A 54,396-nucleotide genomic window follows, 5' to 3' on the forward strand; every position below is an offset into this window, starting at 1 on the left:
AAGATTGGGCGCCCTCAGCGGCCGGCGCGCCGAAGGCGACAAGCATCAAGATGGCAGTAGCGCGGCCCAAAGCTTCATGTTTCGTCACGTGGATTCCCAAATCTCTGCAAATGAGAGGGGAACATAGTCATCAGGGAACCACCTAGAAAGTGTATTTCGAGACGCTTACGCCTTTTCCTTCAGCGTCTCCTTCTGGGTGATCAGCCGGGCGCTGTGCTGGCCGCTCAAGTAGGTCCAGAACCAGCTCCAGGCGACGGCGAAGCGGCTGCGGGTGCCGATCAGGAAGTAGATGTGGGCGATGCCCCAGATCCACCAGGCAAGCGCGCCCTTCAGCTTGAACCGGCCGAAATCGATGATCGCGGCACGCCGGCCAATGGTGGCGAGACTGCCCTGGTGACGATAGCGGAAGTCTGCGGGCGGCCGGTTGCCGGCAAGCCGCGCGCGGATGACATCGGCCACATAGGCGCCCTGCTGCTTGGCCGCGGGCGCAATGCCCGGCACCGGCTTGCCGCCGTCATAGGTAACCGCTGCCGTGTCGCCGATGACGAATACATCGGGATGATCGGGTGCCGTCAGATCGGCGCCGACGATCGCCCGGCCGGCGCGGTCAGCAGTGATATCCAGCCAGCGGGCGGCGGGTGATGCCTGCACGCCCGCAGCCCAGACGAGCGTACGGCTGCCGACGAACTCGTCGCCGATCATCACACCCTCTTCGGTGCAGGCTGTCACCGGCGTGCCGGTGCGGACCTCGACGCCGAGGCGCTGCAACTCCTTGACCGCATAGGCCGACAGATCCTCGCTGAAGGCAGCCAGAATGCGCGGGCCGGCCTCGACCAGGATCACGCGCGCCTGCCGCGTATCGATGCGGCGGAATTCGTCGGGAAGCGTGCGATGCGCCATTTCGGCGATGATGCCGGCAAGTTCGACGCCCGTCGGGCCGGCACCGATGACGGTGAAGGTCAGGAGCGCTGCGCGGACGTCCGGATCCTCTTCCAGCTCTGCGCGTTCGAAGGCGATGAGCACGCGGCGGCGGATCGTGGTGGCATCCTCCAGCGTCTTCAGCCCGGGGGCGAAGGGCTCCCATTCGTCATGGCCGAAATAGGCATGCGTCGCCCCCGTCGCCAGCACCAGCGTATCGTAGCCAATGCGCTTTCCGTCCTTGAGAACGACCGCCTTTTCGGCCGCATCCACATCCGTCACCTCACCGAGAAGCGTCGTCACCTCCGGCCGGTCACGCCACAGGCTGCGGATCGGCCAGGCGATTTCCGAGGTGGCGATCAGCGTCGTTGCGACCTGGTAGAGCAAGGGCTGGAAGAGATGATGGTTGCGCCGGTCGATAAGAGTGATGCGAACCGGCGCCCCGGCAAGCCCCTTGATCAGCTGCAATCCGCCGAACCCGCCGCCAACGACGACCACGTGATGCCTGTCCTGCATGTTTGCTTCCAGCTGGCGCCCAGCCGGCCTTCTATTGGACATGCCACAACATTGGGGTTGCGATGGGCAAGGACAAGCGCGGACGCCTCATGTCTCCCTTGCAAAAAACCAAGAGCGGCCACCCATGGTGGCAATGCACGTCCCCTTGAGCGCCACTCAGCCGTCAGCGTTCGCTGGGCTGAAGATGCCGGATCCGCGCCACGTGAACGCGGATTTCTTCCGCGCTGAAGCGCGTGTGGCGGCGCACGTCGCTTGGCCGGTCGAAGCCTAGACCCAACCGCTTTTCCGGCCGCCACGACTTCACCGGGCGGATCGGGCGCGGTGCAAAACCGCCACCGCAGGTCGGGCAGACATTGTGAAGCACCGTTTCCACGCAGTTTGCGCAATAGGTGCACTCGTAGCTGCAGATGCGTGCGTCGGCGGAATCGGGCGGCAGGTCGCAATCGCAAAGTTCGCAGTTCGGTCTGAGTTCAAGCATGGCCGGCTCCTGTTCGTAGTGGAAAGATCCCGCCCTTGCTCCCACGAAAGGCGGCTGGCATAAATGACAACATGCCCTCGTTTTACGCCAAAACGGATGAGAGAATACGAACCGTTGCGATCGTCCTTTTCGACCGCACCAAACTGATCGACGTGACCGGCCCCTTACAGGTCTTCAACGACGCCCGCGCGCCATCCGGGTCACCCGCCTACTCGATCTCGCTCCTTTCCGAGACCGGCGGCCCCGTTGTCACCGACACCGGCGTCGCGCTTGAAACACTGCCCTTTTCGCACGCTGCATCGAGCCCACCAGACACCCTGCTCGTCTCCGGCGGGCAAAGTGCATTGCAGGCGGCGACATCCGAAGCGCTGCTCGGCTTTCTCGCAGACATGGCGGGGCGTTGCCGCCGGCTCGGCTCGATCTGCCTCGGCGCCTTCATCCTGGCACGCGGCGGACACCTCGACGGCCGGCGCGCCACCACGCACTGGGAGGACTGCGCGCAGTTTCGCGAAGCGTTCCCGGCCATCGACGTGCGCGAGGATTCGATTTTCGAGGAGGACGGCGGCATCTGGACGTCGGCAGGTGTCACCGCCGGCATCGACATGGCGCTTGCCATGGTCGAACGGGATCTCGGCCGCAGCGAAGCCCTGAGGCTCGCCCGCTCGCTGGTGCTTTATGTCAAGCGAACCGGCGGCCAGCGCCAGTTCAGCGCCGCCCTTGACCAGCAGATGAGAAGCAGCACCAGCCGGTTCGACATCCTGCTGACGGCAATCCGGGCCGATCTTGCAGCGGACCTGTCGGTGCCCCGCCTTGCGCAGTTGGCCCATATGAGCGAGCGAAATTTCTCACGCCTCTTCACCGAGACGATGGGCGCGAGCCCGGCGCAGTTCATCGAGGAACTGCGCGTCGATGCGGCCTGTGATGCCCTTCAGCGTGGCGACGTGTCGGTCGCCAGCGCCCCGTTCCTCTTCGGTTTCGGCAACCCCGAACGCATGCGCCGCGCCTTCCAGCGAAGAAGGGGCGTTTCGCCCTCCGACTACGAGGCCCGTTTCGGGCCGCGCCTGTCGAAGGCGCCGTGAGGCGCCAATCGCCCCGGGCCAACCTGCCCGCACCAGGTGGCGCGCGGCGTGGCGGCTCTCACCGCGACGACGGCCCGGTGGCAAAGCCGATCTCCTCCACCCCGTCCCTGAGCACGATCTCATCGCCAAGTGACCATTCGGCCGCACGCGCCGCCAGACGCGCCGGCACCATCGGCGAACGACCGGGACCGGGCGGCACGTCATAGGTGGCGTGGGCGTCGTTGGCGAGGATCACGGTGAAGCCCTTGGCCATCGCTGTGCGGGCCGTCGCCGCTAGGCACATCTCCGAGAGCATGCCGCAAATCGCGATCGTCTCGATCTCCCGTTCCCGCAGCAGATCCTCGAGGTTCGTACCATCGAAGCCGTCGTCCTTCAGCTTGCGCACCACCGTCTCTCTCTCCTCCGCGGGGAAGAAGAGCTGCCAGCCGTCTGTCTCCGGCTCGTCAGAGGCGCCCTCGGGTCCATCGTTCTGCAGGAAGATCACCGGAACGCCTGCCGCACGAGCCCTTTTTAGCAGAAGACCGACAGCGCGCTGAAGGTCGACATGGCCCGGCACCGCCTCCGGTCCGCAGATGAAGGCGCGCTGGACATCGACGACCACAAGCGCATCGGCCACGTCGCCCTCAATCGCCGGGCTCGCCTCGCTAGCCACACCCGTCATCCGCTTCACTCCGCATAATCGACCGGCACCGCCGTACCGCTCTTGAGGATTTCCATCGAGATCGAGGCTGAGACGTCGAAGAGCTCCACCTTGCGCACGATCTGCTTGTAGACCACGTCATAATGCTCGACGCGCGGCAGCACGACCTTGACGATATAGTCATGGTTCCCCGTCAGCCGATGGGCCTCGACGATTTCAGGGATATCGCTGATCGCACGGCGGAATGTCTCGATCCACTCGTCCGAATGGTGCGCCGTCTTGATCAGCGCAAAGACGGTCGTCGGCACGCCCATGCGCTCGCGATCGAGCACGACGATGCGCCGGGCGATGTAACCCGCCTCCTCCAGCCGCTGGATACGCCGCGAACAGGCGGAGAGCGAAAGGTTGACCCGCTCCGCCAGTTCGCCGACCGCGACACTCGCATCCTGCTGCAGCAGCGCCAGCAGCTTCCTGTCTCTTTCGTCAAGCACGCCGATCCCTCCACCCATTGCTATTCGTTGCCGACTATATTTGCACCAATACTCCACATCGCGCAAATTATTCGCGCCAAATGGTGTTCGTCGCGCCAACAAAGCGAACCATTCCGGCGGCTTCGACGGCATAGTTCCGGCCATCGAACAACGGCGTGCCCGGCGCGCCATCAAGGCAAAGAGGAATGGCGATGCGCAAGATTGGTCTGATCGGCGGCATGAGCTTCGAAAGCTCGGCAGTCTACTACCGGATGGTCAACGAAGCCGTTCGCGAGCGCCTGGGCGCGCTGCATTCGGCCGAGGTGCTGCTGCATTCCGTCGACTTCCAGTCGATCGTCGATCTGCAGAAGGCCGGCCGCTGGGATGATGCCGCCAAGCGTCTTGCCGGTGTCGCCCGCGGCCTGGAAGCGGCCGGCGCCGATTGCGTGCTGATCTGCACCAACACCATGCACCTGATCGCCGATGCCGTTCAGGCGGCCGTCGACATTCCGCTGATCAACATCATCGACGAGACAGCGCTGCGGCTGAAGGCCGCCGGCAGCCGCAAGCCGCTGCTGCTTGCCACCCGCTACACCATGGAGCACGGCTTCTATGCCGAGCGCATGCGCAGCCACGGCATCGACATCATGGTGCCGGACGCAGACGGCCGCACGCTCGTCCACAATGTGATCTTCGACGAGCTCTGCGCCGGCCAGGTACTGCGCTCCTCCCGTCGGGCTTTGATCGACCTGATCGACAAGGCCGAGGCGAAAGGCGCGGACGCCGTCATCCTCGGCTGCACCGAGATCTGCCTGACCCTTGACCCCAGAGCCCTGCCGCTGCCGGGCTTCGATTCCACTGCGATCCACGCAGAGGCGGCGGTCGAGTTTGCGCTGGAAGGGTGCAGCCTGGCACGGGCGGCTTAGGCCCCCGTCCGTTACCCGAACTGCGCAAGCCGCTGACATTGGGGGTGTTTCACGCGCAATGGACTGTCCTGACACAGGCGCTATAGTTTTGCGATCACAGCGCATCACTGAGCCGGTCGGGGGGTGTCAGCGAACACATGCCATCAAACTTCGTCGCCAAGGGTGCGCAGGCTTATGAGGCCAGCATGGGGCGCTGGAGCCAAAGGCTGGCCGCGCCATTCCTCAGCTTTTCGGGCGTGCCACCCCGCGGTCGGGTGCTGGACGCAGGATGCGGAACCGGCAGCCTGACGCTGGCGCTGGCCGCCCACCCGCAGCTCGAAGCGATCGAGGCGCTGGACTTCGAGCAATCCTTCGTGGAGGCCCTGCGCTCCCGCACCACCGATGCGAGGATCAGGGTTCGGCAGGGCGATGTCTGTGCCTTGCCCTATGAGGACCGGATGTTCGACGGCGCCTATTCACTCCTCGTCCTGCATTTTGTGTCCGATGCAGATCGGGCTGTGCGGGAAATGCGACGCGTTCTGCGGCCGGGGGCGATCGGCGCGGCGGCGGTTTGGTCCCACGACGGCATGCCGAGCTGGCGGCTGTTCTGGAAAACGGTCCTCGCGCTTGAGCCGGAAGCGGCCGGCAATGGTGTGCCATCTGGCAGGCGGCCACTGACAGCGGCCGGCGAGTTGCGTGAGGTTTTCGAGCGTGTCGGCTTCACGGGCGTGACCGAAACGATGCTGACGATCACCATGGATTACGCCAATTTCGACGACTTCTGGCGTCCGAAGGTCTATGGGCAAGGAACCTTCGCAGCCTTCTTTGACGCCTTGCCCCAAGCGAGGCGCGATCGCCTTTGCGGCGGTTTGCGCGCGGCCTATCTATCCGGCAGCCAGGACGACGGTCCGCGTGGCTTTGCGAGCCTTGCCTGGGCGGTTCGCGGCACCAATGACGCTTGATGGGTTGCCTGCCTTGCCGACGGTGCGAACGACAGATGAACGCAATCGACAAGTCATTCCGTTCGCGAAAGCGGCCGCAGAAAGATCCGCTCATAGCTGATGAATGGAGGATTGGCGGCGTAGCGCGCGTTCGCCGCTACGCCATCCGGATCCACGGCCGCTTCACGGCGATAGCGCAGGTACGCCGCCTCGTCCGGAAAGGTGAAGAGCGCGATGGCGATCTCGCCGTCACCCTCCTCGCCGACACCGGGAAAGCTCGTGCCGATACCCTCGGGTTTTTCGCGCGGGATGAAGTAGCCGTGGTGCGTGCCGCCATGACGCTCGATGAGCGTCATCCAGGTTTGGGCGTAGGCATCGAATTCCGCCATCCGGCCTTGCACCAGCCGGTAGCGGATTTCACAGGTGACGGGACCATCCGGCATCAGACTTCCTCTCCCTTGCATCCGGGCCTCGGACCGCGAAGGCCGATGCAATTGCCCCAGGGATCGCGCACCTGGCACATCCAGAGCCCCTCCTGTATCGCCATCGGTCCACGATAGAGAAGCGCGCCGAGCGCTTCGAAATGGGTAAGCGCCCGGTCGAAATCCTCGACCGCCCAGTAGACGACCGAGCCTGCAGCACCGTTCGCCACCTTGTCATCCGCCTGCACGATTTCGAGATCCACCGCACCGACCTTGAGATAGGCGAAATCGAACGCCTGAAGCCATTGGCGTTCGGCATGGGGGAAAGCACGCTCATACCAGGCGAGCCCCGCGTCGGTGTCGGGAACATGCACCAGAATGGCCGCCACACTATCGGTCATTGCGATTTCTCCATCCGCCATTCGGGCCCACTCGTTACAGGATTCGTCGACGGCTCAGGCGGAAATCGCCTCCGAGGCGGAACGAAACAGGCCTTCGGCACCTGCACCCACCGCCCGCCAATCACATTCGGCGAGCCCGGCCGGCGCGAAAGGGTCGATCAGCGTGCCCGAGACGATCGAGGCGAGCAGCGCCTGCATCGGCGGGGTACGGGCGATCGTCGCGACCAGCCGGTCGCGCAGCCAGGCAAGAAGCGTCGAGTCCGATTGGTAGAACGGCGTGAACAGCAGCGAAAGAATCTGGAACAGCTGAACATGATTGCGGCGCGCAGCGGCATAGGCGGCAAGGGCAGCATCGAGATCCGACGCGGTCTGCAACGCATGCGCCAGCGCCGCCACGTCGAGCAGCGCCATGTTCGCCCCCTGCCCGAGTTGCGGACTTGTCGAATGGGCGCTGTCGCCGACGAAGGCGACACGGCCGGAAATCGGCGGGCGCATGGTGCGATGCGCATAGCGCGCCAGCGTCAGTTGCTCCCAGTCGGCGATCTGATCGAGCAAGGGGGCACAATCCGGCCAGTAGTCGAGGATGGCGGCTTTCCAGCGGTTGAGCCCGGCCTCCCGCACCCTGTCCGCGTCCGCGACCCTGAGGCTCCAGAAGAAGGCGACGCGCTCCGTCTCGCCGACCTGCGCCCTGCCCGCCGGCAATATGCCGATCATCACCTTCGCCTGATCGTAGCGCTGCACCAGGGCGTGGGGATCATGGACGAGCCCGTCGCTGTCGAGCGTCGCCCAGAAGGCACCATAGGTAAGCTCGCGCACTTTGGGGGCAGCGGCAGAACCGGCCGAAAGCGGCGAGCGCGCGCCACTCGCGTCGATCACCAGATCATAGGCGCCCGCCTCGTGCCCTTCCGCATCCACAAGCACGGCCTTGCCACCGGCCAGTCGAACATCGGCGAGCGTGACGCCGGTGCGAACCGGCAAGCCGGCGGTGATCACGGCGTCATGCAGCGTGTTGAAAAGTGCGGCGCGCTGCACCGCCAGCCCGAAGCGGCCGCCAGCCAGCGCGTCATAGCGCACGTCGAGCACGGTCCGCCCGGATTTTGCATCGGCGCCATAGAGCCGGTCGATCCGGCTGCCGAGCGCAAGCATCGACGGCAGCAGACCGAGCGCGTTCAGGACCGTCATCCCCGTCGGCTGCAGCATCAGGCCGGAACCGACTGGCGAGGCAGCATCGAAGCGTTCGAGGATTTCCACCCGATGCCCCTGCCGCGACAACATCATCCCCGCTGCAAGCCCCGCCGGGCCAGCGCCCGCAATGCCGATGTTCAATGGTCTCATGGTCCCTCGAGCTGGGCGCGCGATCAGGCGAAACGGACTCGCTTCATTGGCAAACTATAGGGAAAATCAAGGCGCTAGCGCAAGTCTGCACGACGGGACACGACGTCGCGCGTCGTGCCTCGCAAACGCCCCTCATCCGGCCTGCCGGCCACCTTCTCCCCGCAGGCGGGGCGAAGGAGACTCGCGGCACCCGCTCGTTTCATCGTCGCTTGGCCCCAAAGTAGCAACCGCCTGGTCTTTGCAATGGGCGCCTCGGTTCCCCTGACGGCAGCTCAGGTTGGCAAACCGAAAAGCAGGACAAGTCCCCTCTCCCCGCCCACGGGGAGAGGGTTAGAGTGAGTGGCAACTCCCGCGAACGATCGCCAGGAAACGAGAGACGACGACGCCCGAGAGGGGCGAGCGCGTTGCCCCACTGTAAACTCCAGCGCCGCAGGAACGCACTCACGCCTCCGCGTCATACACCTCGCGTGCCGCGCGGATCGCGCCGTGGTTTTCCACCGACCAGTCGACGAAATGCTTGAGCAGGCCAAGCAGCGAGCGGCCGAGATCGGTCAGCGCATATTCCACGCTCGGCGGCTGGGTCGGATAGACGGTGCGGTGGATGTAACCGTCGCGCTGCAGGTCGCGCAGCGTCTGGGTCAGCATGCGCTGGGAAATGTCGGGGATCAGCCGCCGAAGCTGGGAGAAACGCAAGGGACCGTCGGCCAGGGACAGGATCATCAGCGAATTCCACTTGCCGCCAATGTTGTCCATGACGTCGCGCACCGGGCAGTTGTCCATGTCCATCGGAACGCCGCAGACCATTGCCACGCGCTTGCCCTTCACATCCCCGGTCAGCTTGTTCATAGGCGGTACCCTTCCTGTAACCACAGCAGAAAAAACTGCCTCCTTTACAGCTCTACCGAGATTACGGGATAAGAGCAAGTCTCAAAAAGAGACCATATACCGGCGCCCTCTCCCAGGCGACGGCATGGACGAAGGGCGCGGAAAATGCCGGCGATGTGCCGCTGCCATCCCGCCTCAGGCTTAGAGGAAAAGGAAAAGACATGTCCGATACATTGCTCGTCACCGGCGCAACCGGCCAACTCGGCAAGCTCGTGCTCGACCAGCTTCTGGCAATCGGCGTCGCGCCGGCAAAAATCATCGCCACCAGCCGCGACACCGCCAAGCTCTCCGACTACGTCGCCAAGGGCGTGCAGGCCCGCGTCGCCGATTTCGACGACCCCGCTTCGCTCGACAAGGCCTTTGCCGGCGCCGACCGGATCCTGATCATCTCGACCGACGCGCTCAACCAGCCGGGCAAGCGGCTGAAGCAACATCTCGCAGCCGTAGCCGCCGCGAAGAAGGCCGGCGCCAAGCACATCCTCTACACCTCGATGCCGAGCCCCGAGACGTCGGTCATCCCCTTCGCGCCCGATCATCTCGGCACCGAAAACGCCATCAAGGCGACCGGCATCCCCTACACCATCCTGCGCAACGGCTGGTACATGGAGAACCTGTTCATGGCGCTGCCGCATGCGCTTGAAACCGGCCAATGGTTTTCCTCGTCCGGCGAAGGCCGCCTCGCCCATATCGCCCGCGCCGATGCGGCAAAGGCTGCCGCTGCAGCGCTGGCCTCAGCCGTGGACGAGAGCCGCACCTATACGCTGACGGGCGGCGAGCAGCGCTCGACCGACGAGATCGCGACCCTCGTTGCCCAGGCGACCGGCAAGCCGCTCGGCGTCATGCACATCTCGGACGAGGCCCTTGCGGGCGGCCTGAAGGGCGCCGGCCTGCCGGATTTCCTCATCCCGATTATCGTCTCCTTCGACGCCAACACCCGCGAAGGCCATATCAACATGGTGACGAACGACGTGACGTCGCTGACAGGCGCGACACCGGTGAAGCTCGGCGCTTTCCTGGAAGCGAGCAAGGCAAGACTGGCCGGCTGAGGAAGGGATCAGGTCCAAAACGACGTGAGCCCGGCCGTCCGTGCCGGGCTCACGCAGCATTGCGACGAGGTCGATGCCCAATTCCGTCTTCCGCCCCGGCAACAGGATCTTGCCAGGCGCCGTCGCATTTTGTTCTTGTTATGTTCCGCGCAATGCGCTATGCATTCCCCCACCTTCACCACCGGAGAAAGGGGACATCATGACCGCTTATGTGACCGTGGGTGCCGTGGACTGCGCCCACTCGAATGCCTTCTATGACGCAATTCTCGCGACCATCGGATGGAGCAAGCACGTGGAGTTTCCGGACTGGCGCGCCTATTCCGAGGGCGGGACCGGCAAAGGCTTTGTCCTGTGGGTCTGCAAACCTTTTGATGGTGAGCCGGCGACCGCCGGAAACGGCTCCATGGTCGGGTTCATGGCCAAGTCGCCCGCGGAGGTGGATGCTTTCTACCAGGCCGCCATGGTCAATGGCGGGGCGGACGAAGGCGCACCCGGGCCACGTCCGCATTATGGGCCCGACTGGTACGCCGCCTACATGCGCGACCCCTCCGGAAACAAGGTCTCGGTCGTCTACAACGGCTAGGGCTGCCGCCGCGAACAAACGGGGCGACTTTGCGAAAACGACGTGCACGGATCAGATCTTCGGGACGCGGAGAGCGTAACTGACGGATCGCGACCGTGCTTTGCGGGATCCCCGGGGCCTGTTTCCCGGGGGCCTGGACGGGCCGTGCGCAGGGCCGCGCCTGCCGCACGGTCCGCTCCGATTTTGCCGATCTAGCGGATGGCCTCCACCGGCGAGGCATCTGCGCGCAGCGCGATCTCCGCAAGCACGAGCGCGCTGAGGCCGGCCACGAAGAACCCCGCCGATAGATTGAGCGTCGTGCCGTCGTAAAAGGCGCCTATACCGACTGCAAACAGGGTCGCGATCAGGCTCGAGCCGGAGGCGATCAACGATGCGCCGAGGCCCGCAACCTGGCCAAGCGAGCGCATGGCCATGGCGTTCAGGTTGCCGAAGAGCACCCCGATCGCGAAGAAGGCGGCAAAGCCGAGCGCCAGCAGCACGGCAAGAGGCGGCCGGCCGGCCCAGAGGGCGGAGGCCGCCAGCATGGCAAGCCCCGCCATCGCCAGACCGATGAAGCCATAACGCGCCATCGCCTCCGAACCGAAGCGCTGCACGAGCTTGGCATTGAGGAACGAGGCAAGCCCGATGCCGGTCGCCAGCATCGCGAAATACAAGGGGAAGGTCTGTCCGATCCCATAGGCGTCGAAGAACAGATCCGCGGCGGTGCTCAGATAGAGAAGCTGTGCGCCGAAGACGAGACCGGTCGCCAGGATCAGCAGCGTCACGCGCCGGTTTGACAGGATGCGCCGTCCGTTCGAAGCGAGAAGCCGCGGCCGAAAGGGAATGCGCTTCTCCAAGGGCAATGTTTCCGGCTGCCGCATGACCAGCCACAGCCCGAGGAGGCCCGCTGCCACGAGATAGACCGCAAAGACGCTGCGCCAGCCACCGACAGCGATGATCCCTTGCGCAAGCGTCGGCGCCAGCATCGGCACGAGGATGAACAGCGTGAACATGAACGACATGACGCGGGCCATGGCGTCGCCTTCGAACTGGTCGCGGATCATCGCCCGCGTGGCAATCTTCGGTCCGGAAACGCCGACGCCCTGAAGGAAGCGGCCAAGGATCACCATTTCGAGCGAGCCTGCTGCCATGGCGATGACCGTTCCGGCGGCATAGACGCCAAGCCCCAGAACAAGCGCCCGCTTCCGCCCCATCGCGTCGGAAAGCGGCCCGAGCAACAGCTCGCCAAACGCCATGCCGAGGATGAAAAGCGAGATGATGTGCTGGGTGGAAAGTGGCGGCTGAACGCCGAGATCGGCTCCGATCTGGCGCAGGCCCGGCAAGAGCGCATCGATGCTGATCGAGGTCAGCGAGGTCAGAAGCGCATAGAGGACGATGCGCTCACGGAAACTGGTGGGGAATGTCATTGGCAGCACATATGGGAGAACGGAGACTCAACCTATAGCAGTCCTGCCGCAAGATGCATGCGGCGATCGCAAGGTTCGTTCGCAAATTTTTCATCTCTGCCGCGGACGCGGTTGCCGGCAAAGGCAGAAGCAATTTCCTGCCAGGAAGTGCGTGAAAACAGGAAGCTACCGCATCGATCACCCGATCATCGGCGGTCTAGTCTTTGATGGCAAAAAACAGCCCGCTTTCCTTCTGCACGTCCAATACGCCGCCGCCTTCAGCGAAGGCAGATTGGATCGCTTCCTTGAAGGCAGCAAGTTGTCCGTCTCCGGCTTGGTCTCCAGGCGGAAAGGAGGTCAGGGCCAGGTACACGTCGTTCGGATCGGTCACGACCATATGGGCCGGATGAAGGTAGCACTTAACATTGCCAAACCGCTCCTGAAGCAGTCTCTCCGCGTGCGTGAACCCGAAGGCGGCAGCGGCCGGGTCATAGGGCGCGCCGCCGAACGTCGTCGTCAACTCGTAGAGGCGGCGCATATTGTTCGTGCCGTTGGTCGTGACCGCGAGGAAACCTCCAGGCTTCAGAACCCGAAACATATCGGCGACCGCCCTCTCCGGATCGGCCAAGTGGTAGAGCATGTGCATGGCGACAACGCCGTCAAAACGCTCATCCTCGAACGGCAGCGCCGCCGCATCCGCCACGCTGCCATTCACCGCCTCGAACGGCAACGACGCGCAGCGTTTCATGGCTTCATCGACCATACCTTGAGACAGATCAGTCAGGGTAAGATCGAGATTGTGAGGGACGGTATCCGTCACCGCCTCCCAAAACCATGCCGGACCGCAACCGACATCCACGATCTTGTCGCCGGCCTTCAACGGAAGATGGCTTGCGATCCACGGGAACCATGGGCGATCAGATACAGTGTACTGGGAGGCAAGACGCGCTCGTGCTGCGAGGTTTTGGCTGTTGCCATACTGTTTTGCATTGCCCGTTGTCAGTGACGTCACCTCGGCCTCCTCGATCGTTTTGTCCGCTTCTGCTGCCTACCGTCTCCGCCTAGTGCCGCAGATGCGATACATCCGCGAGGCTGACGACCGCGCGGTTTCGAAAGAAATCGTCCCGGCGCAGATGCGTGATGCTCCCGGATTTGGCCGGGAAACTGAGGAAGCCGGTGGCATCGATCGGGATCTTCATCCAGGCGGCGATGACGAGGGTGAGCGTGAAGCCGTGGGTCACGATGATCTGCGTCCCGCACGGCCGCTCGACGATCGCATCGACGCAAGGGAAGACACGCAGCGCCACGTCGCGACGGGTTTCCGCACCCTCGATGCCGCAATCATGGTCGAGCCGATTGTCGTCCGGTGCCGGGCTATAGTGCGCATCGAGCCAGGCCTGAGGCCTGCCACCCGCAACGCCATAACTGATTTCCCTGAGATCGGCGGTTTCCATCACCGGCCGTTGGAAACGCCTTGCTATGGCGTCGGCCGTCCCAGAGGCGCGGCGAAGATCGGAACTATGGATTTCCACGTCCCCGCCGCCAATCAAGTCCATCAGCCGTTCGGCCGTCGCCTCAGCATCCTGCCTGCCGCGCGCCGTCAGATCCGTGTCGTACCAGCCACCCACCTTGCCTTCCAGGTGATGGACGGATTCCGTATGGGTGACGACGAAGAGATCTTTCATGGCACGCTCGGGAGAAGCAGGGCGCCCTGGCCGCGCCAGAGCGAAGGCGCGGCGTCGCCTCAGACCTCCTGCCCGCAGGCACGACGGAAGCGGCGCACGGTTTCGGCCATGCCATACTCCAGCGCATCGGCGGTCAGGCCATGACCGATCGAGACTTCGGCAAGGTTTGGCAGGTGCTTGACGAGCAGCGGCAGGTTGGCGACCGTCAGGTCGTGCCCGGCATTGACGTCGAGCCCGAGGCTCGCGGCAATCGCAGCCGTGCGGCCAAGTTCGCCGGCGATCTTCTCGGCCTTCGCAGGATCGTCGAAGCAGCCGCCATAGGGGCCGGTATAAAGCTCGATGCGGTCGGCGCCGGTCTCCTTGGCAATCCGCAACGCCTCAACATCCTCGTCGCCATCGGCAAACAACGAGACGCGAAAACCCTTCTTCTTCAGCCGGCCGACGACGCTGCCGAGCAAGTTGTGGTTCTTGCGGAAATCCCAGCCGTGGTCGGACGTCGCCTGCGCTGGATCGTCGGGCACCAGGGTCACCTGTTCCGGCCGATGCGCGTCCACGAGGCCGAGGAACTCCTCGTTCGGATAACCTTCCATGTTGAATTCCGTCTCCGGAAACGCCTCGTCGATCAGGTCGCGGATCGGCTGCAGATCGCTGAAGCGGATGTGGCGCTGATCGGGCCGCGGATGCACGGTGAGGCCGGCGGCCCCCGCTTCGAGCGCGATGCGGCCAAGCGCGGTGACGGAGGGCCACGGCAGATCGCGCCGGTTGCGGAGCATTGCGACGGCATTCAGATTCACGGACAGTTTTGCAGGCATGTCTGAACTTTCCAGAAGGCGGGCCAAAAGGCAGGCCCGGACGCAGGCAATGTGGTTGCAATGTTCTACTGCATAATTGCAGAAACCGAAAACAGTTTGAGGTCCGATTATGCAGCAATTCCAAGGAGGTCGGAGCGGCGGCGATGCGGCGTTTGCGCGCGGTTCGTTTGCCCGCCTTGTCTTGACCAAGTCTTGACAATCGACGCCTCTAATATGCGGGAAGTCTCAATCACGATCGGCGAAAATGGCCAATTGGGCTTCCGCTACCATCTGCCGCAGGGAGAACCGGCGCAATTTTTGCGTTTATTTCAGAAAAAACTCAAATTTGGCGTCTACTACCCCTGACAACCACCTTTTTTGGGCCTAACTTTCCGAATCAGATCGCATGGCACGGCCCGCGCCGCGATCGCAATTCATAGATCTTAGTTCATATGACACTGGAGCAAGAACCGATGACGACGGTCGAAAGACCCTGCGACGAGACGATTCGACGGGCGCTCCGTCGTATCCTCGAAAGCAAGGCTTTCGCGCGTTCAGAGCGCCTCAGGGCCTTCCTCGCCTATGTGGTCGAGAAGGAGATGGCCGGTGAAGGCAATCAGCTCAAGGGTTATTCGATCGCGATCGACGTCTTCGACCGGCCCCAGGCCTTCAACGCCGACAGCGATCCGCTCGTGCGGGTGCACGCCGGCAAATTGCGCAAGCTGCTCAAGGCCTTCTATGAAGGCGACGGTGCCGACGACGAATGGCGGATCGCCATTCCCAAGGGCACCTATGTTCCGGAGTACCAGCGCGCCCGGATCGAGGAAGAGCATCAGGCGGCAACTTCGCCCCGCCAGCCGAAGCTGACGAAGCGGCGCTTTGCCGGACACAGGCCCGCCTGGCCGCCGGCGCCCTTCTCATCGCCGCTCTCGGTGCTGACCGTGCTGCCGCTGCTGCTCTTTGCGCCGATGCCCTCGCAGGAAATGACGCTGGACATCGATGCGCAGGCAAAGCTCTTCAATGCGCGCCACGCGACCGAGCGGGTGCTGCCCTCGGTACAGGTGGAGACGACCGGTACAGAAAGTCCGGACGCCAAGGCTTTCGCCACGGCGCTCCGCCTGGCGGCGCAACGCCACAAGACGCTGGCCCGCGCCACCGACGGCGACACCGGTCGCCCCGTCTCGCGCAATTCCGCCCTCTCCTTCACAGTGAAGGTGACCTGGTACGATGCGCCGGCGCAGGGCATCCGCGTCACCCTCTCCCATGATGGCGAGAACGTGCCCCTGCGCCAGGACTTCATCACCTGGAAGCGGCTCGAGTCCGAGCCCGACCTGCTTTACGAAAGCATGTCGCTGGCGTCGGAGCTGTTTTCGCTCGACGGCGAAATCTACGAGCACGCCCGCCAGGAGCAGATCGAAAGCCCGCTGATGGGTTGCATGGCCGCTACCCAGCGCTATCGCAAGCACCTGACCCGGGATGCCTTCCAGGAAGCATGGTCCTGCCAGCAGAAGCTGTCACCGCTGCGCGGGGACGAGCCGCTGTTCATCCTGAGCTCGAACAGCCCGCTCAAGGTCATCGGCCACTGACCTTGCGACCGCCGGCACCGCGTCTTCAAGAACGCTGCAAATTCACCGCAACGCTTTGAATCGCCGCATGTTTTTCGCGATCGCTTACGATCTGGAAAGCCATGCGGTGACGGCGGCACCACCAAGCGGGAAAACGGTCGCCTGCCGTCAATATTAAGGACTGGTCATGTATTCGAATCGCGTATACGGTGCACGCATGCGTTGGGAATGGATGCCTGGTTGCTCGTCAGGCAAGCATCGAAGTCCTGAGTAAACCGCGTGATCCACGTGGGGATGCCCCAGCCGAGCAGTAGGCATTGTCGTTGTCGGTCAACGAGTGCCTCAGCATGCGGACACGGTCCGCACCTATGAGAGACCCGGTGATCGCCGCCGCTTCCGGACGCGGACTGTGCACACCCTGGGTCGGTCTCGATTCAGGTCAAATATGCGGAAAATCAAACGTTACAGCGACAACGCGCCGGACAGGCGCGGCCTGTAAACCGGGGACAATCGATATGCCGCGAGACCACTGGAAATACGAAGGCATGCTTGCCGCGCCCGACCGCGTCGGCTTCCTGCCCATCCTTCCCCTTCCCCATCACGACCCGACGGCCCCACTGGCGATTGCCGACATGGCCGATGCCTTCGGCGTCACCCACCGCACCCTGCATTTCTACGAGGAGAAAGGCCTTCTGACCGCCGCGCGCATGGGGCCGATGCGGGTCTACAACGAAGACCACATCCGCCGCATGGCTGTCATCAACGCCTGCCGCGAGATCGACATGCCGATCGCCGCCATCCTGGAGCTTCTGACCGGGCTTGCCGGCACAGAAGAACAGGCGGACGCCGACCGCCTGTTTCGCGAGGCACTGCTGGCGCGGCGCCGGGAACTTGCCGCCCAGCAGGCAAACCTGCGCCGCCAGATGCAACGCATCACCGAGCTGCTCGAGAGCAGCGACGGCAGCGGTTCCGCGACCGATGATGATAGCCATGTCCATCTTTCCCCGATCGAGAGCGAATGCCTGACCTTCATGGCCGAAGGCTATCCGGCCCCACGCATCGCCGGCCTGATGGAGATGGATGTCGCAGCCGCGCTCACGCTCGAAGCCGGCATCATCCGCAAGTTCGGCGCCAACAACCGCTTCCAGGCAATCGCCAAGGCCGTACTCGCCGGCATGATCACGGCGGAGTAGCGTCTGGACGCAGCAGCCAAGGCGCCGGGGTTCGCAAGCGGCGCGCTTTGCTCGCCTTCATCCCCGTGTCGGCCACGCGGGTGAAGCCGCGTGGTGCCCGGCACCGGACAGCAAGAGACCTGCCGGCGGCTGGCAGCGCCGCCGGTTTGGGCGCAATTCGGCCGGGATCATCGACAATGGGATGTCTTCGACGCCGCGCGCATGGTACGAGGCGCGGAAACGACTGAAGTGAGATACCCCGATGCTTCCCTGGATAGAGCTTGACCGCGCAACCATTCCCGGCGACGGCGACGAGCTGCGGCTGAAGCAGCGCGGCCAGGAATTTTCCATCATGCTCGGCTCGACCGAACTGATGAACAGCCGGCTGAGCGGCTCGGAAGAGGCACTGGCGACGCTGGCCTACGAGCGCATCGCGGGCCGCAAAAACATGAGCATGCTGATCGGCGGCCTCGGCATGGGCTTCACCTTGCGGGCGGCCCTCGCCGTGCTGCCGGACGATGCCCGGGTGGTCGTCGCCGAACTCGTGCCGGCCGTCGTCGACTGGGCGCGCGGGCCGATGGCTGAGCTGCACAAGGGCACGCTCGACGATCCGCGCGTCGAGATCCATGTCGGCGATGTCGGCGCGCTGATCCGGTCGAAGAAAGCAGCCTACGACGCCATCCTGCTCGATGTCGACAATGGCCCGGACGGATTGACACGCCCCTCCAATGACAGCCTTTACAGCCATACCGGCCTTCGCGCCGCCCAGGCTGCGCTGCGGCCGGGTGGTGTGCTTTCCGTCTGGTCGTCGGCGCCCGACAGCGCCTTTACCCGGCGCCTGCGCGAAGTCGGCTTTGCTACCGATGAGGTGAATGTGCGCGCCAATGGCAAGCGCGGCGGCGCCCGCCACATGCTCTGGATGGCGACCAAGCGATAACAGACCGGATCTGCTCCGCTCCTCGCTGACATCGTTGATGGTCACATCTTTCGGAAGGCGCGGCTGGAGATCGAGATCGCGTTGTCTGACGGATCCCTGGCGTTGGCGAATTGATAGCCGTCGGCCTGGTGGATGGCTCCGAACACCAGCCCTTCGGCAGCGCTACGTTCACAAAAGGCTTCGACATCGCTGACGTCGAACACCAGTTTCACCGCTGACTGGCCTCGCCGCTGCCCCTTGGCCGCGGGGTGGATCATCAGATTTGCGCCGCCGTCCCGGTTCAGCAGTTCGACGATCCGGTCGCCCGCCTCACGGAAAGCTTCGAAGCCGAAGTGCTTTTCATAGAAGCGAACGGTCTCCTCGACGTCCTGCGCGTAGAGGATGATCCTGTTGATCGGCAACGGCGCATCCCTTCCGTAGCCGCCCTCAGCGAACGATCGTCAGCCGCTCCGCCGCGCGGGTGATCGCGGTATAGAGCCAGCGCTCGCGGGTATCGCGGAAGGCCCAGCTCTCGTCGAACAGCACGACATTGTTCCACTGCGAGCCCTGTGCCTTGTGCACGGTCAGCGCATAGCCATAGTCGAATTCGTCGTAGCGCTTGCGTGTCTGCCAGGGGATCTCGCCCTCGACATCTTCGAAGGCCGCCTTCAAGAGCTTGATCTTGGCGGCACCGCGGTCCATGTCGTCGTCTTCGGGGCGGATCATCAGGTTGATGCCCGGCTTCACCGTCTCCTTCGACGAGCTCATCACCTGCCACAGCGAGCCGTTGAGCAGCCCCTTGGCCGGGTCGTTCCGGAGGCAGACGAGCTTGTCGCCAGACTGCGGATATTCGCTGGTGAAGCCCTTGAGCTCGCGAAGGCGCTGGTTGTAGCGCCGGCGGGTCTTGTTGGTGCCGACCAGCACCTGATCCGCCTCCAGCACCAGTTCCTGGTTCACCTGCCCGCGACCGATCACCTGCGTGGTGCCGTAGTCGCCATGCACGATCTCGTTGCCTTCGCGCACCTGCATGGCGAGCTGGATGATCGGATTGTCGCGCGCCTGACGGTGAATGTCCGTCAGCAGGTAATCCGGCTCCTGGTTGGTGAAGTAGCCGCCGCCGGAGACTGGCGGCAGCTGCCCGGGGTCGCCGAGGACCAGGATCGGCGTGCCGAAGCTCATCAGGTCCTTGCCGAGCGCCTCGTCCACCATCGAGCATTCGTCGACGATGATCAGCGCTGCCTTGGCGACCGGGCTCTGGCGGTTGATCGCAAACATCGGCGCGATCGAGGTCTTGCCGGTTTCTTCGTCGGAAACCTCCTCCTCGCCGCGCGGGCGGTAGATCAGCGAGTGGATGGTCTTGGCATTGCTGGCGCCCTTGGAGCGCAGCACCTGCGCGGCCTTGCCGGTGAAGGCGGCAAACAGCACCTCTCCGTCGACATGCTCGGCGAAATAGCGCGCAAGCGTCGTCTTGCCGGTTCCGGCATAGCCGAACAGCCGGAAGAGCGGCGAGCGGCCCTCTTTCAGCCACTGCGAAACGGCCTTGAGGGCCTCATCCTGTTGCGGTGCGAACTGCATGGGGCTGAGTGTCAGGATTCGGGCGGCACAAGCAAGCCCGGATTTGTGGGCTGCGCGGCCGCCATTTTGGCGGTTTGGACTACATCTTTCTGCGAAACAGGGACTTGCGGTGTAGAATCAACGGCTTTCTGCATCACGCCAACCATCGGGACCTCCGGGTCCGCGATCTTTTGTTCACGTTTTTTTCTCACAACTTGCGTTTATCATGCAGCCACGGGCCTTCCCGGCAGAAGTAGTGACATCGCCCACCTCATTTCCGGCCGATAGTCGCTGTGGCACTTTCTTGCCGTGCCCCTTGAATGCAACGCCGCATTGTTGCTAACGAGCGGGACATTGATGGCGCCACGATCCCGCTGGCGGCTACCATCGCTCGAAGCCCCAACGAGGCAGGCCACGATTGGCCGCTCCCGCCTCTTGGGGGTCATGCCGGAGAATGCCCGTGACGACCGACAAGCCCAAAGCCTCGTCCTCTCCGGAAAAGGTCGGCATCGGACGGTTGGCGCCGTGGCTGCAATGGTGCCTGCTTTCGGTCATCTCCCTCCTGCTTGCCACCTGTTTCGAATTCATCGGCATCCCCGCGGGGCTGCTGATGGGGCCGATGCTTGCGGCCGTGCTCGTCGGCCTGAACGGCGGCACGATCCGCCTGCCGCGCCAACTCTTCTTCTGTGTTCAGTTCATCCTGGCGATGATGATCGCCGGCGCCATGACGCCGGGCATGCTGGTGACCTTTTCCGGCAACTGGCCGCTGTTCCTCGCGGTGATCCTGTCGGTCATCGCCGTCAGCACGCTGTGCGGCTGGGTGATCACCCGCATGCGCATTCTGCCGGGCACGACGGCGATCTGGGGCTCGTCGGCCGGTGCCGCCTCGACGATGCTGTTGATGGCCGATGCCTATGGCGCCGACGCGCGCCTGGTCGCCTTCATGCAATATCTGCGCGTGATCTTCGTCGCCAGCACCGCGACTGTCGTGGCCCATATGTGGGTCACCGGCGCCGAGGCCGAGCAGACCACGCATTGGTTCGCGCCGATCGATAGCCTGCTCTTCCTCGAGACGGTCGCCGTCGGACTTGGCGCGGCCCTTGCCGGCCGCTTTCTGCGTGTGCCGGCGGGCGCCTTCCTGCTGCCGTTTCTCATCGGCGCCGCGCTGAATGTCTCCGGCGTCATGACGACAACGTTGCCGCAATGGCTGCTGGCGCTCTGTTTTGCGCTGCTCGGCTGGAACATCGGCCTCTGCTTCACCCGCCAGATCCTCATCCACGCACGCCGCGCGCTGGTGCCGACGATCATCTCGATCGTCGTGCTGATCTCCTTTTCCGGCCTGCTCGCCCTGCTCCTGATCAAGGTCGTCGGCATCGATCCGCTGACCGCCTATCTCGCCACCAGCCCCGGCGGGCTCGATTCGATCGCAGTCATCGCCGCCTCCAGCAATGTCGACCTCTCCTTCGTCATGGCACTGCAGACCGCCCGCCTCTTGATCATCACCATGATCGGTCCGGCTCTCGCCCGCTTCGTCGCCGACCGGGCTTGAAACCGGCGGCCGAGGGATTGTCGGCCCGGCCTTTCTGCGCAAAAGTCGTACGGGCGCGCTGGCCGACGTTGCGGAAAAATTCCTCATGAAGACACTTAGGGTTTATGGCCCACCAGAGACGGTGCTCCCGTTCGATCTCCGCGATTTCCTGCAACTCCTGGCTCCCCACTCCCTCAGGGCCTCGTGGCGAGTTTCGGCGGTAGACACGGGGTATTCCTGGTTCGAAGCCACCGGCCCCGGTGGCGACGTCCTGGAGACGATGGCCCGATCCGGCGAACGGGTCGGCGGCAAGGACCTCGCTGCTGCCGCCAATGACACCCGCCAGGTGATCTGGGGCGCGTTTTGCGGTTCCCTGCCCACTGCGCCCGACCAGCTCTGGGTCCGCATTCGCGCGATCGACAGCACGTTCTACGAAGTGACAACGGACGACGAGACAGTCCTTGGAAAGATCGAAGCAACCTTCGATGACGTTCGCCGTTTTGACGAGACCTGGATGCCGATCCGTGGCGACGGCGATACGGCCTTTGAGTAGAACCGCCGCATACGGTGGATCACACTGCCCGTCTAAACGCTCCCGAACAATGGCGCATTGAAACGCGTCAAAGCCACAAGCATCGCCTCTTTCACCAGCCGGACGCGCGGCAGTTCCGCCGACTGCTCGTGGACCAGCATCCAGAGGTCGGATACCAATGGCGCCACGTCGGGCAGCAGCGCGACAAAGCCGGCTGCCTCGGCGGCGAATGCGGGTAGCACGGCAAAGCCAAGGCCGTTCCTGACCGCCGCGATCTGCGCACCAAACGAAGTGAGGCGCATCGCCGGCTGGAGGCCGGGGCACAGGGTTTCGAGCCAGGTCACCATGATCAAATAGGTGAGATCCTCGCTCCAGCCGATCACCCGATGACGATGGAGGTCAGCCGGGGCTTCGGGCACGCCGCAGCGGGCGAGATAATCCGGCGCCGCATAGAGCCCGAAAGCGAGAGAGCCGATCTTGCGCTGGCGATAGTTGCCCTGCTGCGGACGGACAAGACGCAGCACGATATCGGCTTCCTCACCGACAAGCCGCACCGGCCGCACGCTCGAATGCATCTCCAGCCGGATGCCCGGATGGGCCTGCAGGAAACCGGCCAGCCCCGGCAACAACACCTCCTGCCCGAGCAACTCGGGCACGTCGATGCGCACGGGTCCTGCGAGATCGCTGTCCTTCTCGCGTGCCGCGCGCTCGAAGACGCGCATCTGCGCCTCGGCCCGCTCGGCCGGCGCCAGGAGGTCCTCGCCCGCCGGCGTCAGGTCATAACCGTCGCGATGCGACCGAAAGAGCTTGACCTCCAGCGCCGCCTCCAGTGCCTCGATCCGGCGCGAAACGGTCGACGCGCTGACGCCAAGTCTGGCGGAGGCAGCACTAAGCGACCGCGCATTGGCGACGGCCAGAAAGAACTTCAGATCATTCCAGTCCATTTTCTTTCCATTTTTGGAAAATCGGATTGCGGAAAGGTTTCTCGACCGGCGCTGAAAAATCAAGCAGATTCCACAAATCCCCTGGAGAGAACAGCATGACCATCAAGACCGAAGCCTTCCAATTTTCCGAATTTGGCACGCCAGAGGTGCTCGCTTTTAAAACCGGGGCGTTGGCCGACCCCGCGCCGGGCGAAATCCAGATCCGCCACCTCGCGATCGGCGTGAACTATATCGACGTCTATCATCGCCTCGGCACCTCACCCCTCCCGCTGCCGAGCGGCCTCGGCGTCGAAGGCGTCGGCATCGTCACCGCACTTGGCGAAGGGGTGACGGGGTTTGCCGTCGGCCAACGCATCGCCTATGTCGGCGGCCCGCCCGGCGCCTATGCCACCCACCGCAACCTGCCCGCCGCACGGGCGCTGGCGCTGCCCGACGCGCTGGACAGCCAGGAGGTCGCAGCACTCGTCTTCAAGGGGCTGACCGTCGAGTATCTGATCCGCCGCTGTTTTCCGGTGAAACGCGGCGACACGGTGCTGTTTCATGCGGCAGCCGGCGGCGTCGGCTCGATCGCCTGCCAATGGCTCAACCACCTCGGCGCGACGATCATCGGCACGGTCAGTTCCGCCGAAAAGGCCGGGATCGCCCGCGCCAACGGCTGCGATCATGTGGTCCTCTATACCGAAGAGGATTTTCAGGCGCGCGTCACCGAGATCACCGGCGGCAAGGGTGTCGATGTCGTCTATGATTCCGTCGGCGCCGAAACCTTCGCCAAATCCCTCGATTGCCTGCGCCCGCGCGGCACGCTGGTGTCCTTCGGCGCCTCCTCCGGCCCGGTGCCGCCGCTTGACGTCTCCTCGCTTGCGGCCAAGGGCTCGCTCTATGCCACCCGCCCCTCGATCGCGCACTACACCGCAGACCGAAGGGAATATGAGACGGCGGCACGAGACCTGTTTGGCGCGATCCAGGCAGGGACCGTTCGCGCCTCCGCCATCACCACCTATCCGCTGCCCGAAGCGCGCAAGGCGCACGAGGACCTGGAGGCCCGTCGCACGACGGGGTCCGCGGTTCTGCTGCCCTGAACCGACGGCTACTTCCAGCCTATCACCGTCCTTTTGCCGGCCGCGCGATCGTCGATCGAGCGGCCGGTCGCTTCGCTTGCTCCGGTTCCGGCAGCGAAATGGCGGAACCGAAACAGCCACCAGTTTTCCGGGAATAAATCCCCCACGCACTGTGTCTCATGGCTGGATCTGCAAGCATGCGGCTCTTGCGGAACGGGACGAGGAGGCATCCGCCCGTTTCCGGATAGGAAAATCATCTTGAGGAAGGATAATTGCCATGAGAACGTTTCCATTGACGATCGCCATGCTCCTTGCCGCCAGCGCCGTGGCTTTTGCCGCACCGCCGGTCAAGGAAGTCGAATCGGCCAAGGGCAAGGTGCTGGCCGGTGAAAACGGCATGACGCTCTATACCTACAAGGACGACCATGGCGGCAAATCCAGTTGCTACGACGCCTGCGCCACGAACTGGCCGCCTTTCCTGGCGGAAGCCAGCGCCAAGGCAGACGGCGCCTATACGGTCGTCGAGCGCAAGGACGGCAAGAAGCAATGGGCCAAGGACGGCATGCCGCTCTATTTCTTCGTCAAGGACAAGAAGATGGGTGACATTACCGGCGACGGTATGAAGAAGGGCGAATGGAATGTCGCCAAGCCGTAATGGCGGAGATGCGGATGTGGGGGCAAATGGCCCCCCATCCGACCGGTTCGAGGAAGATGTGCTGGCCCTGGTGCCGGCGCTGCGACGCTATGCGCGCAGCCTCGTGCGCTCGGATCCGGATGGCGAGGACCTGTTGCAGGATTGCGTGGAGAAGGTGCTTTCGCGCCGCGCGCAATGGCGCGGCGTCAACCTGCGCGCCTGGGCCTTCACCATCATGACCAATCTCGGACGCAACCGGCACCGCTACCTCTCCATGCACCCGCAGGTGGCGCTGGATGAGGATCTGGGGCTGGAGGCGGAGAACCGCGAAAGCGACCCTCTCGAACGCTCCAAGCTCGAGCGGGCGCTGAACGGCCTTTCCTCGGAAAACCGTTCGGTGCTGATGCTCGTGGTGATCGAGGGGTACCGCTACCAGGACGTGGCCGAGATGATGGCCATTCCGATCGGCACTGTGATGTCGCGGCTGTCACGCGCCCGGCGCCAGCTTGCCGAAGCCATGAAGGACGATAATGTGATCAGCATGCGGAGACCGAAATGACGGAAGATCCCAACACCGTCTCCGAAGACGATCTGCACGCCTATGTCGACGGTTTCGTGACCCCACGGGAACGCGAACGGATCGAGCAATGGCTGGAGAGCAACCCCGCACGCGCCGAAGAAGTCCGGCAATGGCAGGCGCAGGCAGTGGACCTTCGGGCGCTCTTCGCCGGCTACGCCCACAGCGACACACGTGACCGCGCCTTGCTCTCGAAAAGCAGCGGCACCGAACTTCTGCAGCCGAACCCGGACAAGGAAACACGATCCGCCGGCGGCCGTCTGCGCGCCATTGCCGCCGGTCTCGCCCTCTTTGCCGCTGGCGGACTGACCGGCCTCTATGCACCCTCGCTGTTTTCGATCGATGCCGGCAGCCGGCCGATCGAGACCGCCGACAGCCTGCCGCGGCAGGCGCAATCCGCCTTCCTGGTCTATGCCAGCGAGGTACGCCACGCCGTCGAGGTCGGTGCCGACGAGCAGAGCCATCTCGCCACCTGGCTGGGAAAACGCCTCGACCATCCGCTGACGATCCCCGATCTCTCCTCGCTCGGCTTCTCGCTGGTCGGAGGGCGGCTGCTGCCGGTCAATGGCAAGGCGGGCGCGATGTTCATGTATGAGGATGGCACCGGACGCAGGCTCACGGTCCTTCTCGGCCGCAACGACGACAACCGCGAGACCAGTTTCCGCATCGACGAGAACGACGGCGTCGAGACCTTCTACTGGATTGACGGGCCGATCGGCTACGCCGTCACCGGCGAGGTGCCGCGCAGCCTTTTGCAGCAGGTGGCCGACGAGTGCTACCGCCAGTTCGACAAGAGCGAGGCGACCAGGAGTTGAGATGGCGGCACGCCCTCTTGGGCGCGCTCCTCCCGATCAGAAAAAGCCGAGCAGCTTGTAGCGGGTCTTGCGGCGCGCATCGTTCCAGAACATGCGGAACAGCAGGAACTTCTTCCACGGCGACATCGGCGGCAGCTTGTCCTTCAGCCGGTAGCAGCCGACCGTATAGTCCCAGCGCTGCGAGAACTTTTCCCGGAAGGTCTTTGCACCATAGCGCTGTTGTGATCCCGATCCCTCGATGAAGTGAAATTCGGGCCCCTCCACATAGGCGACGAGATCGCGCACCACGAACTCCGTGACGATGTAGGAGGCGCCGGTCCAGGGATAGCTGAACTCCGCATAGCGCCGGAGCAGGATCTCCAGGCTGCCTTGCGAGCGGTAGATGCCGTACACCCATTCGGACGGATAACTCAGATTGCGCGGGATGTTGCCGTCGCGCACGCGCTGGGCAAAATCGAAGACATCGCGGTTGGGGCTGGCAAGGCGCCCCTTGCCGTCTTTGAACCGCCTGACGTCCGAAACTCCGAGCAGCTTGGTCTTGTCCGCGTCCAGGGCGGCAACGAGGCGCGACAGATAGTCGAGCGTCGAAAAGTCGTCGCAAGCCCTGAGGCAGAAATATTCGCCGAGTTCGGTGCCGAGGTGGAAGCACTTGAGGAAGTTGTCGTCGGCCTTGAGATGCACCTCGTTCTCGATCACCTCGAAACGAGGATCCTTCGCGGCGAAAGCCCTGGCGATCTCCAGCGAACCATCGGTCGACCTGTTCTCGACGATGATGGCGCGAAAATCCTTAAGATCCTGATCCGCGATGCACTGCAGGCACTTTTCCAGGGTCTTCGCACCATTGAAGACCGGAAACAGAACGACGAGTTTCGCCTTCTCCATTCTCACTCCAAGCTATTTGCCGAGCGGCGCTTCAGGCGCGCTCAAGCCGCGTTATAAATCCGAGATCCAGCAATTGCCGGGATCCGGTGAAGCGCACCGAAACATCCGAGGTCAACTGCAGACCGCCGGCGTTTGCGATGTTCTCCTTGATCTTCACATAGACGGAGGAGGCATCGAAATACTGCCCGCCTGCCGCGGCCGCATCGACGACCTCGGCATAATCGGCAAAGAACTTGAAATGCAGCAGCACGCCCATGGCAGCCGGAAAATTCCGGTCATAGGGCAAGGGCTGATGGATGCTGGGGCCAAAACAGCACTCGCCATCCCAGAACAGCACCGGATACTTGACCATCTCCAGGTCGGTTCCGAACTTGCGATAGCGCGGCCCACCCTTGACGCTGAAGGCCCGCTTCATCGCATGCATGGTGTAGCCGGTGGCATCGAAATGATCGGCAATCTCCCAAGGAGCCTGCTGCTTCAGATTTTCGACGTCGGCGCGCTCGAGATCAACAGGATACATGTCGAGCATGGGGGCGAGCATGCGGCGGGCGCCCATGCGCTCCAGCGCCGGGATGAGCCACTTCAGTCCGCGTTCCTCGTAGCCGTCATAGACGAGATACTCGTCGGAATCGACATTGACGTACCATCGACCAGTGCCGTAGCGCTCGAACAGCGTTTCCCGCCACTCGCGCCCGCGCCGCGCCTCCTTGAAACGCACGATCGACGACCAGACGTCGACATCCGGCTGCGCCACCAGATATTCACGCGTACCGTCGGACGAGACGTCGTCGATGCAGATGAAGCGTGTCACCCCGAGCTTGCGGTAATGCGTCAGGAACGACGGCATCAGTTTGAGGTCGTTGTGGGTGATGAACATCAACGGGATATCGTCGGACGACAAGGTTGCCGGCCCCCGCGCGTTCAGGCACGTCAATTCGTGCCGGCGCTTCTTCTTCCTCTCCCGCCGGGCCATCCTTTTGGTTTCCAGCCATGTGCTGAGGCGTTCGAGCGGCGTTCTCCTGAACATCTCCGCGGCCGCCTCCATGGAGGAAAAAGGATATCGAGTTTCGCCCACGGCAAGCTCCGGATCGTTTGGATGAGCAGCCTCTACGTGAAAAACCCTCTACGATCAACTTGCGAAGGCCCTCCGGATCGGAGCCTTCGCAGTCAGGGTCGCTCAGGATCGTTGGCGAGCATGATCGGCTGTCCGTGCGGCGTCGCTTCAGCCGCCCGCTGCCAGCTCAGCGTCAAATCTTCAAGCTCGCGGCCGGAGGCAAGCGAAAGCTCGGTGACAAGGCGCGAAAGTGCGGCCACCCAGCAATCATAATAGTCGCTGGCATCCGCCTTGCGTCCGGGCTTGTAGAGTTCGGCCGACAGCGCCTCGGCCCATTCCGGCCACGAGAATACGCCCTTTTCATGCAGGCGAACGGTCATGGCGAAGGCGTTCGCCTGCCAGGGTTCGGCAAAGACCGGATCACCCTCCGGCGATTTCGGCAGTTCGGCCGAGGCAACGAGCGGCGACGTCACCTTACATGTGGTGTTCAAGGTAGCTCTCCCAGGCATCGATCGAGACGGTCAGCGTCGGGTCGGCGCCCTCGCCCCAGATCTCGGGCCCGTCGAAGACGACGGTATAGACCCATTGCGGATTCTCGCCGCGGCCGTGGGCGTTATCATCAGGAAAGACGAAGGAGCCCTGCACCGCCTCCACTCGCCCGCGCTTGGCGCGGGCGTAGCGCGGCAGGCGCGTATGGGTTTCCGGATTGAAGTTCTTGGTCTTCACCGGGTCGCCGACGGCAAAGCGCGGTGCGACCTCGACCGGGCGGTCGCAGGGGCCGCCCTTGGCAAGTACGCCCGCCACCATGTCCGCCTTCAAGACCCGCTTCGGGCTCGCCCCCTGTTCCAGCCTATGCCCGCCGTCGAGCTCGGCTTGCGTCACGAAGCCGTGGCGCTTCAGGAGCTTTTCCAGCGCCCGCGTCCAGATCTCGTAGTAGCTTGCCGACAGATAGGTCGCCGCCGGCAGGCTCTCGCGCGCATGCCGGCTTTCATCGATCGTCCAGGCCCCGAAGGCACCGCAGGAAAGCGTGACGCCGAGCGCCCGTCTCTCCCATTCGCCGTGGAAATAGGGTTCGTCCTTTTCCGGCGCCACCGGGCCTAAGCCATGGGCGCCGCCGAGATCGTGCGGACCGTTCATCGAAGCGTCTCCCCGGAAAGGGCGATCCCGGTGCCGATCATGGCATCGCGCGTCACCAGCGCTGCCAGTTCGTCCTCGCTGAAATCTTCCGTTCCTGCCGGGCGCTCGGGGATCACCAGATAGCGCAACTCGGCGGTCGAATCCCAGACCCGGATGCGCGTCGTTTCCGGCAATGTCAGCCCGAATTCGGCAAGGACCCCGCGCGGATCGATGACCGCACGCGAGCGATAGGGCGGCGCCTTGTACCAGACCGGCGGCAGGCCGAGCACCGACCAGGGATAGCAGGAACAGAGCGTGCAGACGACGAGGTTATGGGTGTCTGCCGTATTGAACACGGCGCGCATGTGCTCGCCCTGCCGGCCGGTATAGCTGAGGCTCGCGATCGCTTCGGTGGCATCGCGCTTGAGCCACTCGGCGAAATCGGGGTCGACCCAGGCCTTGGCCACCACGCGCGCGCCGTTGCGCGGCCCGATCTTCGTCTCGTAGGTCTCCACGATCGCGTCGATCGCCGCCGGATCGATCAGCCCCTTCTCCGTCAGCACCGTCTCCAGCGCCTTCACCCGCGCTTCCATATCGGTGAAGTGGTTGTCGTGGTGATGATGGTCGTGACCGTGGTGATCGTGGCCATGATGGTGTTCGGACATTGCCTGGCTCCTCGCAGCGGCACACCCTTCGGGTGCGGACAGCGCTGCCTCCTCACTCGGGCGACAGTGGTAGCTGATGAAATGAGAATTCGAAATCGATTTCATCAGCAACCGGCGGTTAGAATTGTCACCATGACAAGTCAGCCGTGCGGCGATGCTTCAGGCCTCGCCTTACCGCCTCGACGACAATTGCGCGCACCTCGCTAAACTATGGCGACAGATGATGCTGCCGCACGCAACCGCAGCTATTCTTGCGCCATGAAGGTTCTGATTCTCGGCGCCACCGGCTTCATTGGCTCGGTCCTCCTCGACAGGCTTGCAAGCGACGGACACACGGTGACCGGCCTTGGCCGCCATGTCGCCCGCGCCCGGCTGAAACGGCCGCAGGCGCAGTGGCTCTCAGCCGACCTCGCCCGGATGCGCGCCGCCGACGACTGGCGGCAGCTGGTCGAAAGCCATGACGTGATCGTCAACTGTGCCGGCGCGCTGCAGGATGGCCTCAACGACGACGTTGCCGCGATGCAGGAGGCGGCGATGCTGGCACTGTACGAAGCGGCGAAGGCATCGCCGGTGCGGATCGTCCAGATCTCAGCACCCCGGATCTCAGCACCATTGGGCGACGCCGGCAACGACAGCGCCTTCCTTGCCACAAAGTTCCGCGCCGATCGGGCACTGGCGACAAGCGGCGTGGCACATGTCATCCTGCGCCCGACGCTGGTGCTCGGTCGCAACGCCCATGGCGGTTCGGCCCTGCTGCGTGCTCTTGCCGCCCTGCCCTTCGCCATCCCGCTCGTCCACGCCGGGTCCCGCGTCGAGACGGTTGCCATGAGCGATGTAGCCGAAACAGTCAGCGCCGCCGTTGCCGATCTCTTGCCCGACGGAAGCGATCTCGTGCTTGGCCACGGGGCGCCGCCGACGCTTGCCGAACTCGTGGCATTGCACCGCCGGTGGCTTGGGCTGCCCGCCGCCAGGATCGTGTCACTGCCCGCGTCACTTGCAGCACCCGTCGGGTTCCTCGCCGATATCGCCGGACGGCTCGGCTGGCGATCGCCACTGCGCTCCACGGCACTTGCAGTGATGGCCGGCGGCGTCTGCGCCGCAGGCTCGCAGAGAGCGCCGGGGCCATTCCTGTCGGCCAGCCAAAGCCTTTCGGCCAACCCATCGGGCGTTCAGGATCTCTGGTTTGCCCGGCTTTACCTGTTGAAGCCGCTCATGATTGTCGGCTTGTCGATCTTCTGGCTGCTGTCGGGGTTCGTTCCGTTCCTTGCCTTCGACGACGCTCGGCAGCATTTCCTGCGGTTCCTCTCTGAAGGGCCGGCAACGGCACTGACGCTTGCCACCTGCCTTGCCGACATCGCGCTCGGCATCGCCGTGCTCTTTCGCCCCTTTGCCAGGCGCGCGCTGCTCGGCATGCTCGCTCTGACTTTCGGCTACCTCGCCGCAGCCACCCTCGTTGAACCCGAACTCTGGGCCGATCCGCTCGGGCCGTTCGTCAAGGTCCTGCCCTCGATTCTGGCCACGCTCGTAACGCTTGCCATCCTGGATGAACGCTGATGCTTCAGGAAGAACTGCTGCGCCTTGCCCATGTGATCGGCGCCGCCGTGCTCTTCGGCACCGGTGCGGGCATCGCCTTCTTCATGGTGATGGCCAGGCGCACGCGCGATGCCAAGCTGATCGCCCATGTCGCCGGCACCGTCGTGGTTGCCGACACGATCTTCACCGCCACGGCCGTGGTGATCCAGCCAATCACCGGATACCTGCTGGCCAGAAGCGTCGGCTGGTCGCTGAGCGAGAGCTGGATCGTGCTGTCGCTGGCCCTCTACGTGGTGACAGGCCTCTTCTGGCTGCCGGTCGTGTGGATCCAACTGCGGCTGCGCGATCTCGCTCGCCTTGCCACAGCGAACGCCGTGCCGCTGCCGCCGGAGTTCGATAGGCTCTATGCCATCTGGTTTGCCTGCGGCTTTCCGGCGTTCCTTGCCGTCACCGGCATCTTCTGGCTGATGCTGACCAAGCCGCAGTTTCAGCTATTTTAGCATCGGCCAGAGGCTGACGACGAGCAGCACGGCCATGGTGATGTTGAACCATTTCAGCCGCGACGGTTCGGAGAGCCATTGGCGCAGCGCCGAGCCGAAGCCCGCCCAGGTGGACACGCTCGGCACATTGACCAGCGCAAAGACGAGGCCGACGACGAGCACGCTCATCAGATAGCTATCGCTGCTGGTATAGGTGGCCATGGCCGAAACCGCCATCACCCACGCCTTGGGGTTGACCCACTGGAAGGCCGCGGCGGAAAGGAAAGTCATCGGCCTGGCACCGGCCTTGCCTTCGCCGAGAGAGCGCGAGGTGCCGATCTTCCAGGCGATCCAGACAAGATAGGCGCCGCCGGCGAATTTCAGCGCCGTATAAAGAAGCGGCACCGAGTGGAGCAGCGCGCCGAGACCGAAGCCGACGGCGATCAGGAGCACGAAGAAGCCGGCACCGATGCCCAGCATATGCGGAACGGTGCGCACGAAGCCGAAATTCACGCCCGATGCAAAAAGCATCATGTTGTTCGGCCCTGGTGTGATCGAGGTGGTGAATGCGAACAAAAACAGCGCCAGCAGCGTATCGGCCTGCATGGTTACCTCCGGCTCAATTGGGTCAACATAATTGACCTATTGACCGGCACCAGCCGCGAACTTGTCATGGTGACAAGTTGCAGCGCATTCGCCCGCTGTCAGTTCGCGGGACCGACAGGGCGGCGCAGTAAAGGCCGCACCGCCTTGCCTGTCAAAGAACGATGGCTGGCCTCAGCCCCACTTCATCTCGCCCTCGGCAACCTTGGCGCCGAGTTCGAGCGTCGAGGCGCCGGGCAAATCCGGATAACGCTTGGTCATGGCGGCAATCAACTCGGCGCTGTCCTTGGCAGCAGCCGCCGCCTCGTTGAACGCCACGAGATAATCGCGAGTGAAGCGGATCGCCTCGACGCCTTCCGGTCCGCCCTTGGACTTGTGCGCCGGCACGACGATCTCGGGGTTGCGCGCCGCCATGGTATCGAGTGCCTCGATCCATTTCTGCCGCCCTTCCGCCGTCGCCTCGTCGGCGACCCAGACATGCGAGCCGGAATAGACGAGCACGCCGCCGAAGATCGCGTTTAGTTCCGGCACGAAGAGATAGCGCCGGTCCTTCATCCCTTCGATCGTGACGATCTCGATCGTGCTGCCCTCGAGCGTCAGCGCGGTGCGGTCGTCCGGTTCCGGCATCACCAGATCGGCCAGCGTCTGCGGGCCGTTGTCTTTCAGTTGAGGTCCCCAGGTCGCAAGCTTGCCCTCGACATTCGCCTTTATCGCCGCGACGGTTGCCGAAGCTGCGATCACCTTGGCATCCGGGAAAGCCTCAACGACCGGCTTGAGGCTGAAGTAGAAGTCCGGGTCGTTGCAGCTGACGTAGATGGTCGTCAGCCGCTTGCCGGTCGCCTTGATCGCCTCGGCAACGGCACGGCCGTCCGAAAGCGTGAACCCGCCATCGATCAGGATCGCTTCGCTCTCGCCGGAAAGCAGCACCGGTGTGCGGTCAAACCCTGCCTCGTCGGCCTGGAAATAGCGCCATTGGAGTTTGGAGGCAGCCATGGCAAGCCCGCTGCCCATCGGCTGAATAAGGGCGGCGGCGCCGGCCGCCACCACCGTCTTGAGTGCAGTGCGACGGGTCAACTGGATTTGCATGGGGTCTCCTTGGGAGCTTTGATGGGACAGGCCCGGCAAAATGACGGTCGATGGCCTCTTGAAAAAGCCCGGGGACGCGAACAGATTGTCTAAAAATTTCAGACAATGGCTGATAGAACCAGATGACCGTCAATCTAAATCGCCTATCTCACTTCGTCGCCGTGGTCGAAAGCGGCTCGTTCACCGCAGCCGCCGACAGGCTGGGCCTCGCCAAGGCCGCCGTCAGCCATCAGGTCGCCCAGCTTGAGAAGGAACTCGGAACGACCCTGCTGGTGCGCACCACAAGGCGGCTGAGCCCGACGGCGACCGGCCAGCGCTTCTACGAGCGCGCGGCGCTGATCCTGCGCGATGCCGAGGAAGCCGTCGGCGCCGTCTCGGCCGAAACCGAAATCCCGAGCGGCACGCTGACGCTGACGGCGCCGCTCGATTACGGCGCCAAGGTCGTGACCAACGCGGTCGCCGCCTATCTTGCGCTTTATCCGGCGATGCGCGTGGACCTCAGCTTCAACGACACCGTGCTCGACATGATCGAGAAAAGACTCGACCTCGCCATCCGCGCCGGCTGGCTTATCGATTCCAGCGAGCGGGCAAAACGGATCGGCACCTTCGAACAGTATCTCGTCGCCTCGTCTGCCTATGCCGCAAAGCTTGGCGCGCTTTCGCACCCTGCCCCCTTGGCAGAGGCAGCCTGGATCGCCAATGGCGCTTTGAAGGCACCCCTGGAATGGAGATTTGCGCGTACTGGTAAAGAAACATCGATCCTCGGCAAGGCCCTGGTGACCGCCGACAGCACCGATTCCGCCCACAGTTGCGCGCTTGCCGGCATCGGCCTCGCGGTGTTGCCGGATTATCAGGTGCGCGGCGATATCGCCGAAGGCCGCCTCGTCCGGCTGCTCCCGGACTGGGCACTGCCTGCGGGCGGCATCCACGTCGTCTATCCGCCCTCGCATTTCCGCCCTGCCCGCGTGCGCGCCTTCGTCGAGATCCTGCAGCGCATGGAGAAGGAGCGCGGGCGTGTTGCCGGCTGATGGCCATGGCCCGAAAGGCCGATCGGACGCGCCAGATTGCTCCCTATGGCGCCTTTCCTGAAAGCGTTTCCGGTTTAAGGATAGAAACAGGCAGCACGTCAAAGTGCTACAGCAACCTTGGCCTATCTTGAAAGCAGCGCGCGCTGCAGCAAATTCGGTCCCGAGGAGAAAAGAATGCACGACCCGATCCCGACAACCACGCTTCCCGGCGGCCGCCAGGTCCCTGTTCTCGGCCAAGGCACCTGGCGCATGGGCGACGCAGCGGCCCGCAAGGCAGACGAAGTAAAGAGCCTGCAACTCGGCCTTAATCTCGGCATGACCCTGATCGACACGGCGGAAATGTACGGCAACGGCGCCTCGGAGCGCGTAGTCGGAGAAGCGGTGCGCGGCCGCCGCAACGAGGCCTTCATCGTCAGCAAGGTGCTGCCGTCGAATGCCAGCCGGATCGGCACCGAGGCCGCCTGCGAGCGCAGCCTGAAACACCTCGGCGTCGACCATATCGACCTCTATCTCCTGCACTGGCGCGGCGGCTATCCGCTGGCCGAAACCGTCGCCGCCTTCGAAGCCTTGAAGAAGGCCGGCAAGATCGGCGCCTGGGGTGTGTCGAATTTCGACGTCAACGACATGGAGGAACTGCTCGGCGTACCGGACGGAAAGAACGTCGCGGTCAACCAGGTGCTCTACAACCTCTCGCGCCGCGGCATCGAGTTTGACCTCCTGCCCTGGTGCCAGAAGCGCGGAATCGCGATCCTGGCCTATTCACCGCTCGACGAGGGCCGGCTGCTGCGCCACCCGGATCTCATCCACATTGCCAAGGCACACCAGGCGACGCCATCGCAGATCGCGCTTGCCTTCCTGAAAACCCGCCCCGGCGTCATCTCGATCCCGAAGACCGGTTCGGCGGACCGCGCCCGCGAAAATCGCGATGCGATGGACATTCACCTGACGGCGGAAGACCTAACCGATCTCGACCGCGCCTTCCCGCCGCCGAAGCGCAAGCGGTCACTGGAGATGATCTAGCCGGTCGCCGGTTCTGGCGCTAGCGCAGCAATCCGCGCAGGACCGGGCAGGTCCTACTACGACCGGCCATCTCGTGCGGACTTGCAGCCATGCGCCTGAGCCCGGCGCGCCTTTGCGTGTTGGCGCGGCCAGTTTGTCCACTACACCATCGTGACGAACAATCTGATCAACACGCTGAACGGCTTTGCCCAGGAGATCTGCCCCGTCAGCCGTCCTCTCAAGCGGGAAAGCGAAACCAAAGCGAAGAACGGTTGAGGCAATACCCTCGCCGGCTACCTCCTCCCCGCAAGCGGGGAGGAAGAAATCGGTCCCTTCGCTACACAAGCAACATCCCGCCGTCGACGTGGAGTTCGATGCCATTCACGAAGCGACCGGCATCCGAAGCGAGGAAGAGCGCGGCACTGGCAAGCTCTTCAGACGTGCCCAGCCGTCCCGCCGGGATAGTGTTGGCCATTTGCTCCAGAAAGGGCCCGCGTTCGGCCTCGGAGATTCCGAGCTTCCCGAGAATTTCCGTGTCCGTCGGCCCCGGGCTGAGAACGTTCACGCGAATACGACGCGACTTGAACTCGATCGCCCAGTTTCTGGCGAAAGCCGCCGCCGCAGCTTTGGAACCGGCGTAAACCGCATGGTTGGGCAGAACCTTGGTTGCCGCCAGCGAACTGGTGATGATGATGCTCCCTCCGTCGTTCATGATGGGAACAATGGCTTGAACGCCGAAGAAGACGCCCTTCGTGTTGATGGAAAAATGCCGATCATAGGCTTCTTCGGAGATCGCGTCGGACGATTTGACGTCGATCACGCCTGCGTTGGCAAGGTAGATATCGATCGCACCAAATCGTTCAGCGACTTTGCTTGCGACGGCGCGATGATGAGCAAGGTCAGCCACATCGCCCTGGATGCCGATTGCACCATAACCAATCTCCTGAACGGCTTGATCGAGAAGGTCCTGGCGTCGAGCCGTGATGACGACCTGGGCACCTTCTTCGGCAAAAAGCTTGGCAGTCGCTTTTCCAATGCCACTGTTGCCGCCCGTAATAACGGCGACCTTTCCTTGAAGTGTTTTCATCTTCGTCTCCATGTTAGGTGTCACGGAGATAAGGATGCTTTGGACGGCACATTAGCGGGTTCATGAGCACATGACCTGTGCCTGCGAGGTGTAGATGCCCAATCTGCTGAACGAGACACCCGGCCTGATCGCATTCGTCAGGACTGTAGAGACCGGCTCGTTCAGCGCTGCGGCCAGGATCTTGAGGACCTCCCCGTCTGCCGTGTCGAGGAGTGTCGGAAGGTTGGAGGCCCTGGTCGGGGCCCGCCTGTTTCTGAGATCAACGCGCGCGCTGGTTCTGACCTTCGAAGGACAGTCTTTGTTCGACAAGGTTTCTCCTCTCCTTCGCCAGCTCGATACGTCGGACGAGATCGCCGGCGGTGAGGAAGCGCTCGCCGGAAGAATTCGTTTCAGCATGCCGAGCGAACTTGCCCGCTTCTTCATGACCCCGATATTTCGAGATTTTGCGCCGGCCTTCCCCGCGATCAAGCTGGAGGTGGGGCTCACCGACCGGCAAGTTGACTTGATCCGGGAAGACTACGACGTGGTGTTCCGCGTGGGCAGCGGCGGGCAAGGCGAACTGCGGGTGCGAAAGCTCGCGGATGTCAAAATGGTGATCGTCGCGTCTCCGTCCTATGTCGAGAAATACGGCAAGCCGCGCTCGGCGGATGAGGCTGCGACCCTTCCCTTCGCCCGATACACCGTCAACGGTATTCCGAGGCCGATGGTCTTTGCTGGCGGCGAACACTTCGCACCTCAGGGGCGCGTGGACTGCGACACCGGGCAGGCATTGCGCGCCGCTGCACTTCATGGTCTGGGGGCGGCACTGCTCATGCAGTGCGTGGTCCAGGACGAGTTGAACGACGGTCGCCTGATCGATATTTCAACCGAGCTGGACCTGCCAGCAGAGGCTCTTAATGTTGTGCACGCCTTCGGCCCGATGATGCCGCTTCGCGTTCGGCGATTTTGCGATTTCGTTGCCCAGCAAACCGGGAGTATTCCGGGTCTTTGAGGGCATCAGGCAACCGGCCTTGCAGTGAGAAGGAAATCGTCGCCCACTCGCCTGCAGAGGTCAGTCAGAGGAGCCTGCGATCTCCACCACCACCTTGCCCTTGGCGCGGCCGGATTCGAGATAGGCGAAGGCCTCGGCAACATCCTTGAGCGGAAACACCCGGTCGATCACGGGCCTGATCGTTTTGGCCTCGATGAGATCGGCAAGTTCGGCAAGCTCGGCACCATCAGGATGCATGAACAGGTAGCGGTAGGAAACGCCATGTTTCCTGGCGACGGCGCGGATCCTGTAGGACGCGAACCAGAAAAGCGCGCGTAAGAACAGGCCACGGCCGAGATCCTTCCGCGCGGTTTCAGGCTCGGGCATGCCGGCAATCGAGACCACTTTGCCGCCGCGCTTGACGACGCTGAATGACTTCAGGAGCGTTTCGCCGCCAAGCAGATCGAATGCGCCGTCCATGCCGCGCAACTGTTCCTCGAACCGCTCTTTCGTGTAATCGATCACCACGTCGGCGCCCAGGTCCTCGACAAGCGCACGCCCACGGGGCGATGCCGTGGTCGTGACCTCTGCGCCCAGCCACTTCGCCAGCTGGATGGCGAAGGTCCCGACGCCACCGGCGCCGCCGGGGATGAAGATCCGGCTGCCTTGGCCGACATGAAGTTCGTCACGCAGCGCCTGCAAGGCCGTCAGGCCGGCAAGCGGCACGCCGGCTGCCGTGTTGAAGTCGATCGATGCGGGCATCTTCGCCAGGAATTTGTCGGGCACGACGGCATATTCGCCCAAGCCACCCATGGCGCCCTTGGGCATGCGGGCGAAGACCCGGTCTCCCGGCTTGAAGGAGACAACGCCATCCCCGCGCGTCTCGACCACGCCCGAGAGCTCGTTGCCCATGACGGCAGGCAGCGGATAGCGCTGGACGACCTTGAGCATGCCTTCCCGCGTCTTGTAGTCGACCGGATTGAGGCCGGCTGCATGCACCCGCACAAGCACCTCGCCGCGCGCCGGTTTCGGGCGTGGTACGTCGCGCAACTGCGCAGCATCGGGACCGCCGTATCGCGTCAGAACAAAGGCTTGCATCTGCATGAAGGTGACCCGGCCGCCTGATATGGTTTCATAATCTTCTGCACGCGATTAATCGGAGAGAAATGCCGGCGAAGTCAACCGAGCACATGGCGTTCGGCGGCACGCGCCGGATGCTCATCGTGCTCCTCGTCCGGTTTGCCGGCACCTCCCCACGAGCGAACAGAAGGAAACGCCTGGCAACGTCCAGCACACAGCCACCGCATGCCACCAGACATCGCGACGACCGCCCTTGCGGACGCCCTCCCGCTATGCGCGTTTGGACACCACCACGGCCGCCATATAGGGTTCATGGGGTCTGGGGCGTTGAGACAGTCGATGCTCGAAGCGAGCGAACATCTCATTCACAAATGCATTCGGTTCGCGAGATGGCCCGATCAAGCGCGCGATCGTCGGCGCACACCAAGCCTGCGTCATGTCCGCGTGATGCTTGGCGAATGCCGACGCATCGCCAGTCCTCTCGAATTGCTCCCAGAATGGATCCGTGAGTTTGAAGAGCTCGAGATGATCAAGTGCAAGGTCAGCGAAACCTCCGGCCTGCATGAACGGCTGCTCGATCTCGGCCAGGGTTCGAAGACCGATCGGTATCGTCAGGTGCTTGCGTTCCGGTTCCGAGAGCCAGCCCTCCGTCTTCATGTCACACAACGTCAACCACAACTCACCGAGCAGCCATTCCCAGCCTGTGACATCAGCCGTGCGGGCCGTAAATCCCGCCAGGAGTTTCGCGCCGGGCCGCATCTCCCGCGACCGAAGCGTCAGAAAGCGCTCCAAATCCCTCGCCTGCTGCTGTGTCACCGCGGAAATCACGGCCGGTTCCGCGCTCATTCCAGCCAGAATATGGTCGGGCGCCTCGATCGTGCTGTCACTCATCCACTGCAATGCCCAGGTCGTCCAGGCCAGGGTCACGCGTTGAGGCGGAAACAGCGGTTCGAAATACGACCGGCCGATGGCGGAAGGAAAGACGTCGGAAGCTTCGTTCATGTAGCTGTTCGGGTCTGAAGCAAGCGCTTCAAACAGTGCCGAAAAATCGTTCGACGGGAGGTCCGTGTGGACGACTTCGATCGGTACGCTCGGACCGGATAGCGACCGCAACACCTTGATCGCCAGGCGCATGGGAACCATCGAATTGCGCCCCTGCGAACAACCGTAGTCAACAACGGTCACGGGACCTTCGCCAATGGCCACAGTTCGGCACGAAGCTTCCCACAATGAAAGCAGTGCCGCGATGCCAGTCGCCTGCATCGCCGAATGACGGTTGTAGAAGCCGTCTCCCTTCATCGCCGCCAGATGAGATGGCCCTCGATCGCTTGGCATGTCATCGCCTCGCTTGGCATGGCGACAGCTTAGCAAACCGACCGCCAAATGGCGAGCAATGGCACGAAGGTGGCAAGGGAACAATTGGTGGCGCTTGCTGCGACCAAGGACGGTCGGGCCACTGGAAAGGCAACAGTAGGACGGCGCACTCAGCGCCACCCCTTTCCCCGCCGTGCGGGGAAAAAGTCTGGGGTGAGATCCTCACCCCAGACTTAGCGGAAATCACATGCCCTGCGGGCCGCGGTTCATGGCGGCGATGCCGGTGCGGCAGACCTCGATGAGGCCGAGCGGCTTCATGATGGCGATGAACTGTTCGATCTTCGACGGCTTGCCGGTGATCTCGAAGACGAAGTGCTCGATGTTGGCGTCGATGACCGAGGCGCGGAACGCATCGGCGAGACGCAGCGCTTCGACGCGGTGATCGCCCGAGCCCTGAACCTTGACGAGCGCCAGTTCGCGCTCGATCGGCCGGTCGTGACCGAGCGTGCCGGCGCGTACCGTCAGGTCGACGACGCGGTGGACCGGAACCAGCCGCTCGAGCTGGTTCTTGATCTGGTCGAGCACGTGCGGCGTGCCGCGCGTCACGATTGTGATGCGCGACAGGTGCGCCTCGTGTTCCGTTTCCGAAACCGTGAGACTTTCGATGTTGTAGCCACGGCCCGAGAACAGGCCGATGACGCGGGCAAGGACGCCCGGCTCGTTGTCGACGAGAACCGAAAGCGTGTGGGTTTCGGCGAGCTCGGTCTCCTTGGCGATGAAGTAGGCGGAGCCGGTCGGTTGAAGGTGTGCGTTCATTTCGATTGGTTCCTCTACCTGTCTCAGACCAGCTGACGGCCCTTGGCGTCGATTGCGTTGGCGACCGCTTCGTCCGTGGCTTCGTCAGGCAACAGCATCTCGTTGTGGGCCTTGCCCGACGGGATCATCGGGAAGCAGTTGGCAAGGTTTGCAACGCGGCAATCGAAGATGACCGGCGCCGGCGTGTCGATCATCTTGCGGATCGCAGCGTCGAGTTCGCTCGGCTTGTCGCAGCGGATGCCGACGCCGCCATAGGCTTCCGCCAGCTTGACGAAGTCTGGCATGGCTTCCGTGTAGGAGTGCGACAGGCGGTTGCCGTGAAGCAACTGCTGCCATTGGCGCACCATGCCCATGTACTGGTTGTTGAGGATGAAGATCTTGACCGGCAGGCCGTACTGAACCGCGCAGGACATTTCCTGGATGCACATCTGGATCGAGGCGTCACCGGCGATATCGACGACGAGGCTGTTGGGATGTGCGACCTGGACGCCGATGGCGGCCGGGAAGCCGTAGCCCATGGTGCCGAGGCCACCCGAGGTCATCCAGCGGTTCGGCTGCTCGAAGCCGAAGAACTGGGCTGCCCACATCTGGTGCTGGCCGACTTCCGTGGTGATGTAGGTGTCGCGGCCCTTGCTGAGCTCATAGAGCCGCTGGATCGCGTATTGCGGCATGATGACGTCGTCGTTCGCCGCATAGGCGAGCGAATTGCGGGCGCGCCACTTGGTGATCGTCTCCCACCAGTCCGAGAGACGCGTCTTGTCGGCGCTCTTGGAAGCGGCGCGCCACAGGCGAACCATGTCTTCCAGAACCGTGCCGACATCGCCGAGGATCGGCACGTCGACGCGCACGTTCTTGTTGATCGACGACGGGTCGATGTCGATGTGGATCTTCTTGGAATTCGGCGAAAACGCGTTGAGGCGGCCGGTGATGCGGTCGTCGAAGCGGGCGCCGATGCAGACCATGACGTCGCAGTCATGCATCGCCATGTTGGCCTCGTAGGTGCCGTGCATGCCGAGCATGCCGAGCCAGGCCTTGCCGGAGGCCGGATAGGCGCCAAGGCCCATCAGCGTCGAGGTGATCGGGAAGCCGGTCAGTTCGACCAGTTCGCGCAGCAGATGCGAGGCTTCCGGACCGGAATTGATGACGCCACCGCCGGAATAGATGATCGGCTGGCGCGCATTGCGCATCAGCTCGACCGCTTCCTCGATCTTCTTCAGATCGCCCTGCTTTTTCGGCTGGTAGCTCTTCTGGGTCGGGACGGCTGACGGCGGCGTATAGGTGCCGGTCGCGAACTGGATGTCCTTCGGGATGTCGACGACGACCGGACCCGGGCGGCCGGACTGGGCGACGCGGAAGGCCTCATGGATGATGCGGGCGAGATCGTTGACGTCCTTGACCAGCCAGTTGTGCTTGGTGCACGGCCGGGTGATGCCGACCGTATCGCACTCCTGGAAGGCGTCCGAGCCGATCAGCGAGGTCGGAACCTGGCCGGAGATGCAGACGAGCGGGATCGAATCCATCAACGCGTCCTGCAGCGGGGTGACCGCATTGGTGGCGCCGGGACCGGACGTGACCAGCATGACACCGACCTTGCCGGTCGAGCGGGCATAACCTTCGGCCATATGGCCGGCGCCCTGCTCGTGGCGAACGAGGATGTGCTGGATATCGTCCTGCTGGTGAATTTCGTCGTAGATCGGAAGCACGGCGCCGCCCGGATAGCCGAAGATATGCTCGACGCCGTTGTCTCTCAGTGCCTGGAGAACGATCTCCGCGCCTGTCATCTGGTTTTCTGTACCGCTCATTGACTTGCTTCCGTCCCTTTTCCCAGTTGGGTGCTTAGCTTGTTTGAAGGCATAAAAAAAGGCCCCGTCAGGAGCCTCGTTCAGCGCATGGGTGGCTACCGCCGGATGGTTACACCATCCTGCCCATGCGCCGTCCCACCACAAGAATAACCGCAAAATTTTTCATGGGCCGAGTTGATAAACACAAATGCCTGAGGCGTCAACGGCTTTTAGTTACACGATCGGGCATCCGCGCGGAACATTGTTGCGTGGGGCGGGGGCGCCTGCCCCCAGGTCGGCCGAGAAGTCCGGGCGGCCAGGATCATGGCGATCGCGGTTCGGGCCGCGCGTCTGCTGACGCGAAGCCCTGGGGACTGGGGCTTGACGGCGATGTGGCTTGGCGCTACCCCGCTTTCCGGGCTTCAGATCCCCGCCGCTCGCAGACGTCTTCGTCCCGGTGAAATCTGACATCTGACGATATCCTCTCGCCCCGAACGCATTTCGTGTGGCAGGCAATGCGAGCCCCTCCTCTTCCTGATCGAAATGCGAAGAACTGGGAGTGCGGGATGTCCAAGGACACATCCAAGCAGAATGCCTTTTTGACTGCGCCGCTGGGTGCGGTTTTCGCAAGGACGGCGTTGCCGATCATCTTCGTGATGGGCATGAACGGGCTGCTCGCCGTCGTCGACGCGATCATGCTCGGGATCTATGTCGGTGCCGACGCCGTCGGCGCCGTGACCACAGTGTTCCCGATCTTCATCCTCATGGTGGCGCTGGCAACGCTCGTCGTCAGCGGCATGGCCAGCTTGCTCGCCCGCCATCTCGGCGCCGGCCGCTTAACCGAAGCGCGCGGTGTGTTTGCCGGCGCCCATATGCTGGCGCTGTTGATTGCCGCGTTGCTGATCGTCCTGTTCGCCATTTGCGGCGAGCGACTGGTCCTGACACTCGCCAATGGCCCCGGCCCCCTCGCCGGCATGGCCCATGGCTACATCGCCATCCTCATCGTCTGCTCACCCATCCAGTTCCTGCTGGCGGTCCATTCGGATGCGCTGCGTAGCGAGGGGCGCGCCGGCCTGATGGCGGGCCTCAGCCTGCTGGTCTCGGCTGCGAATCTCGTATTCAACTACGGGCTGATCGCACTTTTGGGATGGGGCGTTGCGGGCTCCGCTCTCGCCACGGTAATGGCACAGGCGCTGGCGCTTGGCCTCATCGTCCTCTTCCGTATCGTCGGACGCACCGAGCTCCGCCTGTCAGCCATCTTCCGACACAGCCCGTTGACCGGATGGCGCAGCATGATCGCGCTCGGGAGCCCGCAGAGCCTCGGCTTCATCGGCATGGCGCTGGTTTCGGTGACGATCATGGCCGCGCTGCAGAAGACGACGGCGGCCGAAAGCTACGACACCACCGTCGCCGCCTATGGCATCATCACCCGTATCATGACCTTCGCGCTGTTGCCGCTTCTGGGGCTGAGCCAGGCGCTGCAGGCGATCGTCGGCAACAACATCGGCGCCGGCCTCATGGATCGGGCAAACAGGATGCTGTGCCTCGGTCTGCTCGTGGCGCTGGTCTATTGCCTCACGATCGAACTCGTGCTCGTCGGCTTTGCCCGGCCGGTCGGCGCGGCCTTCGTCGACAGCGATGCGGTCGTCGCCGACGTCGCGCGCATCATGCCGGTCATGGTCGCGATGTACGTCGTCTCCGGGCCGCTGATCCTGCTCGGCAGCTATTTCCAGGCGATCGGCGATGCCGGGCGAGCGGCGATCCTCAGCCTCTCCAAGCCCTATCTCTTCACCATGCCGCTGGTCGCGGTCTACGCATCGCGCTTCGGTGAACCGGGCATCTGGTTCGCGACGCCGACGGCGGAGGCACTGTTGCTGGTGGTAGCGATGCTCGTGCTCCGGCAGGCGTCACGACAGCGGGCCATCGCAGGCCGGCTGCCCTGATGAAACCAGGATCGCTCCCTGATGGGATCGATCGAGCCGCGCCGGAAACCGCCTGCGGTTCCCGGCGCGCGTTCCACCAAGCCTGTCGGCGCGATCAGGCCGAAGCAGTCAGCGCCGGGTAGTCGACGTACCCCTTCCCGGTGCCGCCGAAATAGGTCATGCGGTCGGCATCGTTCATCGGCGCATCGGCTTTCAGCCGAGAAACGAAATCCGGATTGGCCAGCACCATCTGGCCATAGGCCTCCAGATCGGCAATCCCCGACGCGAGATCGGAACCGATCTCGTCGCGCCCGCGGCCGGGCCTGTTCAGGATCAAGGGCCGCGTCCACAATTTGCGGAGCGAGGCGAGCAACGGCTCGTCGCCCGCATGCATGATGTGCAGATAGGCAAGGCCCAGCCTGTCGAGTTCGGCAACCAGATAACGATAGAGATCCGGCCCTTCGGCACCCTCGTCGATGCCCCACATCGCAAGGCCCGGAGAGAGGCGAATGGCCGTGCGGTCGGCACCGATCTCCTCGGCAATCGCCGCGGCCACCTCGATCGCGAAGCGCGCCCGGTTCTCGATCGGACCACCGTATTCGTCAGTGCGGGTATTGGCACTCGGCGCCAGGAACTGGTGGACAAGATAGGCGTTGGCGCCATGGATCTCGACGCCGTCGGCACCGGCCTCGATCGCGCGGCGGGCCGCGTGGCGGAAGTCGGCGACGGTCTGGCGCACTTCCTCTGTCGTCAGCGCCCGCGGCGTCGGGATGTCCTGCATGCCCGTTGCCGTGAACATGCCGCCTCCCGGCGCGATCGCCGAGGGCGCAACGCCCTGACGATGATGCGGCGTGTTGTCCGGATGCGACATGCGACCGGCATGCATGAGCTGGACGAAGATGTGGCCGCCCCTCTCGTGCACGGCAGACGTGACCTTCTTCCAGCCGGCGACATGCGCATCGGTGTAGATGCCGGGCGTGGTGAGATAACCCTGGCCGTCATCCGATGGCTGGGTGCCTTCGGTGACGATCAGGCCGACGCTTGCACGCTGGGCGTAATACTCGGCGGCAAGCGTGCCGGGCGTACCATCGAATTCGGCACGGCTGCGGGTCATGGGCGCCATGGCCAGCCGGTTGGCAAGCGTATAGCGACCGACACGAACGGGATTGAATAGCAGGCTCACCAGGATCTCCTTCGAGGCTTGTCCTTACGTTGGAACCCTTGTCCACTATTCCGTCATTGGGATAAATTGGGGCATTCGGAAATTACAGTTCCATTTATGGAGCAATTGGATGACCCATCTGAACGACATGGCGCTGTTCGTCGAAGTGGCGAAAGCCAGGAGCTTTCGCAAAGCCGCCGAAATCGTCGGCATGCCCAACTCCACCCTGTCGCGGCGGATCAGCGAGTTGGAGAAGGCAATCGGGTTACGTCTGCTTCACCGCACGACGCGAAAGATCGAACTCACCGAAGCGGGCCAGCTCTATTTCGAGCGCAGCAAGCGCATCGTCGACGAAGCGCGCCTGGCCCATGAGCAGCTTGGCGGCATGCTGGAGCAGCCAAGCGGCCTCTTGCGCGTCTCCATGCCGGTCGATTTCGCAACCATCTACATGACGCCGCTGATCGCCGAATTCGCCCGCCGCTATCCGGGCATCACCTTCGATTTCGACCTGACGCCGCGGCGCGTCGATCTGGTGACGGAGCCCTTCGACGTGGTGATCCGCGCCGGAGAGCTGCAGGATTCGCGGCTGATTGCGCGGCTGCTCGGCCGTCATTCCCGCTATCTCTATGCTTCGCCTTCCTATCTCGACGCATTCGGAGAGCCACAGGCTCCGGCGGATCTGTCCCGCCACAATTGTATCTGCATGCCGAGAGCGACGGACTGGACGCTGCATGATGACCGCAACCACAAGATCGAGGTTTCGGTCGGCGGCCGCTTCACGGTCAACAATGTCGGCATGATGAGCGCACTTGCCGTCAACGGCCAGGGCATCGCCTTGCTCGCCGAACGCATCGCCGGTGACGATTTCGCCGAGGGCCGGCTGAAGCGTGTGCTGCCCGCCTGGGAGGGCACCTCCGTCTCAATTCACGCCATCACCGAAACACGGCTGCTGCCGGCCAAGACCCAGCGCTTCATCGAGTTTCTGCAGGAACAGATGGGACGCAGCTAAGGTATGTCGTGCGAATGTGCGCAACGGTTTTGCGACAATGACATCAAAAATCGAGAAAAGCGCAAGGAGCGAATTCCGAGGGATCGCGACGTGCTGTGACCGCGAACGCGATCATCTTCCTGCCCTCATGAGAACACGCTAAAGTATAGACAGCATGCGGAGAGCGGCATGGCAAACGGGCACGTCGAGCGGCGACTTGCGGTCATCATGGCCACCGACATTGTCGGCTATTCCCGTCTGACGGAGGCGGACGAAACGCGCACGCTCGGCACGGTGAAGCGGCTGCAGACCTCCATCCTTGCGCCCGGCATCGCCGCCTGCGGCGGGCGCATCGTCAAGCTGATGGGCGACGGCGCACTGGTCGTCTTCGACTCTGCCGTCAACGCAGTGGATTGCGCCCTGTCGCTGCAGGAGGCGCTCGCCTCCGATCAGCTGGAGCAGCCTCCCGACGACCGCATCCTCGTCAGGATCGGCATCAATCTCGCCGACGTCGTCATTGAAGGAGACGATCTCCTCGGCGACGGCGTCAATGTCGCGGCGCGCCTGCAAGCCTCGGCGTCGCCCGGAGGCATCTGCATCGCCGATGTCGTCCATCGGCAACTCGGCGCCAAGAACCGATCGGCCTTCCTCGACGGCGGCGAGATCGTGCTGAAGAACATCACGCGGCCCATTCACGTCTGGCACTGGACGGACGCGCCGACGATGGGGCCGGCAGCCTCGCAAGCCTGCGCACACACGTCGATCGCGGTCCTGCCGTTCGAGAACCTCGGCGGCGCGCCGGATCAGATCTTCTTCAGCGACGGCATCAGCGAGGACATCATCGGCGGGCTCGCGCGCTTCCGCTCGCTCTCCGTCACATCAGCCAGTTCCTCCTTCAGCTTTCGCGATCGGAGTGTCGACAGGAGGGAGATCGGTCGCAGGCTCGGCGCCACCTACCTCGTCGAGGGCAGCGTCCGCCGCGCCGGCGAGCGGATCCGCGTCGCCGCGCAACTGGTCGAGGCCGCGAGTGGCGCGCACCTGTGGTCGGACCACTACGACCGAAGCCTCACGGATATCTTCGCGGTGCAGGACGAGGTGACCCGGACGATCGTCTCCACCCTCGTCGGGCAGATCGAAAGCGCCGACCTGCGGCAGGCGCTCCGCAAGCCGCCAACGAGCCTTGCGGCCTATGAATTCTACCTGCGTGGGCTAGCGCATATTCGCGGCTACGAGCCGGACGACAACCGGCAGGCCTGCGCCATGTTCCAGGCGGCGGTCGACCGCGACCCGCATTTCGCTCTGGCCTACGCCCATCTGGCCCTCGCGACCATCGCCGAGCAAGGCTACGCCAACGCCCCGCAGGACGTTCTCGACCGGGCCCTGGCCATGGCGCGAAAGGCGGTCTCGCTCGATGAGACCGAAGGCGGCTGTCAGCGGCTGCTGGCGCTCATTCACGTCAACCGCCGCGAATTCGAGCTGGCCGAGCGGCACTATCGGCGCGCCTATCTGCTGAACCCCAATGATGCCAATACGCTGGTGCAGATGGGCGGGCTCTTTGCGCGGCGCGGCAAGCTTGACGAGGCCATGGAGTGGATCAACGAGGGCTTCCGGTTGAACCCGTTTCCGCCGCCCTGGTACAGCGCCGCACTCGGCAACGCCCTCTATATCCTCGGCCGCTATGAAGAGGCGGCCGCGGCGCTCAAGGAGTTGCCAAATCCCGGCCCCTTCACGCTCGCGCGCCTCGTCGCCTGCCATGCGCAGGCCGGCAGCAGCGCCGCCGCCGAGGAGGCGAAGGCCCGCCTTCTGCAGGCGCGTCCGGACTTTTCGACGGAAGACTTCGTCCGCCGCGGCCTCCTGCTCGAGCTGGACGAACACCGCGACCTGTTCCGCCAGGGGCTGCTGAAGGCAGGGCTGCCGGTGTGAGGCAATCGGCTCGCCCGACCAAAGAACCCTCTTCACGCCGGACTTTGCGTCAAAACCGCGAAAAGCCCGTGAGCGACGGCATGATGAAGCCACGCCCGTCACTGACGAAGGGAGCAAGCCCCTTGGCCACCGCCTCGCTCGGATTGCCGTAGACCTCCAGCCGCTCCACCGTGCAATGGGCAGACACATCCTGGATGTGCGCGTCGGACATCTGCCAGTGGCGCAGCACGTCATGCGAATTGCGATAGAGCTGGATGCTCACCGCCTGCATCGCCTTCTCGTCTATGAAGGTCTGCACCATCAGCTGTGGTGCGTGCCGTTCGACGAATGCGATTGCGCTCAGCACCGCCTCGCGGAACGGATCGAGATGGCCGGGGATGATGCTCATCAGGTTTCGAAAAAGCAATTGCTCGGTCATGCCGTCCTCCATGGCGTTCTGTCGCTCGGCTCCCCGGGCCGGATGCAAACCGGGCGCGACGTTCCGACGTGTCGTCATGGAAAGGCTTGTAGGAGCTCAACTATGGTTGAGGTCATCACACGTAGAACCACAGAGATTTTAGAGGTCAGCGACCGCTCGTGCACCGCGCATTAACACTTGCCGTGGAAAATTAGCACTGCTGCATGAAGCAGCTTCGAACCAAGGGCAATGATATGCTTGACCTCCCCGTGCTGACGCCGCTCGTCATCAGCTTTGCTGCGATCTACCTGTTCTTCCGCTGGGTCGTATTCGACATGAACTCCCCCAAATAGCCGGCCACCGCGCGCCACCTCGATCCGGCCATCCCGCTTGAATGTTCCTTGATGTCGTCGACCGGCCGGAAGCCGTGTCTTACGGCTGTGCCGGCGGCAGCAGGAACAGGGTCATGCCGAAGATCACATAGACGGTCAGCGCCAGAACGCCCATGTACCAGGCCGAGCGTCCGCCGTTGGAGAGCAGCGTCGCGGCCATGGTCGCGATCAACATCATCACCACCGCACCCGGCCAGAATTGCAGGTCCATGGGCTGCGGGCCGATGACATAGCTCAGGAGCACCAGCAGCGGCGCGACAAAGAGCGCGATCTGGGCCGCGCTACCAAGTGCGACGCCAACGCTCAGGTCGAGCCGGTCCTTGCGCGCCGCAGAGAATGCCGTCGCCATCTCGGCGGCGGCGCCGACGAGAGCCACCACGATGAAGCCGACGAAGGCCGGCGTCATGCCCAGCTCTTCGGCCGCCACCTGCACCGATCCGACGAAGACCTCGCTGACCAGCGCCACCAGCACCGTGACGGCCAAAAGCACGCCGATGCCGAGCGACAGCGGCCAGTGCACCTCGTCCTCGCCATGCCCGCCGGCGGAGGCGAAGAGCTCACGGTGAGTCCTCAGCGAAAACAGCATCCAGAGCCCGTAGACGATGATCAGCACGATGGAGAGGCCGGCGCTCAGTTGCTGGGTGAAAGCCGTTTGCGGCTGGCTGTCGGCGCTGCCGATCAGCGACGGCACGAGCACCGCGACGGTTGCCAAAAACAGGAGGCTTGCCTGGAAGCGCGCATTCACCCGGTTGAATTCCTGGAGGTGATGGCGCAGCCCCCCGAAAAGGAACGAGCCTCCCAGCATGAACAGCGTATTGGTAACGATCGCACCGGCAATCGATGCCTTGACCAGCAGATATTGGCCGGCCTGGAGAGCCATCAGCGCAATGACAAGTTCCGTCAGATTGCCGAGGGTGGCGTTGAGGAGTGCGCCGATCGTATCGCCGGTCCGTGCCGCGACGGCTTCCGTCGCCTGGCTGAGCAGGGCCGCAAGCGGCACGATGGCAGCCACCGACAAAAGGAAGAGCAACGTGTGCGCCCCCGGCCAGATGTGCTCTCCCGCAATCACCACGGGCACGAAAACGAGAAGCCAGAGAATGGGTGTCCGGCGCACATAGTCAAATGCACTGCCCATGGCCGCCTCCCCAGTGCCAACCGGCGAACACCCGCGATCAGTCGCACCGTTGCGGCCGTCGGGCCAACCGGATGCCACCTCCGGCTGAATGCGGTTGGTTAGTGCACAATGATTATTCCGCTTCCCGCGGAAGCGCATTGACTTTTATCAAGCCGAAATGCGCCCACGCCTTACTCCTCGACCAGCCGCGCCACGAGATCGCCGAGCAGGCGCTCCAGGTCCTCGTCCTTGTCCTGGCTCAGTGCCTCGAGGCCTACCACCTGGCGCATGATCTGCACGCCGGCGACGAGCGACATCAACAATGCCGCACGCTGCGCCGCATCCGGGCCTGAAAGCGCCTCGGTCACGTTCTTCTGGTGGTGGCTCTCCACCACCGCGCGGGCAATCTCGACGGCGCGATCGTTGGAAATCGACCGCAGCATGATGAGGAAGCCGTCGAGCGCGGTGGCGCCCGGCTCGGTCACCTTCAGCAAGGCCCTGCTGATGCGCGCCGCCCGATCGGGCGCCGTCAGCGTTTCCGGCGTCGCGATGATCGGCCTCTGGTTGGCCGCCGCCAGCACCTCGGCGAACAGCCCCTCCTTCGATCCGAAATAGCGGTTGATCAGCATCGCGGTGACACCGGCCCCCTCCGCAATCTCCCGCACGCCCGCGCCTTCGTAGCCGGACGCGATGAAGGCGGCGCGAGCGGACTTGAGAATCGCATCACGCGTGGCGGCAGAATCGCGGCGGCGGGTGTCCTTTTCGACAGGCATGAATTCTCCTTTGTCTACACATGTAGACTTAATTACGAATCGGAAGTATACAGTCGTAGACTTATCGTCGCAACGCGCCCTGCGTGGCGAGCGCCCCGCCCTCGATGGAGCCTCCTTTGATCAGCATTTGCGCCTACAGTGATAGCCTGCATTTCTTCCGCTCCTGGCTCGCGAACCCGCTGCGCGTCGCATCGGTCACGCCTTCCAGCCGCTCGCTCGCCCGCCTGATCACCCGGGAGGTCGGCGCCCGGCACGCACCGGTGCTCGAACTCGGGCCGGGAACCGGTGTCTTCACCCGGGCGCTGATCGAGCGCGGCTTGCGCGAAGAGGACCTGGTGCTCGTCGAAAGCGGCCCGGAATTCGCGTCCGTCCTCCGGCAGCGCTTTCCCACCGCCACCATCCTGACGATCGATGCGGCCCGGCTTGGCGACAGCCTGCCGCAGACACCGTCCGGCATCGGCGCCGCCGTCAGCGGCCTGCCGCTGCTTTCCATGCCGCCGCGCAAGGTCATGGCGATCCTTGCCGGCGTGTTCCTGGCGATGCGGCCGGGCGGCAGCCTCTACCAGTTCACCTATGGCCCGCGCTGCCCGATCCCGCGCCCGGTGCTCGATCGGCTCGGCCTGCGCGCCATACGACTTGGCGGTACGTTCCGCAATTTCCCTCCCGCCTCCGTCTACCGGATCAGCCGGCGCCAGCCATTGAGCCTGGCACAGGCGTTCGCGATCCGCGGCTGACGGCAAACCGAAAGAAGAAATCGATGAACGAGACTGTTCTTGTCACCGGCGGCACCGGCTTCGTTGCCCGCTGGTGCATCGTTGCCCTGCTGAAACGCGGCTACACTGTTCGCACCACGCTGCGCGATCTCGCAAAGGCCGGGGCCGTCCGGCGATCGATCGCCGCCGTCAGTGACGGCATCGACCGACTGACATTCGCGAAAGCCGATCTGATGAACGATGACGGCTGGGGCGAGGCGGTGACGGGTTGCGCCTATGTGCTGCACGTCGCCTCGCCGCTCGGCGGGGTGGCGAGTGGCGATCGCGACGCCTATATCCGCCCGGCCCGTGAAGGCACGCTGCGGGTGCTGCGTGCCTCGGTCGAAGCCGGTGTGCGCCGCGTGGTGATGACCTCCGCTGCCGCGACCGCGCGGCCGCCGCTTAAATCCGGCCTCGTCAGTGACGAGACCCGCTGGGCCGATCCGGACGACCCGCAGTTCGACGCCTACCGGGTATCGAAGATCCTTGCCGAACGCGCCGCCTGGAAGTTCATGGAGAGCGAAGGCCGGGCCACCGAGTTTACCACCGTGCTGCCTGGCGCCGTCTTCGGCCCTGTGCTCTCGACCGAAAACCTCGGCTCGGTGAAGATCATCGGCGACCTCGTCGCGGGCCGCCCGCGCCGTCTCCCGCGCCTCGGCTTCTGGGTCGTCGACGTGCGTGACCTGGCGGATCTGCACGTGACCGCAATGACTGCGCCCGCGGCCGCTGGCGAACGCTTCATCGCCGCTGGCGACTTCATGTGGATGGAGGAGATCGCAGCCACGCTGCGCGCCAAGCTCGGCGCCGAAGGCCACAAGGTTCCGACGCGACGACTGCCGACCGCCCTCGTGCGCCTGCTTGCGCCGCTTCGCTCGGATCTGAAGCCGCTCGCGCCCCTGCTCGGTCGCCAGTTTCCACTGTCGTCGGAAAAGGCCCGGCGCGTGCTCGGCTTCGCGCCACGTCCTGGCCGCAACACCGTAGTCGATTGCGCTGCGAGCCTGATCGGGGCCGGCGGTACCGGGAGCCCCAGAGCCTAGCTACAACGGCAATTCCGTCGAAAACTTCACCTTCTGCATCGGCACATCCGTTTTGACGCTCTGCACCCCCTTGATCCGGGTCAGGTGTTCGATCTGAAAGCGCCGGTAGTCGTCGAGATCGCGGGCGACGATCCGCAGCAGGAAATCACACTCCCCGGCCATCAGGTGGCACTCGACGATCTCCGGCAGCCGCTTCACCGCCTCGTTGAAGTCGTCGACCGACTTGGCGTCCTGCCCCTTCAGCCACACCCGGGCAAAGACGGTGAGGCCCATGCCGACCTTGGAAGCGTCGAGCAGCGCGACGTAGCGATTGATCACGCCGGCGTCCTCCAGAAGCTTCACGCGCCTGAGGCAGGGGGAAGGCGAAAGCCCCACCTCCTTGGCAAGTTCCACGTTCTGCAGGCGGCCGTTTCGTTGCAGGGCGGCAAGAATCCGCCGATCGATGGCGTCCAGTTCGATTGGCATTGAGTGCCTCTAACCTAGGTAATTTGATATTCGGATGCCAAATTTTCGCAACTTCACAGCATAAAGGCAACCCAATTGCGCTGTCACAGAGCTAGTCTCCGCCACCAAAGGAGACCCCATGAGCAGCATAGAATTGGATACCCTCGGCGAGGTCGCAAAACCCGTCGGGGTCAGTGAATTTCTCCGGGGGCTGGCCGCAGCCGTGCCGGTCCAGATCGGCTTTGTTCCCTTCGCGCTGGTGCTTGGCGCTCAGGCCGCGCAGAAGGGCCTGAGCCCGGCGGAGGTCCCGCTGATGACCGGTCTCAATTTCGGCGGCGGCTCGGAATTTGCCGCCATCGATCTGTGGACCTCGCCGCCGCATATCGCGCTGATCGTCGCCATCACCTTCCTGATCAACAGCCGGCACCTCCTGATGGGCGCTGCCCTGGCGCCCTTTCTCAGCGCCATGCCGAAGCGGAAGGTTTTGCCGGCGCTGTTCTTCATGTGCGATGAAAGCTGGGCCATGGGGCTTGCCGATGCGCGCGCCCGCTCCTCCTTCAGTATGGCCTACTTTCTTGGCGCTGGCATCGCGCTCTGGGCCTGCTGGATGGTCTTCACCGCCGTCGGCGCTGCGATCGGACCGATGATCGGCGATGTCGAGGCCTATGGGTTCGACATGGCCTTCCCCGCCGTGTTCCTCGTGCTGCTCAGGGGCATGTGGACCGGGCTTCGCGCCGCCCGACCCTGGCTCGTCAGCCTCGTGACCGCAGCCCTCGTCTACCTGTTTGTCCCCGGCGCCTGGTATGTGGCAGCCAGTGCGCTCTCCGGCCTCGTCTCCAGCTATCTCCTTGCGAAGCAACCATGATCGACGCATCCACCCTTCTCACCATCCTGCTGATGGCATCGGTCACCTACTCGACCCGCGCGCTCGGCTATCTGGCGCTGCGTGGCCGCACGCTCGGCTATCGGGCAACCGCCGTGATGGAGGCAGCACCGGGCTGCGTGCTGATCTCCGTCATCGCTCCGGACTTCGCCTCCGACAAGCCGGCAAGCCTGATCGCGCTGGCGGTCACGCTTGTGGCCGCCACCCGGTTGTCGCTGCTGCCGACCGTTCTGATCGGTATCGCCGCGGCCGGTGTGCTGCGCCATTTCCTCGGCTGAACCGCCAGCAAATCCGTGAAACCACTTGTTAAATCCCCCCGGCTAACATGAGCACCCGTGAAG

General features: G+C 63.8%; 61 protein-coding genes (2 of these 61 only partly in view). 28 read left to right on the forward strand and 33 right to left on the reverse strand.

Going from position 1 to position 54,396, the window contains the following annotated elements:
* From PWG15_RS11015 to PWG15_RS11025, 3 genes are all read right to left on the reverse strand, one after another.
* Positions 1-46: the start of a hypothetical protein gene (locus tag PWG15_RS11015; RefSeq protein ID WP_275019812.1), read on the reverse strand. It extends 362 nt beyond the left edge of the window; 46 of the gene's 408 nt are visible here — the first part of the coding sequence; its start codon is at positions 44-46; the stop codon falls past the left edge of the window.
* 119 nt (positions 47-165) lie between these two features.
* Positions 166-1,434 (reverse strand): NAD(P)/FAD-dependent oxidoreductase, encoded by a 1,269-nt coding sequence (locus PWG15_RS11020; RefSeq protein WP_275019814.1) that lies wholly within the window; start codon positions 1,432-1,434, stop codon positions 166-168.
* Between the two features lie 163 nt (positions 1,435-1,597).
* Positions 1,598-1,912, reverse strand: coding sequence for a DUF1272 domain-containing protein (locus PWG15_RS11025; RefSeq protein WP_275019815.1), 315 nt, complete (start codon positions 1,910-1,912; stop codon positions 1,598-1,600).
* A gap of 71 nt (positions 1,913-1,983) precedes the next feature.
* On the opposite strand from PWG15_RS11025, the gene PWG15_RS11030 reads away from it, so the two are divergent.
* Complete coding sequence (locus PWG15_RS11030; protein ID WP_275019817.1) at positions 1,984-2,991, forward strand: GlxA family transcriptional regulator; 1,008 nt, start codon at positions 1,984-1,986, stop codon at positions 2,989-2,991.
* A gap of 58 nt (positions 2,992-3,049) precedes the next feature.
* On the opposite strand, the gene PWG15_RS11035 is transcribed toward PWG15_RS11030, so the two are convergent.
* Positions 3,050-3,652 carry an isochorismatase family protein gene (locus PWG15_RS11035; RefSeq protein WP_275019818.1) on the reverse strand — a complete coding sequence of 201 codons (603 nt, stop codon included), beginning with the start codon at positions 3,650-3,652 and terminating at the stop codon, positions 3,050-3,052.
* A gap of 5 nt (positions 3,653-3,657) precedes the next feature.
* Positions 3,658-4,122, reverse strand: coding sequence for an Lrp/AsnC family transcriptional regulator (locus PWG15_RS11040; protein WP_275019820.1), 465 nt, complete (start codon positions 4,120-4,122; stop codon positions 3,658-3,660).
* 185 nt (positions 4,123-4,307) lie between these two features.
* Here PWG15_RS11040 and PWG15_RS11045 point away from each other — a divergent pair, with 185 nt between their 5' ends.
* Complete coding sequence (locus PWG15_RS11045; protein WP_275019821.1) at positions 4,308-5,027, forward strand: aspartate/glutamate racemase family protein; 720 nt, start codon at positions 4,308-4,310, stop codon at positions 5,025-5,027.
* A gap of 137 nt (positions 5,028-5,164) precedes the next feature.
* Positions 5,165-5,968, forward strand: coding sequence for a class I SAM-dependent methyltransferase (locus tag PWG15_RS11050; RefSeq protein ID WP_275019822.1), 804 nt, complete (start codon positions 5,165-5,167; stop codon positions 5,966-5,968).
* 53 nt (positions 5,969-6,021) lie between these two features.
* Here PWG15_RS11050 and PWG15_RS11055 read toward each other — a convergent pair whose 3' ends face one another.
* The 4 genes from PWG15_RS11055 to PWG15_RS11070 form a co-directional block, all read right to left on the reverse strand.
* Positions 6,022-6,390, reverse strand: coding sequence for an NIPSNAP family protein (locus PWG15_RS11055; protein ID WP_275019823.1), 369 nt, complete (start codon positions 6,388-6,390; stop codon positions 6,022-6,024).
* On the reverse strand, positions 6,390-6,770 hold the full coding sequence (locus tag PWG15_RS11060; RefSeq protein WP_275019824.1) for a VOC family protein: 381 nt from the start codon (positions 6,768-6,770) through the stop codon (positions 6,390-6,392). Before PWG15_RS11060 ends, PWG15_RS11055 begins: the two co-directional genes overlap by 1 nt.
* Before the next feature lie 54 nt (positions 6,771-6,824).
* Positions 6,825-8,105 (reverse strand): FAD-dependent oxidoreductase, encoded by a 1,281-nt coding sequence (locus PWG15_RS11065; RefSeq protein ID WP_275019825.1) that lies wholly within the window; start codon positions 8,103-8,105, stop codon positions 6,825-6,827.
* A gap of 441 nt (positions 8,106-8,546) precedes the next feature.
* Positions 8,547-8,951 (reverse strand): winged helix-turn-helix transcriptional regulator, encoded by a 405-nt coding sequence (locus PWG15_RS11070; protein WP_275019826.1) that lies wholly within the window; start codon positions 8,949-8,951, stop codon positions 8,547-8,549.
* 200 nt (positions 8,952-9,151) lie between these two features.
* Here PWG15_RS11070 and PWG15_RS11075 point away from each other — a divergent pair, with 200 nt between their 5' ends.
* A complete protein-coding gene (locus tag PWG15_RS11075; RefSeq protein ID WP_275019827.1) occupies positions 9,152-10,036 on the forward strand; it encodes an NmrA family NAD(P)-binding protein in 885 nt (294 codons plus the stop codon).
* 199 nt (positions 10,037-10,235) lie between these two features.
* On the forward strand, positions 10,236-10,619 hold the full coding sequence (locus tag PWG15_RS11080; RefSeq protein WP_275019828.1) for a VOC family protein: 384 nt from the start codon (positions 10,236-10,238) through the stop codon (positions 10,617-10,619).
* Between the two features lie 191 nt (positions 10,620-10,810).
* On the opposite strand, the gene PWG15_RS11085 is transcribed toward PWG15_RS11080, so the two are convergent.
* The 4 genes from PWG15_RS11085 to PWG15_RS11100 all read right to left on the reverse strand — a co-directional run bounded on the left by PWG15_RS11085 (position 10,811) and on the right by PWG15_RS11100 (position 14,501).
* Complete coding sequence (locus PWG15_RS11085) at positions 10,811-12,025, reverse strand: multidrug effflux MFS transporter (RefSeq protein ID WP_275019829.1); 1,215 nt, start codon at positions 12,023-12,025, stop codon at positions 10,811-10,813.
* A 196-nt stretch (positions 12,026-12,221) separates the two neighbouring features.
* The gene (locus PWG15_RS11090) at positions 12,222-13,016 is read right to left on the reverse strand and encodes a class I SAM-dependent methyltransferase (protein WP_275019830.1); all 795 of its coding nucleotides are present in this window, start codon (positions 13,014-13,016) and stop codon (positions 12,222-12,224) included.
* Between the two features lie 49 nt (positions 13,017-13,065).
* Positions 13,066-13,689 (reverse strand): histidine phosphatase family protein, encoded by a 624-nt coding sequence (locus PWG15_RS11095; RefSeq protein WP_275019831.1) that lies wholly within the window; start codon positions 13,687-13,689, stop codon positions 13,066-13,068.
* A gap of 59 nt (positions 13,690-13,748) precedes the next feature.
* Positions 13,749-14,501, reverse strand: coding sequence for a pyridoxine 5'-phosphate synthase (locus tag PWG15_RS11100; RefSeq protein WP_275019832.1), 753 nt, complete (start codon positions 14,499-14,501; stop codon positions 13,749-13,751).
* A gap of 452 nt (positions 14,502-14,953) precedes the next feature.
* Here PWG15_RS11100 and PWG15_RS11105 point away from each other — a divergent pair, with 452 nt between their 5' ends.
* From PWG15_RS11105 to PWG15_RS11115, 3 genes are all read left to right on the forward strand, one after another.
* Positions 14,954-16,066: a hypothetical protein gene (locus tag PWG15_RS11105; RefSeq protein ID WP_275019833.1), complete on the forward strand. Its 1,113-nt coding sequence runs from the start codon at positions 14,954-14,956 to the stop codon at positions 16,064-16,066.
* A gap of 494 nt (positions 16,067-16,560) precedes the next feature.
* On the forward strand, positions 16,561-17,238 hold the full coding sequence (locus PWG15_RS11110) for a MerR family transcriptional regulator (RefSeq protein ID WP_275019834.1): 678 nt from the start codon (positions 16,561-16,563) through the stop codon (positions 17,236-17,238).
* Between the two features lie 241 nt (positions 17,239-17,479).
* Positions 17,480-18,154, forward strand: coding sequence for a spermine/spermidine synthase domain-containing protein (locus PWG15_RS11115; RefSeq protein WP_275019835.1), 675 nt, complete (start codon positions 17,480-17,482; stop codon positions 18,152-18,154).
* Between the two features lie 41 nt (positions 18,155-18,195).
* Here PWG15_RS11115 and PWG15_RS11120 read toward each other — a convergent pair whose 3' ends face one another.
* Both PWG15_RS11120 and PWG15_RS11125 read right to left on the reverse strand, forming a co-directional pair.
* Positions 18,196-18,555 (reverse strand): VOC family protein, encoded by a 360-nt coding sequence (locus PWG15_RS11120; RefSeq protein ID WP_275019836.1) that lies wholly within the window; start codon positions 18,553-18,555, stop codon positions 18,196-18,198.
* A gap of 25 nt (positions 18,556-18,580) precedes the next feature.
* Positions 18,581-19,708, reverse strand: coding sequence for an ATP-dependent DNA helicase (locus PWG15_RS11125; protein ID WP_275019837.1), 1,128 nt, complete (start codon positions 19,706-19,708; stop codon positions 18,581-18,583).
* A gap of 439 nt (positions 19,709-20,147) precedes the next feature.
* Here PWG15_RS11125 and PWG15_RS11130 point away from each other — a divergent pair, with 439 nt between their 5' ends.
* A complete protein-coding gene (locus PWG15_RS11130; RefSeq protein WP_275019838.1) occupies positions 20,148-21,236 on the forward strand; it encodes an AbrB family protein in 1,089 nt (362 codons plus the stop codon).
* 85 nt (positions 21,237-21,321) lie between these two features.
* Positions 21,322-21,768 (forward strand): hypothetical protein, encoded by a 447-nt coding sequence (locus PWG15_RS11135; RefSeq protein ID WP_275019839.1) that lies wholly within the window; start codon positions 21,322-21,324, stop codon positions 21,766-21,768.
* A gap of 32 nt (positions 21,769-21,800) precedes the next feature.
* On the opposite strand, the gene PWG15_RS11140 is transcribed toward PWG15_RS11135, so the two are convergent.
* Positions 21,801-22,691, reverse strand: a complete 891-nt coding sequence (locus PWG15_RS11140) for a LysR family transcriptional regulator (protein ID WP_275019840.1) — start codon at positions 22,689-22,691, stop codon at positions 21,801-21,803.
* 95 nt (positions 22,692-22,786) lie between these two features.
* On the opposite strand from PWG15_RS11140, the gene PWG15_RS11145 reads away from it, so the two are divergent.
* The 4 genes from PWG15_RS11145 (at position 22,787) to PWG15_RS11160 (ending at position 25,775) form a co-directional block, all read left to right on the forward strand.
* Positions 22,787-23,770: a quinone oxidoreductase family protein gene (locus PWG15_RS11145; RefSeq protein WP_275019841.1), complete on the forward strand. Its 984-nt coding sequence runs from the start codon at positions 22,787-22,789 to the stop codon at positions 23,768-23,770.
* Between the two features lie 256 nt (positions 23,771-24,026).
* Positions 24,027-24,404 carry a COG4315 family predicted lipoprotein gene (locus tag PWG15_RS11150; protein ID WP_275019842.1) on the forward strand — a complete coding sequence of 126 codons (378 nt, stop codon included), beginning with the start codon at positions 24,027-24,029 and terminating at the stop codon, positions 24,402-24,404.
* Positions 24,388-24,942: an RNA polymerase sigma factor gene (locus PWG15_RS11155; RefSeq protein ID WP_275019843.1), complete on the forward strand. Its 555-nt coding sequence runs from the start codon at positions 24,388-24,390 to the stop codon at positions 24,940-24,942. Before PWG15_RS11150 ends, PWG15_RS11155 begins: the two co-directional genes overlap by 17 nt.
* Positions 24,939-25,775 (forward strand): anti-sigma factor family protein, encoded by an 837-nt coding sequence (locus tag PWG15_RS11160; protein WP_275019844.1) that lies wholly within the window; start codon positions 24,939-24,941, stop codon positions 25,773-25,775. Before PWG15_RS11155 ends, PWG15_RS11160 begins: the two co-directional genes overlap by 4 nt.
* A gap of 36 nt (positions 25,776-25,811) precedes the next feature.
* Here the strand turns inward: PWG15_RS11160 and PWG15_RS11165 are convergent, their stop codons facing one another.
* The 5 genes from PWG15_RS11165 to nthA form a co-directional block, all read right to left on the reverse strand.
* Complete coding sequence (locus PWG15_RS11165) at positions 25,812-26,657, reverse strand: glycosyltransferase family 2 protein (protein ID WP_275019845.1); 846 nt, start codon at positions 26,655-26,657, stop codon at positions 25,812-25,814.
* A 31-nt stretch (positions 26,658-26,688) separates the two neighbouring features.
* Positions 26,689-27,684: a glycosyltransferase family 2 protein gene (locus PWG15_RS11170; protein ID WP_275019846.1), complete on the reverse strand. Its 996-nt coding sequence runs from the start codon at positions 27,682-27,684 to the stop codon at positions 26,689-26,691.
* A gap of 140 nt (positions 27,685-27,824) precedes the next feature.
* On the reverse strand, positions 27,825-28,202 hold the full coding sequence (locus tag PWG15_RS11175; protein ID WP_275019847.1) for a nitrile hydratase accessory protein: 378 nt from the start codon (positions 28,200-28,202) through the stop codon (positions 27,825-27,827).
* Positions 28,186-28,848, reverse strand: a complete 663-nt coding sequence (nthB, locus tag PWG15_RS11180; RefSeq protein WP_275019848.1) for a nitrile hydratase subunit beta — start codon at positions 28,846-28,848, stop codon at positions 28,186-28,188. Before nthB ends, PWG15_RS11175 begins: the two co-directional genes overlap by 17 nt.
* Positions 28,845-29,492 (reverse strand): nitrile hydratase subunit alpha, encoded by a 648-nt coding sequence (gene nthA, locus PWG15_RS11185; RefSeq protein ID WP_275019849.1) that lies wholly within the window; start codon positions 29,490-29,492, stop codon positions 28,845-28,847. Before nthA ends, nthB begins: the two co-directional genes overlap by 4 nt.
* A 258-nt stretch (positions 29,493-29,750) precedes the next feature.
* Here nthA and PWG15_RS11190 point away from each other — a divergent pair, with 258 nt between their 5' ends.
* The gene (locus PWG15_RS11190) at positions 29,751-31,046 is read left to right on the forward strand and encodes an SDR family oxidoreductase (protein ID WP_275019850.1); all 1,296 of its coding nucleotides are present in this window, start codon (positions 29,751-29,753) and stop codon (positions 31,044-31,046) included.
* On the forward strand, positions 31,046-31,525 hold the full coding sequence (locus PWG15_RS11195; protein ID WP_275019852.1) for a DUF2269 family protein: 480 nt from the start codon (positions 31,046-31,048) through the stop codon (positions 31,523-31,525). The genes PWG15_RS11190 and PWG15_RS11195 overlap by 1 nt, the downstream gene beginning before the upstream one ends.
* On the opposite strand, the gene PWG15_RS11200 is transcribed toward PWG15_RS11195, so the two are convergent.
* Both PWG15_RS11200 and PWG15_RS11205 read right to left on the reverse strand, forming a co-directional pair.
* Complete coding sequence (locus tag PWG15_RS11200) at positions 31,517-32,110, reverse strand: LysE family translocator (RefSeq protein WP_275019853.1); 594 nt, start codon at positions 32,108-32,110, stop codon at positions 31,517-31,519. The two genes, PWG15_RS11195 and PWG15_RS11200, sit on opposite strands and share 9 nt — an antisense overlap.
* 171 nt (positions 32,111-32,281) lie before the next feature.
* Entirely contained in the window at positions 32,282-33,193 is a 912-nt protein-coding gene (locus tag PWG15_RS11205; protein WP_275019854.1) for an MBL fold metallo-hydrolase, read from the reverse strand.
* 122 nt (positions 33,194-33,315) lie between these two features.
* On the opposite strand from PWG15_RS11205, the gene PWG15_RS11210 reads away from it, so the two are divergent.
* Both PWG15_RS11210 and PWG15_RS11215 read left to right on the forward strand, forming a co-directional pair.
* Complete coding sequence (locus PWG15_RS11210) at positions 33,316-34,221, forward strand: LysR family transcriptional regulator (protein WP_275019855.1); 906 nt, start codon at positions 33,316-33,318, stop codon at positions 34,219-34,221.
* A 174-nt stretch (positions 34,222-34,395) separates the two neighbouring features.
* The gene (locus PWG15_RS11215) at positions 34,396-35,241 is read left to right on the forward strand and encodes an aldo/keto reductase (protein ID WP_275019856.1); all 846 of its coding nucleotides are present in this window, start codon (positions 34,396-34,398) and stop codon (positions 35,239-35,241) included.
* A gap of 316 nt (positions 35,242-35,557) precedes the next feature.
* Here the strand turns inward: PWG15_RS11215 and PWG15_RS11225 are convergent, their stop codons facing one another.
* Positions 35,558-36,307 (reverse strand): glucose 1-dehydrogenase, encoded by a 750-nt coding sequence (locus PWG15_RS11225; protein WP_275024404.1) that lies wholly within the window; start codon positions 36,305-36,307, stop codon positions 35,558-35,560.
* Positions 36,308-36,401: 94 nt separating this feature from the next.
* On the opposite strand from PWG15_RS11225, the gene PWG15_RS11230 reads away from it, so the two are divergent.
* A complete protein-coding gene (locus PWG15_RS11230; protein ID WP_275019857.1) occupies positions 36,402-37,298 on the forward strand; it encodes a LysR family transcriptional regulator in 897 nt (298 codons plus the stop codon).
* Positions 37,299-37,358: 60 nt separating this feature from the next.
* Here PWG15_RS11230 and PWG15_RS11235 read toward each other — a convergent pair whose 3' ends face one another.
* From PWG15_RS11235 to PWG15_RS11250, 4 genes are all read right to left on the reverse strand, one after another.
* Positions 37,359-38,381: an NADP-dependent oxidoreductase gene (locus tag PWG15_RS11235; protein ID WP_275019858.1), complete on the reverse strand. Its 1,023-nt coding sequence runs from the start codon at positions 38,379-38,381 to the stop codon at positions 37,359-37,361.
* Positions 38,382-38,627: 246 nt separating this feature from the next.
* Complete coding sequence (locus PWG15_RS11240; protein WP_275019859.1) at positions 38,628-39,692, reverse strand: class I SAM-dependent methyltransferase; 1,065 nt, start codon at positions 39,690-39,692, stop codon at positions 38,628-38,630.
* A gap of 222 nt (positions 39,693-39,914) precedes the next feature.
* Positions 39,915-40,487, reverse strand: a complete 573-nt coding sequence (ilvN, locus tag PWG15_RS11245) for an acetolactate synthase small subunit (protein ID WP_275019860.1) — start codon at positions 40,485-40,487, stop codon at positions 39,915-39,917.
* A gap of 23 nt (positions 40,488-40,510) precedes the next feature.
* A complete protein-coding gene (locus tag PWG15_RS11250; RefSeq protein WP_275019861.1) occupies positions 40,511-42,289 on the reverse strand; it encodes an acetolactate synthase 3 large subunit in 1,779 nt (592 codons plus the stop codon).
* A 545-nt stretch (positions 42,290-42,834) separates the two neighbouring features.
* Here PWG15_RS11250 and PWG15_RS11255 point away from each other — a divergent pair.
* On the forward strand, positions 42,835-44,211 hold the full coding sequence (locus tag PWG15_RS11255; RefSeq protein ID WP_275019863.1) for an MATE family efflux transporter: 1,377 nt from the start codon (positions 42,835-42,837) through the stop codon (positions 44,209-44,211).
* Between the two features lie 94 nt (positions 44,212-44,305).
* Here the strand turns inward: PWG15_RS11255 and PWG15_RS11260 are convergent, their stop codons facing one another.
* Positions 44,306-45,313: an alkene reductase gene (locus PWG15_RS11260; protein ID WP_425536756.1), complete on the reverse strand. Its 1,008-nt coding sequence runs from the start codon at positions 45,311-45,313 to the stop codon at positions 44,306-44,308.
* A gap of 169 nt (positions 45,314-45,482) precedes the next feature.
* On the opposite strand from PWG15_RS11260, the gene PWG15_RS11265 reads away from it, so the two are divergent.
* A complete protein-coding gene (locus tag PWG15_RS11265; protein WP_275019865.1) occupies positions 45,483-46,361 on the forward strand; it encodes a LysR family transcriptional regulator in 879 nt (292 codons plus the stop codon).
* 168 nt (positions 46,362-46,529) lie between these two features.
* Entirely contained in the window at positions 46,530-48,263 is a 1,734-nt protein-coding gene (locus tag PWG15_RS11270; protein ID WP_275019866.1) for an adenylate/guanylate cyclase domain-containing protein, read from the forward strand.
* A 49-nt stretch (positions 48,264-48,312) separates the two neighbouring features.
* Here PWG15_RS11270 and PWG15_RS11275 read toward each other — a convergent pair whose 3' ends face one another.
* Positions 48,313-48,681, reverse strand: a complete 369-nt coding sequence (locus PWG15_RS11275; RefSeq protein WP_275019867.1) for a hypothetical protein — start codon at positions 48,679-48,681, stop codon at positions 48,313-48,315.
* A 203-nt stretch (positions 48,682-48,884) separates the two neighbouring features.
* Between PWG15_RS11275 and PWG15_RS11280 the strand changes: the two genes are divergently transcribed.
* On the forward strand, positions 48,885-49,013 hold the full coding sequence (locus PWG15_RS11280; RefSeq protein WP_275019868.1) for a hypothetical protein: 129 nt from the start codon (positions 48,885-48,887) through the stop codon (positions 49,011-49,013).
* 79 nt (positions 49,014-49,092) lie between these two features.
* Here the strand turns inward: PWG15_RS11280 and cax are convergent, their stop codons facing one another.
* Together cax and PWG15_RS11290 are read right to left on the reverse strand one after the other, a co-directional pair.
* A complete protein-coding gene (cax, locus tag PWG15_RS11285) occupies positions 49,093-50,187 on the reverse strand; it encodes a calcium/proton exchanger (RefSeq protein WP_275019869.1) in 1,095 nt (364 codons plus the stop codon).
* Positions 50,188-50,357: 170 nt separating this feature from the next.
* Complete coding sequence (locus tag PWG15_RS11290; protein WP_275019870.1) at positions 50,358-50,939, reverse strand: TetR/AcrR family transcriptional regulator; 582 nt, start codon at positions 50,937-50,939, stop codon at positions 50,358-50,360.
* Between the two features lie 116 nt (positions 50,940-51,055).
* Between PWG15_RS11290 and PWG15_RS11295 the strand changes: the two genes are divergently transcribed.
* Together PWG15_RS11295 and PWG15_RS11300 are read left to right on the forward strand one after the other, a co-directional pair.
* Positions 51,056-51,673, forward strand: a complete 618-nt coding sequence (locus tag PWG15_RS11295) for a class I SAM-dependent methyltransferase (protein ID WP_275019871.1) — start codon at positions 51,056-51,058, stop codon at positions 51,671-51,673.
* A gap of 23 nt (positions 51,674-51,696) precedes the next feature.
* Complete coding sequence (locus PWG15_RS11300; RefSeq protein WP_275019872.1) at positions 51,697-52,728, forward strand: NAD-dependent epimerase/dehydratase family protein; 1,032 nt, start codon at positions 51,697-51,699, stop codon at positions 52,726-52,728.
* Here PWG15_RS11300 and PWG15_RS11305 read toward each other — a convergent pair whose 3' ends face one another.
* Complete coding sequence (locus PWG15_RS11305; protein ID WP_275019873.1) at positions 52,729-53,193, reverse strand: Lrp/AsnC family transcriptional regulator; 465 nt, start codon at positions 53,191-53,193, stop codon at positions 52,729-52,731.
* Positions 53,194-53,311: 118 nt separating this feature from the next.
* On the opposite strand from PWG15_RS11305, the gene PWG15_RS11310 reads away from it, so the two are divergent.
* The 3 genes in view from PWG15_RS11310 to PWG15_RS11320 are tightly spaced (at most 47 nt apart) and all read left to right on the forward strand, a layout consistent with a single transcriptional unit that may run on beyond the window.
* A complete protein-coding gene (locus PWG15_RS11310) occupies positions 53,312-54,037 on the forward strand; it encodes an AzlC family ABC transporter permease (RefSeq protein ID WP_275019874.1) in 726 nt (241 codons plus the stop codon).
* On the forward strand, positions 54,034-54,333 hold the full coding sequence (locus tag PWG15_RS11315; RefSeq protein WP_275019875.1) for a branched-chain amino acid transport AzlD family protein: 300 nt from the start codon (positions 54,034-54,036) through the stop codon (positions 54,331-54,333). The genes PWG15_RS11310 and PWG15_RS11315 overlap by 4 nt, the downstream gene beginning before the upstream one ends.
* A 47-nt stretch (positions 54,334-54,380) precedes the next feature.
* Positions 54,381-54,396 carry the start of an ATP-binding protein gene (locus tag PWG15_RS11320; RefSeq protein ID WP_425536698.1) on the forward strand. The gene runs 2,057 nt beyond the window's last position, so only the first 16 of its 2,073 coding nucleotides appear in the window; its start codon is at positions 54,381-54,383; its stop codon lies beyond the right edge, outside the window.

Origin of the sequence: Ensifer adhaerens, assembly GCF_028993555.1 — a bacterium.
Classification (GTDB): domain Bacteria; phylum Pseudomonadota; class Alphaproteobacteria; order Rhizobiales; family Rhizobiaceae; genus Ensifer; species Ensifer adhaerens_I.

Coding starts and splice junctions, on each gene's coding strand:
- PWG15_RS11225 (WP_275024404.1), bottom strand. CDS start 36,307: ATGAAAACACTTCAAGGAAAGGTCGCCGTTATTACGGGCGGCAACAGT.
- PWG15_RS11205 (WP_275019854.1), bottom strand. CDS start 33,193: ATGCAAATCCAGTTGACCCGTCGCACTGCACTCAAGACGGTGGTGGCG.
- PWG15_RS11105 (WP_275019833.1), top strand. CDS start 14,954: ATGACGACGGTCGAAAGACCCTGCGACGAGACGATTCGACGGGCGCTC.
- PWG15_RS11135 (WP_275019839.1), top strand. CDS start 21,322: ATGAAGACACTTAGGGTTTATGGCCCACCAGAGACGGTGCTCCCGTTC.
- PWG15_RS11050 (WP_275019822.1), top strand. CDS start 5,165: ATGCCATCAAACTTCGTCGCCAAGGGTGCGCAGGCTTATGAGGCCAGC.
- PWG15_RS11265 (WP_275019865.1), top strand. CDS start 45,483: ATGACCCATCTGAACGACATGGCGCTGTTCGTCGAAGTGGCGAAAGCC.
- PWG15_RS11310 (WP_275019874.1), top strand. CDS start 53,312: ATGAGCAGCATAGAATTGGATACCCTCGGCGAGGTCGCAAAACCCGTC.
- PWG15_RS11065 (WP_275019825.1), bottom strand. CDS start 8,105: ATGAGACCATTGAACATCGGCATTGCGGGCGCTGGCCCGGCGGGGCTT.
- PWG15_RS11160 (WP_275019844.1), top strand. CDS start 24,939: ATGACGGAAGATCCCAACACCGTCTCCGAAGACGATCTGCACGCCTAT.
- PWG15_RS11235 (WP_275019858.1), bottom strand. CDS start 38,381: ATGCAGATGCAAGCCTTTGTTCTGACGCGATACGGCGGTCCCGATGCT.
- PWG15_RS11170 (WP_275019846.1), bottom strand. CDS start 27,684: ATGTTCAGGAGAACGCCGCTCGAACGCCTCAGCACATGGCTGGAAACC.
- PWG15_RS11155 (WP_275019843.1), top strand. CDS start 24,388: ATGTCGCCAAGCCGTAATGGCGGAGATGCGGATGTGGGGGCAAATGGC.
- PWG15_RS11250 (WP_275019861.1), bottom strand. CDS start 42,289: ATGAGCGGTACAGAAAACCAGATGACAGGCGCGGAGATCGTTCTCCAG.
- PWG15_RS11290 (WP_275019870.1), bottom strand. CDS start 50,939: ATGCCTGTCGAAAAGGACACCCGCCGCCGCGATTCTGCCGCCACGCGT.
- PWG15_RS11085 (WP_275019829.1), bottom strand. CDS start 12,025: ATGACATTCCCCACCAGTTTCCGTGAGCGCATCGTCCTCTATGCGCTT.
- PWG15_RS11025 (WP_275019815.1), bottom strand. CDS start 1,912: ATGCTTGAACTCAGACCGAACTGCGAACTTTGCGATTGCGACCTGCCG.
- PWG15_RS11045 (WP_275019821.1), top strand. CDS start 4,308: ATGGCGATGCGCAAGATTGGTCTGATCGGCGGCATGAGCTTCGAAAGC.
- PWG15_RS11100 (WP_275019832.1), bottom strand. CDS start 14,501: ATGCCTGCAAAACTGTCCGTGAATCTGAATGCCGTCGCAATGCTCCGC.
- PWG15_RS11110 (WP_275019834.1), top strand. CDS start 16,561: ATGCCGCGAGACCACTGGAAATACGAAGGCATGCTTGCCGCGCCCGAC.
- PWG15_RS11020 (WP_275019814.1), bottom strand. CDS start 1,434: ATGCAGGACAGGCATCACGTGGTCGTCGTTGGCGGCGGGTTCGGCGGA.
- PWG15_RS11210 (WP_275019855.1), top strand. CDS start 33,316: ATGACCGTCAATCTAAATCGCCTATCTCACTTCGTCGCCGTGGTCGAA.
- PWG15_RS11305 (WP_275019873.1), bottom strand. CDS start 53,193: ATGCCAATCGAACTGGACGCCATCGATCGGCGGATTCTTGCCGCCCTG.
- PWG15_RS11190 (WP_275019850.1), top strand. CDS start 29,751: ATGAAGGTTCTGATTCTCGGCGCCACCGGCTTCATTGGCTCGGTCCTC.
- nthA (WP_275019849.1), bottom strand. CDS start 29,492: ATGTCCGAACACCATCATGGCCACGATCACCACGGTCACGACCATCAT.
- PWG15_RS11275 (WP_275019867.1), bottom strand. CDS start 48,681: ATGACCGAGCAATTGCTTTTTCGAAACCTGATGAGCATCATCCCCGGC.
- PWG15_RS11150 (WP_275019842.1), top strand. CDS start 24,027: ATGAGAACGTTTCCATTGACGATCGCCATGCTCCTTGCCGCCAGCGCC.
- PWG15_RS11195 (WP_275019852.1), top strand. CDS start 31,046: ATGCTTCAGGAAGAACTGCTGCGCCTTGCCCATGTGATCGGCGCCGCC.
- PWG15_RS11035 (WP_275019818.1), bottom strand. CDS start 3,652: ATGACGGGTGTGGCTAGCGAGGCGAGCCCGGCGATTGAGGGCGACGTG.
- PWG15_RS11260 (WP_425536756.1), bottom strand. CDS start 45,313: ATGGCGCCCATGACCCGCAGCCGTGCCGAATTCGATGGTACGCCCGGC.
- PWG15_RS11200 (WP_275019853.1), bottom strand. CDS start 32,110: ATGCAGGCCGATACGCTGCTGGCGCTGTTTTTGTTCGCATTCACCACC.
- PWG15_RS11165 (WP_275019845.1), bottom strand. CDS start 26,657: ATGGAGAAGGCGAAACTCGTCGTTCTGTTTCCGGTCTTCAATGGTGCG.
- PWG15_RS11280 (WP_275019868.1), top strand. CDS start 48,885: ATGAAGCAGCTTCGAACCAAGGGCAATGATATGCTTGACCTCCCCGTG.
- PWG15_RS11030 (WP_275019817.1), top strand. CDS start 1,984: ATGCCCTCGTTTTACGCCAAAACGGATGAGAGAATACGAACCGTTGCG.
- PWG15_RS11215 (WP_275019856.1), top strand. CDS start 34,396: ATGCACGACCCGATCCCGACAACCACGCTTCCCGGCGGCCGCCAGGTC.
- PWG15_RS11315 (WP_275019875.1), top strand. CDS start 54,034: ATGATCGACGCATCCACCCTTCTCACCATCCTGCTGATGGCATCGGTC.
- PWG15_RS11080 (WP_275019828.1), top strand. CDS start 10,236: ATGACCGCTTATGTGACCGTGGGTGCCGTGGACTGCGCCCACTCGAAT.
- PWG15_RS11060 (WP_275019824.1), bottom strand. CDS start 6,770: ATGACCGATAGTGTGGCGGCCATTCTGGTGCATGTTCCCGACACCGAC.
- PWG15_RS11255 (WP_275019863.1), top strand. CDS start 42,835: ATGTCCAAGGACACATCCAAGCAGAATGCCTTTTTGACTGCGCCGCTG.
- PWG15_RS11145 (WP_275019841.1), top strand. CDS start 22,787: ATGACCATCAAGACCGAAGCCTTCCAATTTTCCGAATTTGGCACGCCA.
- PWG15_RS11240 (WP_275019859.1), bottom strand. CDS start 39,692: ATGCCAAGCGATCGAGGGCCATCTCATCTGGCGGCGATGAAGGGAGAC.
- PWG15_RS11140 (WP_275019840.1), bottom strand. CDS start 22,691: ATGGACTGGAATGATCTGAAGTTCTTTCTGGCCGTCGCCAATGCGCGG.
- PWG15_RS11075 (WP_275019827.1), top strand. CDS start 9,152: ATGTCCGATACATTGCTCGTCACCGGCGCAACCGGCCAACTCGGCAAG.
- PWG15_RS11095 (WP_275019831.1), bottom strand. CDS start 13,689: ATGAAAGATCTCTTCGTCGTCACCCATACGGAATCCGTCCATCACCTG.
- nthB (WP_275019848.1), bottom strand. CDS start 28,848: ATGAACGGTCCGCACGATCTCGGCGGCGCCCATGGCTTAGGCCCGGTG.
- PWG15_RS11300 (WP_275019872.1), top strand. CDS start 51,697: ATGAACGAGACTGTTCTTGTCACCGGCGGCACCGGCTTCGTTGCCCGC.
- PWG15_RS11270 (WP_275019866.1), top strand. CDS start 46,530: ATGGCAAACGGGCACGTCGAGCGGCGACTTGCGGTCATCATGGCCACC.
- PWG15_RS11055 (WP_275019823.1), bottom strand. CDS start 6,390: ATGCCGGATGGTCCCGTCACCTGTGAAATCCGCTACCGGCTGGTGCAA.
- PWG15_RS11070 (WP_275019826.1), bottom strand. CDS start 8,951: ATGAACAAGCTGACCGGGGATGTGAAGGGCAAGCGCGTGGCAATGGTC.
- ilvN (WP_275019860.1), bottom strand. CDS start 40,487: ATGAACGCACACCTTCAACCGACCGGCTCCGCCTACTTCATCGCCAAG.
- cax (WP_275019869.1), bottom strand. CDS start 50,187: ATGGGCAGTGCATTTGACTATGTGCGCCGGACACCCATTCTCTGGCTT.
- PWG15_RS11230 (WP_275019857.1), top strand. CDS start 36,402: ATGCCCAATCTGCTGAACGAGACACCCGGCCTGATCGCATTCGTCAGG.
- PWG15_RS11125 (WP_275019837.1), bottom strand. CDS start 19,708: ATGCAGTTCGCACCGCAACAGGATGAGGCCCTCAAGGCCGTTTCGCAG.
- PWG15_RS11115 (WP_275019835.1), top strand. CDS start 17,480: ATGCTTCCCTGGATAGAGCTTGACCGCGCAACCATTCCCGGCGACGGC.